Raw genomic sequence first — 57,671 nt, 5'->3', positions numbered from 1 at the left:
CCTTCCGGAAGCCGACGAAGAGGATCACGGCGGCGGCCGCGAGGCCGATGAGCTCGCTGTGTCCGGTGTCCGGCCGGTCCACGGCGGCCGCCAGGTCGCCGCCCGGGGTGACCTGGATCCCGGCGGCTTCGGCCGGTCCGGCCGCGTCGGTGATCCGCTGCGACAGTTCGGGGGTGATGTCCCGGCCGGTGACGTCGAGGCCCACGGTGAGGTAGGCGGTGTGCCCGTCGCGGCTCATCGCGGCGGCGCCGGCGCGTTCGTAGGGCGAGGTGACGCTCACGACGTGCGGCACCTCGGCGATGGCCCGGGCGCTGCGCTCGACGGCCTCCCGGGTGCCTTCGCCGGTCAGGACCGGGCCGCCGGGTCCGGTGCGCAGGACGAGGGGCTGGTTGCCGGAGGCCGGGCCGGGGAAGGCCGCCGCCGCCGTGTCGAGCGCGGCCTGGCTGTCACTGCCCGGGATGGTCACCGCCTCGCTGGTCACACGGCCGTACGCCATGACGGCGCCTCCGAGCACGAGGAGCAGCAACAGCCAGGCCCCGATCACCCGTCTCGGCCGACGGGCGCACCAGCGCCCCAGCGTCAGGAACATCCCGGCCTCCATGATCCGATGACAACATATTGCACTCACCGTGCAGTTTTACGCTTGCACTTCGAGTGCAAGAATGTCAATCGGACGAGGAAGCGGCGCCGCAGGTCCGGTCCTCCTCCGGCAGCTTCCCGGTGGCCAGATAGGCGTTGACCCCGTCGTCGACACAGGCGTTGCCGTACTCGCCGTACAGCCCGTGCCGGTTGGCGTCCTCCAGGGTGATCAGCCTCGAACTCGGCAGCAGCCCGTGGAGCCCGACGCTGCTGCGGTACGTGGTGCGGGGGTCCCCGGTGGCCGCGACGATCAGCACGGCGGCGTCCCGGCGGACCCGGGTGCGCTCCTCGCGCGGCCGGTCCCAGAAGGCGCACGGGTTGACGTTGTTGGTGAGCGGCCCGAACAGCGGGTGCGCGGCCCGGCTGCGCTCGATGTCGCGCCAGTAGACCTCGGGATCGCGCGGAGCGCCGACGTCCCCGCAGATGATCGCCGCCTGGACGCCGCCGGTCGCCGCCTGCTCACCGGTCAGGACGTACCGCAGCAGCTGGACGAAGTCCGGCGACAGCGGCGCGGGCCGGCCCTGCGCCGCCTTCGCCAGCGCCGACACCTGCTCGGCGAGGGCGGTCCGCGCCCTGTCGGTGTCGTCCGCGATCCCCATGAAGAGGAGCAGCGGGACCTGGGTGTCGTCGAGCCGGAAGACGTCGGGGGCGGCGCCGACGGTCAGCGGGCCCCGTGCCGACGCCGCGACGATCCCCTCGACGGTGGCGAGGACCTCGGCGCGGGTGCGGCCCAGCCCGTGGGTGTCGTGGCGGTCGGCGGCCCAGTCGGCCCAGTCCGCGAGCGCCCGTTCGTTCTCGGGCTCGGCGCCCTGCATCAGCCGGGCCTTGTAGTCGCCGGGGGCGACGGCCCCGTCGAGGACGACCCGGTCGTAGCGGCCGGGGAACATCTGCGTGTAGACCGTGCCCAGATAGGTGCCGTAGGAGTAGCCCAGGTAGGAGATCCGGCGTTCGCCGAGCGCGGCGCGGATGACGTCCATGTCGCGGGCGGTGTTGCGGGTGCTGATGTGGGGCAGCACCGATGCGCCGGCGGCGCGGCACCTGCCGGCCAGGTCCTTCTGGAGGGCGACCTGGCGCTCGAAGCCGGCCCGGCCGGAGCCTGCCGAGAACCACGCCGTGCCGACCGGCCAGCCGCAGTCCAGCGGGGTGCTGCGGCCGACGAAGCGCGGGTCGAAGCCGACGATGTCGTAGCGCGCGCCGACCTCCTTCATCGCCTCGCGGACGTGCGGCGGGGACTCGACGGCGGTGCCGCCGGGGCCGCCGTAGTTGATGAGGACGGCGCCGATGCGCCGACGGGTGTCGGTGGCCTTGAGCCGGGAGACCGCGACGGTGATCGTGCGGCCGCGGGGGTCCGTGTAGTCCAGCGGGACGGTCACGTCGGCGCAGCTCGCGCCGGACCGGTCCAGGTCGCGGCCCGCCGCGTCGTCCGGGCCCTTGACGCAGCTGCCCCAGTCGAGGCGCTGGCGGTGGTAGCGGTCGAGCCCGTCACCGGCGCCCTGTGCGGGGGCGGGCGGCGCGGCCGGAGCGGGCGGAGCGGGCGGCGGCGCCGCGTACGCCACCGGGACGCAGGCGGCCACCACGATCGCGGCCAGGGCCGGTGCGACCGCGTACCACCGCCCCCGCCCCGGCCCCGGGCCTGGGCTGTGTCCGCAACGTCCCGCCTGCCCGGCGGGGTCACTCCCTAAGGGCTCGCACTTCGCGCCGTGTTGTCCGTGTGTCACGTGTGTCATACACGTGGACGCTAGGTGCGGGGGAGGTGTCCCCTCACTACGGCTGTCCCCCGAACCGGAGTACGGCTGTCCCCCGGCCCGCCCGTTCAGTGCGGGAGCCGCACCGACACGTAAGGCTCCAGCGCCCGCAGGAAGTCGGGCGCGTCGAACATCGCACCGGCCGACGCGACCCCCGTGGTCCGCGTGCGCCCGGACAGCACGCGTTCGAGGGCCTCCACCACCAGGGGCGCGGTGACCGCGTAGATGTCCCGGCCGCGGGCCGTTGCCCGGCGCTCGACGCCTCCCGAAGCCACCACCACGTCCACGACGAACGTCTGGTCCGACCGCCCCAGGTCGTCGGCCGGTTCAGGCGCCGGGGTGTCCTCGGCGGCCAGGTCCCTCGCGGCTTCGACGGTCATGTACGTACGGACCTCCGGCACCGCCAGGTGGCTGGGCACGGTGACGGCGTCGGCCATGGTGAACTCCGCGATCACCGACCGCCGGCCCAGCGGCTCCGGGAATGCCCAGTCCTGCTCCACCACCGCGTCGTCGTGGTACCGCAGCGCGCCGTCCGCGAAGCGCACGCGGCGCCCCGCGCGGCGCTCGTGGGACACCCGGCCCGCCGCCCGGGTGCCGGACGTCGGGTGCCAGCTGCTCAACCCGTAGGCGACGTGAGCGATTTCCGCGGAGGTCCACTCGCCCATCGCCGCCGTCACCAGCAGGTCGCCCAGCCCGCCGAAGAACGCCATCGCGGGCACCACGGGCGTGCCGGCCGCGGCGGCCGCCCGCTCGTGGCCGGCGAACGTCGCGACGTTCGCCTCCAGTTCCGCCGCGACGTCCAGGTACGGGATCCCCGCCCGCAGGGCCGCCTCGACGACCGGACCCGCCGTCACCGCGAACGGCCCGGCGCAGTTGATCACGGCCGCCGCGCCGGCCAGGGCCCGGTCCAGCGAACCGGCGTCGTCGACGGTCGCGGGGCGCACCTCCACGTCCCCCCACTCCGCGGCCAGTGCCTCCAGCCGGGACGCGTCCCGGCCCGAGACGACGGCGGCGAATCCGCGCCGTCGCAGTTCGGCGACGACGAACCGGCCGGTGTGTCCGGTCGCCCCGTAGACCACCACTGCCGCTGTACCCATGGTTCCCCCTGCTCTCGACGTGCCGACGGGCCCAGTCTCGCCGTGGCAGGAGCCCGGCCGTGATGGTCCGGAACGACGCCGCCCGTACACTTTCGGACATGCCGACCGTCGTGCTCCCCACCGCCGGTGACCTCCTGCACTTCGAACTGGGCGTCGCCTACGAGATCTTCGGCAACCCGCCGCGCGAGGCGACGGACGGCTGGTACGACGTACAGCTCTGCGGGCCCGGCCCGGTGCGGGTCGGCCCGTTCACGGTCGAACCCGACCACGGGCTCGACCGGGTGGCCGCCGCCGACACCGTGATCGTGCCCGCCTGCGCCGACGTGGACGTGCCCCCGCCGCCCGAACTCGTCGACGCCGTCCGCGCCGCCCACGAGGCCGGAGCCCGCGTCGCCTCCCTGTGCACCGGGGCGTTCGTGCTCGGCGCCGCCGGCCTGCTCGACGGCCGGCGGGCCACCACCCACTGGGCGCACGCCGCGGAACTCGCGGCACGCCACCCGCTGGCCCTCGTCGACCCGGACGTGCTCTACACGGACAACGGCAGCGTCCTCACCGCCGCGGGCAAGGCCGCAGCCGTGGACCTCTGCCTGCACCTGGTCCACCTCGACCACGGCGCCGCCGTCGCCAACGCCGTCGCCCGCCGCCTGGTCATGTCGCCGCACCGCCCCGGCGGCCAGGCCCAGTTCGTGGGCACCCCCGTCCAGGCCGGCGGCGACCACCGGCTCGCCGACCTGCTCGCCTGGGCCCAGCAGCGGCTCGACCGGCCACTGACCGTCACCGACATGGCGCGCGAGGCGCACACGAGCCCCCGCAACCTCGGACGGCAGTTCCGGTCGGTGGTCGGCCAGACCCCGATGCAGTGGCTCCTCACCCAGCGCGTGCGCCGCGCCCAGGAGCTGCTGGAGGCCACCGACGAGAGCGTCGAGGCCGTCGCCCTCGCCACCGGCATGGGCACCTCGACCACGCTGCGCCGCCAGTTCAAACGGATGGTCGGAGTCCCGCCCGCCGCCTACCGGCACTCGTTCCGCGGCTCCGGCCCCGCCTGAAGCGGGCCCGCAGCCCGTCCGACCGCCGCCCGAGACCCCCGCGGGCGGTGAAATCGGGCCTCGGCCGACGACCGACCGTCCGGGACGTGCCTTACTGACGTGCACCTGCTGGGGCAAAATGCCTGGTGTCACTGGCAATTGCGGGCTTCGCGGCTCATCCGTCCCCTACGGCACACCCTCTGGGACCCCGCGCCGCCCACGGCTTGGGGAGGAGTGGTCCTGGCGTTGCAGTCCTTACAGATACGCCGCATACGAGCACTGCGCGGAACGACCTCCGTGAGGTCGGGGACAGACCGGGCCCAGTCCTTCCTGATCGTGGCCACCCTGCTCTACCGGGGCAGCCACCTCACGGTCGCCGTCATGGCCGTCGCCCACCGCCCGTGGCACCCGCCCCTGCAACACCTGGGCCTCGCCGCGGCCCTGGGGCTCAGCGCGCTGACCTACGGCACGGCCCTGCGCCGGGGCCGGTTCGACCGTCGGCACATCTGGGCCGACATCCTCGTCACCGGATGCGTCCTGCCCCTTGCCCTGTGCGCCTGGGGAGGCGTGCGCGAACCGCCCACCATCGCCTGGGCGATGCTGCTCGGCGGATCGGCCACCGCCACCGCCGCCATCGCCCTCGACCGCCTCCACGCCCTCGTCGTGGTGGCGCTCCTCGTACTGACCCACTTCATCGGCTACCAGGCCGTGGACGCGACCCCCGCCGTCGTCGTCGGTCACCTCAACTCGCTGGTGTCGTCCGCCGTGATGACCTACGCATTCCGCTGGTACCTGCTCCGCCAGGGCCGGCTCCTCGACGAGGCCAACGCCCGCGCGCTGGCCGCGGAGGCGCACAAGGCGCGCTACGCCGAACGCCTCGAACACCACCGTGCCCTGCACGACACCGTCCTCGCCACCCTGACCACCCTGGCGGCCGGCACCGTCGACGCCAACGCCCCCGAGGTGCGGCAGCGGTGCGCCCGCGAGGCCGCCTACCTGCGCCGCCTGATCCAGCAGACGGCCGAGGAGACGCCCCACCGGGAGATCGGCGCCGCCCTGGAGGAGGCCGTCGGATCCGTGGAGAGCCTCGGACTGCGGGTCACCGCCCAGTACCACGCCCTGCCGCAGGTACCCCCCGAAGCCGCCGCCGCGCTGGGGCACGCCGTACGGGAAGCCCTCAACAACGTCCGGCGCCACGCCGGCACCGGCCACGCCTACCTCACCGCCACCGCGGACCCGGACGGCGGCGGCGGAGCCGTCGTCACCGTGGTCGACCGCGGCCCGGGATTCGACCCCGCCCGGTGCGAGCCCGGCCTCGGCCTGCGCGGCTCGGTCCACGGCAGGATGACCGAGGCGGGGGGCCGGGCGACCGTGGACACCGCCCCCGGCGAGGGCGTACGGGTGGAGCTGAGATGGCCCGGGTGATCACGGTCGCGGTGGTCGACGACGACCGGATGCTCCGCGACGGACTGCGGGCCTGGCTCGACGGCGTACCCGACCTGCGGCTCGTCGCGACCGCCGCCACCGTCGCGGAACTCCTCGCGGACCCCGGCCGGTACGGCGACCCGCAGCGCGCCCCGGCCGACGTCGTCCTCCTCGACCTCGTCCTGAGGGACGGCTCGGACCCCGCCGACAACATCCGCAGGCTGCTGCGCACCGGGAGCCGCGTCCTCATGATCAGCACGGTGCCGGACCGCTCCCGGATCATCGAGGCGATCCGGGCCGGCGCCGACGGGTACCTGACCAAGGACCACGACCTGCCGACCCTGGTCTGCGCCGTCAAGGACCTGGCGGAGGGCCGGGGCGCCCATTCCATGGAACTCGCCTTCGCCTGCGCCTACGACGACAGCCCCGCCCGCCCCCGGCTCTCGCCCCGGGAACGGCAGATCCTGCTCGACTACGCGTCCGGCATGACCCTCAAGTCCGCGGCCCGGCGCGCCGGCATCACCGTCCACACGGCCAAGGACTACCTGGACCGCGTCAAGGCCAAGTACCAGCAGGCGGGACGCCCCACCTACACCAAGCTCGACCTCGCCCTGCGGGTACGGGAGGACAGCCTCGACGGGGGCTGACCCCCGGCGCAAGCCCCCCAAACGGACGGCTTCAGGGGGCACCCCCGCCCCTCGTACAGTCGTCCCGGCGGTGCCTCGGACGGCCCGCCGGGAAGGGGACGAGCCGGTGACCGCACTCTGGTCGGGAGGGCCGGCAGGGCCGGCCGAGGACCGCACCGCCACGGGCCACGTCTGCGGCCCGCACCGGGGGCGGGGCCGTCTCGTCGGGCGTACGGCCGAGATGGGACGGATCGCGGCGGCACTGGCCGCCGCCCGGTCCGGGCGGGGCGGAGCCCTGTTCGTCACCGGCGAGCCCGGCGTCGGCAAGACCCGGCTCGCCACCGAGGCCCTCGCCGAGGCCGCCGCGGCGGACATGGTCACCGTACGCGGGCGGGCCAGCACCGTCGGCCCGCCCGTCCCCTACCGGCCGCTCGTCGAGGCACTGCTCCTGCTCGCCCGCGCCGGACTGCTGCCCGATCCGGAGGAACTGGGCGGCTACGGCCCCGTCATGGCCCGTCTGCTGAGCGACACCCCGGGCACGACGCAGGCTCCGGGCACGGCGGACGCTCCGGGCACCGTGCACCGCGGCCCGTCGCCCCTCACCGTCGCCGAAACGATGCTCCGCCTGCTCGCCGCCGTCGGACGCCGGCGGGGCTGCCTGCTCGTCCTCGACGACCTGCACGACGCCGACCCCGGCACCCTGGCCGCCGTCGAGTACCTCCTCGACAACATCGGGCACCAGCCGGCCGTCCTCCTGCTCGTCGCGGGGCACACCCCCCGCGCGGCGGCCGAACTGGCCCTGCGCGCCCGCCAGCGGGAAGCGGCCGAATCCCTCGACCTGACCCCGCTGACCCACCCCGACGTACGCCTCCTCGTCGCGGCCGAGCTGGGCGCCGCACCGGAGGAGGTCTGCCCCGAACTCCTGCACCGCGCGCTGACCGGCAGCGCCGGCATCCCGTTCGTCGTCAAGGAACTCGTCCACGACCATGCCGGCCGCCCCACCCACCACGGCGGCCGGACCCCGTCCGTACCACCCACCGTCGCCGACGACGTCAGACGCCGGACCGCATCGCTCGGGCCGCTCGGCCTGCGGTTCCTGGGCGCGGCCGCCCTGTTCGGCCGGCGCTTCCCGCTGCCGGTACTGGAACACGCGATGGGCGTCGACCACACGGCCCTGTCCGAGGTCCTGCGCGCCGCCCTCGACTCGTCCCTGATCACACCGGACGGGCCGGGCACCCACTGGTACGCCTTCCGCTACCCGCTGGCGGCCGAGGCGCTCCTCGACGACCTCGGCCCGGGCGAACGCGCCCGGCACGCGCGGAGCGCGGCGCGCGCACTGGCCCACCTCCACCCGGGACTGCCCGGAGCCTGGCGCGCACACGCCGCCCGGCTGCACGAACACGCCGGCGAAGCCCGGGAAGCCGTACGCCTGTACTGCGAAGCGGCGCGGTGGGCGACGGAGGAGACCACCCCGGAACAGGCTCCGGACGAGGCCCTGGACCTGCTCACCCGGGCCCACCGCCTCCTCGAACCCGGCACCGCGGCTCCCGAACTGCACGCCACGGTGCTGGAAATGCTCCTGGACGCCGTCGCCCGCACGGCCCGCCTCGACCGGTTACCGGCGCCGCCCGCCGTCGACCAGGGCATTCCCGCCGCGCGTCGGGCCGGGATCCACGCCCGGCTCAGCGCCATCGCCACCCTGACCGGCCGCCCCGCCGAAGCCCTGCGCCACCTCGACACCGCCCGCTCGCTGCTCCCCGGCCGTCCCGCCGACGGCCACAGCGCCCTCGTGGACCTCGCGGCCGCCCACGCCGAGCTGGGCAGGCCCGCCCCCGACCGGCTCCACACCGCCGCCCGGCTCGCCCGCCGGGCCGTGGGCGCCGCCCGCGCCGGCGACCAGCCGGACGCCGCGTGCGGAGCCCTGCTGCTGCTCGGACAACTGGCCCGGCAGCACGACGAGTCCGCGGCCGCGGCCCACTTCGAGCGGGCCCGCGCGATCGCCCTCGCCCACCGGCTCCCCGTACCGCGCACGGCGGCCGACGTACAGCTGGCCATCACCGCGGCCGGAGAGGACGAGCGGCCGACCCGCCTGGAGCAGGCCCGGCAGGAGGCCCGGCGCAGGGGACTGCTGCCACCGGCGCACGAGGCCGGTTTCGCCCTCGCACTGGAGCGCGTCCGGCGGTGCGCCTTCGACGAGGCCCGCGACGAAATCACCGAGGGCACGGCCGAAGCGTCCGGCCTGGGACTGGACCGGCACCTCGCCCTGTTCCGGCTCGCCGACGCCGTGCGCTACGCCCACCAGGGACGCCGCGCCGAGATGAGCGGGGCGCTGGAGCGACTGGAGCCGCTCCTGGACGCCGCGCCCGGCTTGCGCGCCATGTCCTACGGGCTGGCCCGGGCCTTCTGCTCGCTGCTGGAGGAACGGCACGACGCCGCGGAACAGGAGCTCGCGCGAGCGCTCGCCTACGACAACGAGAACCCGGCCACCGGCGACTTCGGCCGGCACGGCATCGTCGTACTCCTCGGCGTACTGGCCGGACGCATGGGCCGCCGGCACTGCGCCGGCCCCGCGGACGCCGGCGCCGGCGGCACCCGCTGGAACCGCCAGTTCGCCGGCCTCGCCCACGCCGTGCTGCTCGGCCGTGAAGGCCACCGCGAGCAGGCGACGGCCGCCGCGGACGAGGCGCTGGCGGCGGCCGCCCCGTACCCCATGGCCCGCCGCCTGTGCCTGAGGCTGGTGGCCCGGCCGGCGTACGAGGACGGCTGGGGCGCGCCGGTCGAGTGGCTGCGCGAGGCCGAGGAGCACTTCCACGCCGCCGGCCACCACCAGGTCGCCGCCGCCGGCCGGGCCCTGCTGCGCGGGATGGGCGCGTCCGTCCGGCAGCGGCGCACGGGCACCGAGCAGGTGCCGCCGCACCTGCGCAGGTCCGGCATCACCGTCCGCGAGTTCGAGGTGGCCCGGCTGGTCGCGGAACGGATCAGCAACAGGGACATCGCCGGCCGTCTGCACATCTCGCCGCGCACCGTCGAGAAGCACGTGGCGAGCGTCCTGCAGAAGACCGGCCACCCGAACCGCGGGGCCTTCGCCACCGCCGCCCGCGACCTCGTCCCCCGCGTGCCGGCCTAGGGGGTGTCTTGCCGGTCAGGCCGGGCTCGCGGCGGGTGGTGCCGCGCCTCGCCGCGTTGTCGTCGGTCGCCGATGCTCCGCATCGGCTCCCTTCTCCGCCTTGCACACGCACCGGACCCCGCCGCGGCGCTTGCCTGCCGAGAATCCGGGCAAATCGTCCTGAGTCGAGTCGGTCCGAGCCTGCCGCTCAGGGCTCGGTCACCTTGTGAAACAACCTTTAGGGCGGCCCCACCTCGTCGAGGAGGAAGTCGGCCGTGCCACCGGAGTTGACGCGGTGCAGCACCCGCAACACGCCCGCCGAACCGGTCAGGTAGTCGGTGGAGCAGCGCAGCAGGTCCTCACCGGGCACCCCCAGCAGGGGCCGCCCGTCGGGGTCGCGCACACCGAAGCGTTCGGCGGGCTCGAAGAGGAAGACCTGCCTGACGAAGTCGAGCTGCCGCAGCGCCGTCGCGCGGTACGAGGGGTCGCCGGTGAACTCCGCCGCGTCCAGCAGCGCGTCGGCGACCCCCGAAAGCCCGCGGGCGTACCCCGGGCGCGCCGAATACCGCAGGTCCAGGCCGCGCAGGACGGTGCGGGCCGAGGCCAGGTCACCGTAGCGCAGCAGTACCTTCGCCAAGCCCGCCGAACCCGCCTCGACGGACGGGTCCGGGCTCCCCGCGGCGCCGGCCGTCGAGGCGCGGGCGGTCTCCCCGGCCAGTGCCTCCCGCCCGAGCCCCAGGTACTGCTCCTCGCCCGAGATCTGGTGCATCCGCAGCAGGAACATCGCCACTCCGGCCGGCCCGGAGCCCAGCCCGGTCAGCGGGCTCCGCGCGCGGGACCCGGCCGGCCAGTACGCGTGGCCGCCGTCGCGCCGGGCCGCGTCGTACAGCGCACGGGCGCAGTGCTGGGCGGCGGCCAGGTCGCACGGGTCGCGGCCGCGCAGGAAGAAGTGCAGGTTCGTCATGCCCACCCCGGCCAGGCCGTGATGGAAGGTGGGGTCGCCCTGCGCCACCACGCGCCGGTTGGCCCGGTCGAGCAGTTCCCTGGCCTCGGTCCCCAGCCCGAGCGCGTCGGCCGCCCAGGCGATGCCGGCCAGGCCGTTCATGAGGCCGTCCGGGTAGTGCGCCGGGTCGATCCCCGCCAGCGCGGTGCGCAGCCGGTCGAGCCACTGGGGCCGGACGGGCACGCCGCAGGAGTGCAGTGCCCACAGCACGCCGCTCGCCCCGGTTCCGAGGCTCAGCGGGTTGGTGACGTGCGCGAACGGGTCCACGGGGAAGAGCGTGTCCCGGCGGGTGTCGGCGGCGGCCTCGACGAACGCCGCCACCGCGGCCTGCGCGGCGCCCGGATCCGGTGGCGCTTCGACGACGGGTCGCGGCGGCGCCGCCCCGACCGCACCGAGCAGCTCCCTCTCGTCCTCCAGGGCGTCGATCAGGGCGCTGAGGCCGAGCCGGCCCCGGGCCAGGTCCGTGAGCAGCCGGTGCAGCCGCTCCGGCCAGCGCAGGCCCTCCGTGACGGGCTTCCGGTACAGCTCCAGGACGTCCTCGCGCAGGGACGACATCGCCGTGATCGGGAGGACGAGGTCCGCCATGGCGTACGCCAGGGCCGAGCGGTCCCCGGCCTCGCCGCCCCCGGAGCCGGTCCCGGTCCCGCTCCCCGTCCCTCCTCCCGGCCCGGTCAGCCGGCCGGACCGCAGGCCGACGAGGCGTACCCCGAGGGTGTCCGGGTCGACGAGGACGTCCGAGGCGGTGAAGCCGCCGAGGACCACGCCGCGGTCGTGCGCCGCCCGCACCGCGCGGGCCACCCCCCGGAAGACGGTGAGGAAGGTCCGCAGGTACTCCCGCGACCGCTCGACGTCGAAGCCCGGGCGCGCGAGCGGGTCGAGCCGGCGCAGCAGCGGTTCGAGTCCGACACCTTCGACGAACTCCGCGACGACGTAGTGGTGTTCGCCGTGCTGGAACTTCGCGACGGGAGCCGGGAAGGAGCCGGAGGCGGCCAGCAGGTTCAGGAACATCCACTCGCGTCCCAGGAGCTCCACGGCGTCGGCGTGGCCGGCCTCCTTGAGCAGCACCTTCCGGTCGCCGTGCGCGGTGTCCTCGGCCGTGTGGACGCCTCCGCCGCAGGAGGACCGGATCGTTCCGGTCAGCCGGAAGCGGCCCCCGGGCAGGCCGTCCCCCGCGTCCTCGTCGGCCGGCTTCCAGTCGTCGAACGGCCAGGGCGCCGGGGCGCCCGGCAGCGGGCGCCCGAGGACGTCGACGGCGCGGGCACCGGGGAACGGCCCGTGGCGGAAGTACAGCGCCTTGCTGTCCCGGTAGCGCACGGCCGACGGGACGCAGGGGCCCTCCACCCCCTCCAGCAGACGGGCCAGACCGGCCAGGCAGGTCCTGAACTCCCCGTCGTCGTGCGGGTAGACGGTGGCGAGCGCGCCGCCCCCCGGGAAGGCGGACCCGGACCGGAGCACGGCGAGGACGGTGGGATCGAGAGCGATCTCGAAGTCGGTGGCGCGGGCCGTCAGGTGCCGGATCACGCGGGCGGCGACCTCGTGCGCCTCGCGCAGGCCCGCGGAGACGTGGATCTGCCAGCCCCGCTCCGGCGGGGCCGGGTCGTGGCGGTGGCTCCAATGGATGCCGCTGCGGACGAACCGGGCCCGTGTCTCCGCGTCGAACCCGGTGAGGAAGTGGTCCGGGTCCGGCTCGTGGAAGACGTCGAGCGGGTCAAAGAACAGTGTGTCGTTCCAGGTGAAGAGGGAGCGGTGGACCCGTCTTTCGTTGCGCATCTGAGCTGTCAGCCTCTGTGATCGTCCGCGGGGCCGCCGCCGGGAGCAACCGGTGGGAACGACGGGATCCGGGCCGGGGCACGGGGGAGCGCCCCCGCCCGGATCCGTCGGGTCAGTTCGGGTATCCCGGGCCGCGCTGCGTCCTGCGGGCCTCCGTGTGATGGGGCTTGAGTACGCTCACCCGGTTCACCTCCTAGAAAGGTCGAATGCGCGGGACGCGCGGCTGAAGTCGGACTGGCGCCGGCCGATCGGCACCCCCGAGTCAACGCCGTCCGCGCTCCCGGCACATGCGCGTCGGCCCCGCACTTTCCCCGGCCGGGCCACCCGTCGGGGCACCGGCCGGTAGGCCTCCGAATGGTGGTGGTCCACCCCCTTCCGCCCCCACCCGAGTTGCGGTACGGCCGGTTCCCCCGGGGGCGGCCCGGCGACGGGGCCGCCGGGCCGGCTTCCCCGTCGGGCGGGGGCAGGGGGCACTCGATAGAATTCCAGCTGAGGAAGGGGGCGCCTGATGGGCGCGGACCTGAGCCAGTACACGGGCCGGCCCTCCGGGCTGGTCGGGCAACAGATCGCCGGATACAAGATCGAGCGCATGATCGGCCGAGGTGGCATGGCCGTCGTCTACTGCGCCAAGGACCTGCGCCTGGACCGCACGGTCGCGATCAAGCTGATCGCCCCCGAGCGGGCCCGCGACGACACCTTCCGGCGCCGTTTCACCCACGAGTCGAGGGTGGCCGCCTCGATCGAGCACCCGCACATCGTGCCGATCTTCGAGGCCGGCGAGACCGACGGCGTCCTCTACATCGCCATGCGCTACGTACCCGGGCTGGACCTGCGGGGCCTGCTGGACCGGGAGGGCCCGCTCCCCGTCCCGACCGCCCTGCGGATCGCCGCGCAGGTGGCGTCCGCCCTCGACGCCGCACACGACCACGACCTGGTGCACCGGGACGTCAAACCCGGAAACATCCTGGTCGCGGCGGGGACCGACCGGGACCACCCGGAGCACATCTACCTCACGGACTTCGGCCTGACGAAGAAGTCGCTGTCACTGAGCGGGTTCACCACCGCGGGGGAGTTCGTCGGCACGCTCGACTACATGGCGCCCGAGCAGATCTCCGGACGGCCGGTGGACGGCCGGTGCGACCTCTACAGCCTGGCCTGCGTCGTCTACGAGACCCTCGCGGGCGGGCCGCCCTTCGTGCGCGAGGAGGACGCGGCCCTGCTGTGGGCGCACCAGTACGACGCGCCGCCTCCCCTGACCGAGCGCAGGCCGGACGTCGCCCCCGCCGCCGACGAGGTCCTCGCCAAGGCCCTGGCCAAGGTCCCCGAGGACCGGTACGGATCCTGCCTGGAGTTCGTGGCGGCCCTGCGGGCCGCCGCCGAGAACGGCCCCCGGCCGGACGAGAAGCCCCGGCGCAGCACGGAGGTGGTGGCCGCACCGCCCCCTGAGCCCCCGGAGTGGGCCCTGCCCGTCTTCCGCGGCCCGGCCGGCACCCCCTAGGGAGGGTCCCGCACCCCCGCTAGAACTCGAGCAGCGACTGCTCGGCCCAGATCGTCTTGCCGACGGGGGCGTGCCGGGTGCCCCAGCGCTGGGCCAGCTGCGCCACCAGCAGCAGACCGCGCCCGCCCTCGTCGAAGGTCCGGGCCCGCCGCATGTGCGGGGCCGTGCTGCTCGCGTCGGACACCTCGCAGATCAGGGTGTCCTTCTCGTGGATCAGCCGTAGCTGGATGGGCGGCTCGCCGTACCGGATGGCGTTGGTGACCAGCTCGCTGACCAGGAGTTCGGTGACGAAGGAGGCATCCTCCAGCCCCCACGCCGTCAGCTGGTCCGTGGTCTGCCGGCGGGCCTGGGAGACGTCGGAGGGGTCGGAGGTCAGGTCCCACACCACGACCTTGTCGGCGTGCAGGGCCCGCGTCCGAGCCACGAGCAGGGCCACGTCGTCATCGGGCCGGTGGGTCAGCAGGGCCGTCAGCACGCGGTCGCAGACCGTGTCCAGTGTGGACGCGGGCTGCGCGAGCGCGCCGAACATCGTGTCCAGTGCCTCGTCGATGTCCCGCTCGCGGGGCTGGAGCAGCCCGTCCGTGTACAGGGTCAGCAAGCTCCCCTCGGGAAGGTCGACGTCCAGCGTCTCGAAGGGCAGGCCACCCAGGCCCAGCGGCGGGCCGGCCGGCACGTCCAGGAGGTACACCGAACCCTCCGGGGAGACCACCGCCGGCGGCGGGTGACCGGCCCGGGCGAGCGTGCAGTGCCGGGTGACCGGGTCGTAGACCACGTACAGGCACGTCGTGCCGATGCCGCCGGCGCTCTCGTCGACGGCCTCCCGGCCGCCCTCGTCGGCGGACAGGTGGATGATCAGGTCGTCGAGGTGGGTGAGCAGCTCGTCGGGCGGCAGGTCGACGTCGGCCAGCGTGCGGACGGCGGTGCGCAGCCGGCCCATCGTCGCGGAGGCGCGGATGCCGTGGCCGACGACGTCGCCCACGACCAGGGCCACCCGCGCACCGGAGAGCGGGATCACGTCGAACCAGTCGCCGCCCACACCCGCCTCGGTGCCGGCCGGAAGGTAGCGCGAGGCCGTCTCCAGCGCGGGGTGGTCGGGCAGTGTCTGCGGGAGCAGACTGCGCTGGAGCGTCATGGTGCTGGTGTGCTCCCGCGTGGACCGGTGCGCCGTGTGGATGCTCGTGGCCGCCTTGCCCGCGAGTTCCTCGGCGAGCGTCAGGTCCTCCGGCAGGAAGGGCTCCCGGCTGCCGCGGCGGCCGAAGACGGCCACGCCGAGACCGACGCCGTCGGCGTGCATCGGCACCACCAGCATCGAATGGGCCCCGTGCGCACCGAGCCAGGCGGCCGCCGGGTCGCGCGCCATCCACTCGGCGACCGCGGGGGCGGTCGCCGCGTACACGGCACCATGACCCGAGGCCAGACATTCGGCGGGCGGCGACAGCGGCGCGTAGACAGCCGTCTCACCGACCGCGACCCGCCCCTCGGAACTGCCTTCGACGGCCGACCGCACCGCCGTTCGGCACACGGTGACCGGACCCGACGCCGGGCCGGAGGAGTGGCCGTTGCCGCGCGGCAGTGGGTCGAGCAGGTCGACGACCGCGAAGTCGGCGAGCCGGGGGACCGCCACGTCGGCGAGTTCCTGCGCGGTACGGGTGCTGTCCCCGGTCGTCCCGATGCGCGCGCCGGCGGGGTCCGGAACGACCATCTGCTGCGTCTCGACCTCGGCCCCGGTCCGGTCGTGCGCGGCGAGGCACACGGCGCGCACGACACCGTCCCGGTCGCGCAGCGGGGCCACCGACGTCGCCCAGCCGTGCTCCGCGCCGACCCCCGTGGCGCGGACGAAGGCCTCCATGTGCTGCGGCTCGCCGGACTCCAGCGCCAGGCGCATCCTGTGCTCGGTCTCCTCGCTCACCGGGTCCGGGGCGATCTCCGGCAGACGCAGCCCGAGCATCTCGGATTCCGTGAGGGACAGCGTGCGCTCCATGCCCGCGTTCGCCCGTACCAGCCGCAGATCGGCGTCGAACACCGCCAGAAAGCAGGGGGACTGGGAGAACGACCACTCGTGCAGCGGATCGCCCCACGAGGAGCCGTCACCGCCCCGCCCGCCCGCCACCGCGGACACCACGTACCACTTGGTGCTCCCGCCGGTGGACGTCCAGCGGTGCGCGAGCAGCCCCTGCTCCAGGCGGCTGCCGTCCCGGTGGCGCAGCGCCACGGTGCCGCTCCACCGCTCCTGCTCGGGAGGGATCCGGCGCGCCTCGTCCCCGACGGGATCGGCCAGCAGGAACTCGGCGGACCGCCCCACCACCTCGGCGGGCGCGTAACCGAGCAGGCGAGTGGCGCCTTCGCCCCACTCGGTCACGATGCCCTGCTCGTCGACGGCGGCCGTCGCCGTGTACGCGCGCTGCTGGGGGGCATCGGTCTGCTCCGGCCGCTCACCGGGAGGGGTGGGAAGTTGCTCCATCGCCGCTCATCTCGCCCTCGGTAGATCCGTCACCGCTGTCCCACGGGACCTGCACGGCCAGGGGCCCCACTGACAAGCATCATCCGCCGGGGCAAGGAGCACCAACGCAACTCTGCCGGGAGGGGTGCCCGGCCGGCCGGTGCGCCAGCACGAGGGCGAGGACGGTGTCGTCCGCCCGCCACACCATCGCGCGGCGCCGTCCGCCGAGCAGGGGCGGCCGGAGGCCGAGGAGTACGACGCCGCGCGCAGCCGCGCCGAAGACGGAGCGCCGGTCCGCCTTGACCGCGGCCTCCTTCAGCGCCCAGGCGGCGACCTCGGCCCCGGCACCGGCCGCGGCGACCAGGGACAGCTCCCCGGGGGACAGGACGTGGTCCGCGACGCGGCGTACCGCGGCCGCCGAGGCGGTCTCGCACAGGTCCACCCCGACCGGATCCGGCGCGAGGGCCGCCGCGACGTGCCGGGCGGTGTGGCTGATCGACACGTGCACCGCCGGCATCGGGACGCCGCCGACCACGACGCGCGGGCTGCCGTCGTCGCACGGGAGGACCTCCACCTCGCCCGGCGGCACGGACAGCGCCTCCCCCACCAGACGCTTGGCGAGCAGCCTGCCCCGCGTCCACTCGGCCCGCCGCCACGCCGGCAGCACCTCCAGCACCCGCCGCTCCGCCCCCGAGAGCGGCGGCGGCCGGTACGGGCCGGAGCGCCGGGCCACCAGGAGGGCCGCTCCGCCCCACCGGTGGACCCGGCCCGGCGCGAGCGCCGGGAAACCGGGCCGCACGGCGCTCTCCCCGGTCATGCGGCACGCACCGCGTCGAGCCCGCTCAGCTCCTGGGCGAGTGCAGCCACGGTGTGCCGGATCTGCCCGGAGGTGTGGTCACGGGTGACGAAGAAGCGCAGCCGGGCCATTTCCTCCGGCACGGCCGGGTGGAGGATCGGGTTGACGCTGATGCCCCGCCGGAACAGCGACTCCGCCAGGCGCAGCGCCTTCGGCGAGTCCCCGACGATGCACGGTACGACCGGTGTGCCGTGGCTGTCCCCGGTGGCGACGCCCGCCTCGCGCGCCAGGCGGACGAAGAGCGCGGCGTTCTCCGCCAGCCGGGCCACCCGCTCCGGCTCGTCGCGCAGCAGCCGCAGGGAGGCCAGGCACGCCGCCGTGTCGGCCGGGGTCATGCCCGCGCTGTAGACGAATCCCGGAGCGGTGTAGCGCAGGTACTCGACGACCGGACGGTTCGCCGCGACGTAGCCGCCGCAGCCGGCGAGGGCCTTGGACAGCGTGCCCGACCACAGGTCGACGGCCCGGCGGTCGATGCCGAAGTGCTCGCCGACGCCGGCTCCGCTCGCACCGGTCGTTCCGAGGCTGTGCGCCTCGTCGACCATCAGCAGGGCGCCGTGCCGCCGCTTGACCTCGACGAGGGCGGGCAGGTCGGCGATGTCGCCGTCCATGCTGTAGACGCCCTCGATGACGACGAGGACCCGCCGGTACTGGTGGCGGACCTGGTGCAGGAGGGCGTCGAGGGCGGCGGCGTCGTTGTGGGGGAACGGCCGCCGGGTCGCGCCCGACAGCCTGCAGCCCTGGAGGATGCTGTCGTGGGCGAGCGAGTCGTGGACGACGAGGTCGCCCGGCCCGAGGAGGTGGCCGATCACGGTGACGTTGGTGGCGTGCCCGTTGGCCAGGGTGACCGAGGCCTCGCACCCGAGCAGGCCGGCGAGCTCGGCTTCGAGTTCCAGGTGGAGCGGGCGGCTGCCGGACAGCAGCCGGCTGGCGGACACCGAGGTGCCGTAGGTCTCGATCGCCTCCCTGGCGGCCTCGATGACCCGGGGGTGAGTGGCCATTCCCAGGTAGTTGTAGCCGGAGAAGGACAGGAGCTTGCGGCCGTCGACGACGGTCGTGTCCGTCAGACCGCCCTCGTGCACGACGAAGTACGGGTTGGACAGGCCGGTGCCGGAGAGCGCGCCGACGCGTTCGCCGTGGGCGGTGACCTCCGGGAAGCGGTCGATGCGCGTGTGCTCCTCGGACGGCGCGGCGGGCTCGGGGACGGGCTCGGGTGCCGGCTCGGGGACGGGCTCCGGGGCGGCCGGCCCCGGCGGTACGCCGCCTGCGGCGCGCTGCTCGGGGACGGCCCCCGGCGCGGGGTCCCCGGTGACCCCCGCGACGGCCGCCGCGACACCCCCGACGGTCGGCCGGTCCGCGGCCCCTTCGTCGAAGGTCCACAGCGGCCACTGCCGCTTCAGGGCGGTGAACAGGTCGGTCAGCATCAGGGAGTCGAAGCCGAGGTCGTCGACCAGCAGCTGTTCGTGGTGCAAGTGGCCCACCGGGAAGGCGCTGATCCGGGCTATGTGCGCGAAAACGGCCTCCGTGACCGCGCCCACGTCCCCGGCCGGTGCGGGCCCGGCGACGGGCACCGCCGGCTCGGCGCGGGACACCGCCGGCTCCGTGTCGGGCTCCGCGGGCCCTGCGGCCTCCGGCCCGGGGTGCGGCGGGACGGACCCGGCTGCGCCGACGCGGGACATGAGGTCCACCTGCCGCCGGACCATCTGCCGCAGATCGTCCATGGGGTGGAGCACCGGGTCCGCCGGTGCCTCCTTCGACGGGGCCCCCCGCCCGGCCCAGTAGGACTGCGCGGCGAGCCTCGCCACCGGCAGGTCCACCAGCCTGCGGTCTTCCGCCGGGACCAGGACGCGCGGGTCGACGGGCACGCCCAGGACGGAGAGCCGGGCGAGGGCCCGGACGAAGCCGCGTCCGCCGTCCGGTTCCGTGCCGCTCGCGGCGACGACGTGCACGTCGGCCCGGTCGACGAGGTTGCGGCGGACCGGGTCGAGGAGCGAGCCGCCACCGCTGACCTGGAGGAACAGGCGCGCCCCCGCGTCGTACGAGGCGCGGACGGCATCGTCGAACCGCACCGGGACGGAGGCGTGCCGCGCCCACAGCTCGCGCAGCTCCTCGGGGTCGGCGCACAGCTCCGCGTTCACGGACGACACGAACGGCAGGACCGGGGCGCTCAGGCGGCGACCGGCCAGGTCCGCGCGCACGGCCTCCTCGGCGCAGGCGAGGCGCGGGGAGTGGAAGGCGTTGGAGACGTCCAGCTCCACGGTGACGACGCCCGCTTCGGCACAGGCCCGCCGGAGGGCGGCCAGGCCCTGCCGCGTACCGCTGACCACGACCTGCCGCGGCTGGTTGAAGCAGGCCGGCCACACGTCGTCGATGCCGACGATCAGCTGCCGGCAGGTCTCCTTGTCGGTCTGTACGGCGACCATCCCGCCCCGCAGACCGCTCTCCGCCCGCCGGAGGGCCTCGCCCCGGCGCACCAGCAGCCGGACGGTCTCCTCCCCGCCGAGCGCTCCGGCCGCCGCGGCCGCGGCGAACTCCCCCGCGCTGTGGCCGAGCGCCAGGTCCGGGGCGACACCGCAGTCGGCGAGCAGCCGGGTGGCGGCGATCTGGACGGTGCCGAGCAGCGGCTGGCACACCTCGGTGCCGGCGAGCCGCCGCCTGAGCTCCTCGTCGTCGCCGCCGTACAGCAGCCCGGCGAGGTCGAGGTCAGCGTCGCCGCGGGCCACGGAACCGAGGGCGTCGAACGCGGCCCGGAAGCCGGCGAACCCCTCGTACAGGTCCCGCATCATTCCCGGACGCTGGCTGCCCTGACCGGGGAAGACGAAGGCGATACGGCGCCGCGCGGCCGGCAGGGGGGCGTCCGCCGCGAAGGCACCCTCGCCGAGGTCACCGCGGGCGCCGTCGGCGAGCCGAGCGCGGCCGCGCGTCAGCCGCCGGGCGAACTCGTCCGTGTCGGAGGCCACGATCGCGAGCCGGGCCTTCAGCGGCGCGCGCCCGCCCAGGGTGTGCGCCAGCGCTCCGACCGGCGTGCGGGGAGCGCGTTCCAGCGCGTCCAGTACGTCGCCGATGTGCAGGTCGAGCAGTTCGGCGTCGCCGGCCGAGAGCAGGAGGACCTGCGGTGCGCCGCCCGCGCCGCCCGCGGTCACGGTGGTGCTCGCACCGGCCGCGGGGGAGGGAGCCGGGGCGGTCGCCGGGGAGGGCGCCGCCTCCAGCACCACGTGGACGTTCGTACCGCCGAAACCGAAGGAGCTGACCGCGGCCCGCCGCGGACCGCCCGTACGGGGCCAGGGCCGCGCGGTGTCGGCGAACCGCAGGCCCGCGGCGGAGATGCCCAGGTCGGGATGGGGGGTGGTGCCCGGCTGCGGCACGATCGTGCGGTGGTGGACGACCAGAGCCGTCTTGATCAGCCCCGCCATGCCCGCGGCGGCCAGGGAGTGCCCGATGAGGGCCTTGCCCGCGCCGAGGTAGCACAGCGAGGGGTCGTCGTCGGGCCACTCGGTGCGCAGCCGGCGCAGCGCCTCGACCTCGGCGCGGTCGCCGGACCGGGTGGCGGTGCCGTGGGCCTCCAGGAAGTTCACGGAGGACGGGGGGACGCCGGCGTCGTCGTAGGCCCGGCGCAGCGCGCGCAGCTGGCCCTCCGGGGCGGGAGCCAGCGGGCCCGGTGAGGCGCCGTCGTTGGCCGAGCCGACGCCCTTGATCACGGCGTAGACGCGGTCGCCGGAGGCGAGCGCGTCCACGAGGGGCCGGATGACGACGGCGCCGGCGCCCTCGCCGAGCACGAAGCCGTCGGCCTCCTCGTCGAACGGGCGGCACGTCCCGGAGGCGGACAGCGCGCGCAGCGTGGAGAAGCCGATCAGGCTGTCGGGGGTCAGGTTGACGTATACGCCGCCGACGACGGCGATCCGGCAGCCGCCCTGGCGCAGCTGGGCGACTGCCTGGTCGAGGGCCACCAGGGAACCGGAGCAGGCGGCGTCGACGGCGAAGCTGGGACCGCCGAGGTCGAACTGCCGGCTGACGGTGCCGGCCGCCATGTTGAGCAGGCTCCCGGGCAGGCTGAAGGGCTGCACGGTGCCGAGGCGTCCGGCGTGCTCCCTGACCGCTTCGAGGACGCCGTCGTCGTCGGCCGCGGACCGCCGCGCCTGGTCGGCCAGGGCGATGGCCCGGATGGGGGCCGTCATGACGTCCTTGTAGTCGGACACCGACATCGCGCAGAAGACCCCGGTGTTCTCCCGGTCGAAGTCGCCCCGGCCCAGCCCCGCGTCGTCGAGGGCCTCACGGGTGACGTCGAGCATCAGCCGGTGTTGTGGGTCCATGGCCCGGGCGCGGGCGGGAGGCACCCCGTAGTGCAGGGCGTCGAAGCGGTCCACGTCGTCGAGGAAGGAGACCTGGTCGGTGTAGGCGGCATGGGGGGCCGACGGGTTGCCGGGCTCGTGGAAGGGGTCGTGGTTCCAGCGTTCCGCCGGAACCGCGGAGAACTGCCGTTCTCCGCTCATCAGCAGCTTCCAGTAGGCGCGGACGTCGCGGGCTCCGGGAAAGCGGCAGCCGAGTCCGACGATGGCGATGTCGTTCATGACGGGTCTTCCTTGTCGTGGTGCCCGGGTCGGACGACAGCCGGGTTGGTGGGGACGGTGGGACAGGTGGGGCAACTGAGGACGGGGACCGTGACCGGGACCGGGGTCGGAACCGCGGCCGGGGAAGGCGGCGGTGCGGGCCGGGGCCGGCACACGGCGCACTCCGGGAGGCGCGCGGTGGGTTTCGGGCGCTGCGGCGGCGGACGGGTCGCCGGGCACGGCACCCCGCGCCGCAGCGGCCACGGCGCCCACCAGTTCAGGGCGCCCGCCAGGCGCATCAGCGCCGGAACGAGGACGCCCCGTACGAGCGTGGCGTCGAGGAGGACGCCCAGGCCCGCGCCGATCCCGAAGAACTGCAGGAGCGAGACCCGGGAGGTGCCGAAGCCGAACAGGGTGAAGGCGAGCAGCGCGCCGGCCGTCGTGACGATGCCGCCGGTGCGGCCGATGCCCGAGACGATGGCGGTGGCGTCGTCCTGCCCGGCGTCGTGCGCCTCCTTGACGCGTGCGAGGACGAACACCTCGTAGTCGACCGACAGCCCGAAGACGATGCAGAACAGCAGCACCGGCATGGTGGTGCTGAGCGGTCCGGGGGTGAAACCGAGCAGGTGGTGCAGATGCCCCGCCTGGAAGATCCACGTCATGGCTCCGAGGACCGCCGCGAGGCTCAGGGCGTTCAGCGCGATGGCCTTCAGCGGCAGCAGCAGACTGCGGGTGAAGGCGAGCAGCAGCACGAAGGTGGTCGCGGTGATCAGGGAGAGGGCGAGCGGGATCCGGTCTCCCACCGTGGCCTTGGCGTCGACCAGCACCGCGCTCGGCCCGCCGACCAGGACGTCGGTGCCGGCCGGGCCGGGGGTGGCCCGGACGTCGCGCACGAGCTGCTGGGCGGCGCGCGACTGCGGGTCGACCAGCGGTACCACCGACAGCCGGGCGGGGCCGGCGACGACGTCGGCGGGCCGGACCCCGGCGGACCGGGCGGAGCCGGGGAGCGGGGCGGGCGATCCGCCCCGGAAGGTGCCCTCGGGCGTCACGACCTGCGCGACCTGCGGCAGCGCGGACAGCCGACGGGCGTGGTCCTCCCGCGCCCACTGGGTCGCCGCACCGGTGGTGACGACGGTGAGCGCGCCCGCCCCCTTCATGTCGAACGCGTCGCGCACCAGGTCACCGGTCTGACGGCCGGCCGAAGCCGTCGGCAGCGCCCGGTCGTCGGGAGTGGCGAACCCGGCGTGGGCGAACGGCCCGGCGAGCAGTGCCAGCAGCCCGATCACCGGCAGCGCCGCCAGCAGCGGGCGGCGTACGACGATCCGCGCCAGCCCCTCCCAGAACCGCGAGCGCGACCCGGAGTGGACCCTGCGGCGCCAGGGCACCGCCCAGGCGTTCACCCGCTTGCCGAGCAGCGCGAGCAGGGCGGGCAGCACGGTCACGGCGCTCACCGCGGCGATCACCACGACGGCGATGCCCGCGTAGGCGAAGGAGCGCAGGAAGTACGGCGGGAACACCAGCAGGGTGGCGAGCGCTGCGGAGACGGTCGCGGCGCTGAAGGCGATGGTGTGGCCGGCGGTGCGCACGGTCCGTACGGCGGCGGTGCGCGGCTCGTACCCGGCGGCGAGTTCCTCCCGGAACCGGGAGACGACCAGCAGCCCGTAGTCGATGCCCAGGCCCAGGCCGAGCGCCGTGGTGAGGTTCAGCGCGAAGACGGACACGTCGGTGACGCTGCCGAGGACCCTGAGGGCCAGCAGGGTCCCGACGATGGCGAGAACGCCGATGAGCAGGGGCAGGGCGGCGGCCACGACACTGCCGAACACCAGGACCAGCAGGATCAGCGTGCCGGGCAGGACGACGGCTTCGGCCCGCTTCAGGTCGGACTCGGAGAGGTGCTGGAGCTCGGTGTCGACGAGCGCGGGCCCTCCGACCCGCACCGTCAGCGGCGCCGTCGTCGTCCCGCCGGCGTCGGCCGGGGTGGTCAGTTCCCCCCTCAGCCGCTCGACGTGGGCGCCGAGCCGGTCCCCCTCGCCGTCCACGTGCGCGACCAGCATGGCCGCGCGCCCGTCCCGGCTGCGCAGCTCCGCCGCACCGGCGGTCCAGTACGAGGTCACCGCGTTCACGTGCGGTTCGGCGGCGAGACGCCTGGTCAGGGCTTCGCCCGCGCTGCGGGCCGCCGGGTCGTCGACGGTGCCGCCGCGGGTCTGCGCGACGACGACCAGGTTGGGGGAGGCTCCGGAATGCCGGGCGGCGACCACCGCGGCGCGGCTGGACTCGGACCGCGGATCGTCGTACCCCTGCGTCTTGAGCAGGCCGGTCGCCCCCGCGCCGAACACGGCGGACAGCAGGAGGAACACGAGCGCGGCGAGGAGGACCAGTCGGGGACGACGGGTCACGAAGCCCCCTGCACGACGGAACATCGCGGGCCTCCGTTCCGGATGGTGTTTCGCTCCTGCATTTCCGCAGGACGGTCGATTGCCACCCTGCCCGGGGCGGGGGAAAGGCCGTAGTCCCGGCCATTCGTTACTTGACAGAAGGTGAAAACACCGGGAAAGGAGGTTCGCCGGAGTGCTGCCGGGCTCGCCCGCGGGCGTCAAGTCACGCGTTCCAGTGGCATGACGCCCCACGCGAACCGGGGTGTATTCGAGAGGTGCCTTCACCGGAAATCCCGGGAGCCGGTCTCCGAATCGAATGGGAGAATGGTCGTGTTCGAGTTTTCCTGGATCCGCGGTGTCGTTCTGACAGGCGCCGCCGTCACTTTGGTGGGCAGCGGCATCGGCCTGCTGGCGACCTCGATGGCCGCCCCCACCGCGACCCCGCGCCCCGCCGTCCTGCTCCTTCCCCTGGACGGCTCGGGCGCCGTTCACACCGGGTATTCCACGGTGACCGTGAAGAAGCCGGATTTCGAGGAACGCCTCAAAGGGGACCTGAAGCCGGGACCGCGGCCCGGTGGGTGAAATGCTCAGAAGTACGCGGCGCAGTAATCCTCGTTGATCAGCGGCACGGCCTTGTCGAGGTCGGCGATGCACCTCCAGAGGTGGGCCGCCCGCCGGCCGTCCGTGTCCGCTCAGCGCAGTACGGCCGCCAGCAGGTCGGCGCCCAGCGCCGTCAGGTCGGGCAGGTTGAGGGTGTAGCGGACGTACCGGCCGCGCCGCCGGGCCGTGAGCAGACCGGCGCGGCGCAGGACGGCGAGGTGACGGGACACCTCCGGCGGTGACAGTTCCCAGGCGTGGGCCAGCTCCCGGGTGGTGTGCGGGCCGCGGGCCAGCGTGCGCAGCAGCCGTAGCCGTACGGGGTGCGAGAGCGCCTCCAGCCGGAGGGTGACCGTTTCCAGCGACACCGGTTCCGACGGGCTCGGTTCGGCCACCGGGTACTGCACCACCGGCTGCCATCCGGGCGCGTGCACCACCGCCAGGTGGGGGCTGCCGAAGACGCTGGGTATGAAGGTGACTCCGGTGCCGTGCGCGGCGGTCGCCTTGTCCAGGAGCTTGTCCACGACGATGCAGTCGCCCTCCGGTGCCAGGGAGACCGCGCCGGAGACCGATGCGAGCGCCGTCCCCACGCCCTCGCGCCTCAGCAGGTCGTTCTTCACGCGCAGGTCGGTGGCGAGCCGTACGGCGACGTCCGCCCAGGCGGCGTCGAAGAAGGCCTCCGCGCACTGTTCGAGGGTGCCGCGCACCCGCGCCCGTACGACGGCCGGGTCCGCCAACAGCCGTTCCGCGAAGGCCTCCTGCCGCACACCGCGGGCCTGCGCCAGGTCCAGGGCGCGCTCCCGCGCGACCCGGTCGGTCAGCGGCGACGGCGCCCCGAACCGGACCCGGTTGCTGCCGCAGGTGGTCACGAGCGCCGCGGTCACGTACGGCTCGTCGTCGATCCGGTCCACCTCGTCCAACTCCTCCGCGAGGGTGGGCCGGGGCCGGGCGGGGAGCAGGAAGTCGGCCTGGGAGGAACGCCAGAGGAAGTCCGCCTCCCGCAGGCGCTCGGCCAGCTCCGGCCGCATCCCGGCCCAGACCTCCCCGGCCCAGTCGGCGAACTGCGGATGGTGCCCCGGCTCCGCCAGCACGTGCAGCATCGCGGTCAGTTCGGCCAGCGGGGACGCGGCGAACCGCAGCCGCCCGGACGGCAGCCCGCCGATGTCGATCCTCAACGTCACCCGCTCAGCATTGCCGACCGCGCGGCCCGTGGCGACAGCGGGTTGACGATGTCCGTCAACCCACGTGCCCGGCCCGGCGGTCGCACGCACGTTGACGCCATGGAAACCATCACCACGATCCGGCCGCGCGCCCTCGTCCGCGCCTCCGGAGGTCCCCGCTATGCCGTCGCCCTGGCCGTGGACGCGCTCGGCACCGGCCTGCTGCGGCCGTTCCTGCTGCTCTACGGGGTCATGGTGCTGCGGCTGCCCGCGCCCGCCACCGGCATCGCCATGACGGCCGGCATCGTCGTGGGCCTGGTGTGCATGCCCGCGGTGGGCCGCTGGCTGGACCGGGGCGCACGCAGCACGGTCGTGGCCGCGTCGATGCTGGTACGGGCCCTGGGCGTGGCGGTGCTGCTGGCCACCCCGGCCGGACACGTCTGGCCGTTCGCGACGGCGGCGCTCGTCCTGGGCGTGGGCAACCAGGCGTGGCCCGCCGCCCACGCGGCCCTCGTGGCCACCGTCGCCCACGGCCGGGAACGCGACACCGCCCTCGCGGCCGGCCGCGCCCTGCGCAACGCGGGCCTGGGCGTCGGCGCGCTCCTCGCCACCGCCTGCCTGGCGGGCGGCGCCACCGCGCTCCGGGCGATGGCGGTCGCGACCGGGATCGCCTACCTCACGGCGGCGGCACTGGCCTGGTCGGTCCACCTGCGGGCGCGTCCGGCCGCCCAAGAGGCCGAGGGCGGGACCGAGCCGGGGCCCGCGCCCCGGATGCGCGCGCTCCTGGCCGCCAACGTGGTCTACGTCTTCTGCCTCAACGTGCCCGAAATCGCGCTCCCGCTGGTGCTGGTGACGCAGTTGCACGCCTCCCCGGCGTGGTCGGCGGCCGTCTTCGTGGCCAACACGGTGCTCGTGGTCACCCTCCAGGTCCCGGTCACCGTCCTGATGTCCCGCTTCCCCCGCCGGACCGTGCTGGCCGTCGCAGGCGTGGTGCTCACCGCGTCCTACCTCGGTTTCCTCGCGGCCACCTCACTGGGAGCCGGCCGGGCCGCCCCGGCCGTCGCCGCGGTGTCCGTCGTCTGCACCCTCGGCGAGATCGTCTACGCCGGCAGCGCCACGGCGCTGGTCACCGCCCTCGCCCCGGCGCACGCCCTCGGGCGGGCCCTCGCCCGCTTCGAGCTCTCCACGGGCTTCGGCCTCGCCGTCTCGCCGGCGGTCATCACCGCGCTCGCACCCCACGGCCCGGGCGCCCTCTGGGGCGGGCTCGCCGGTGCGACGCTGCTCTCCGCCTCCGCCGTCGCCGCGGAGAAGGACGGCACCGGGAAGGGCGGGACCGGGCAGGGCACGGCCCAGCAGGGCCGGGGGGCGCGCCTCAGCCGGAGGTGACGGCCCGTTCCAGCAGGCCGTGCAGGACGTGCTGTTCCTCCGGGGTGAGGCCGGACAGCGGGGAGTCGGCGTGGAGGAGTTCCAGGAGGCGTCCGCGCAGCGCCGTGCCCTCGGGCGTGAGGACGAGGTGCTTGGCGCGCCGGTCCGTGGGGTGCGGGTGGCGCTCGATCAGGCGCTGCTTCTCCAGCTTGTCGACGACGAAGGTGGTGTTGGAGGGCTCGCAGCTCATGCGTTCGGCGAGCTCCCGCATGGTCATCGGCCCGCTCATCTCCCGCAGGGCCGTCGCCTGTGACGCCGTGAGGCCGAGCGTGGCGGCCCGCTCCCTCACGTGCTCGGCGATCCGCTGGGCCAGGCCGTTCACCAGGCCGCACAGCTGTCGCTCGGCGATGGCCTGCGGATCGGTGGGCGTCGTCATGCGGCCACCCTAGCAAGTCCATCAAGGCCAAATATTTCCAGCTTGAATGATTCAAGCTTGATGCTTATGGTTGCCGTCGTCGCCGCGGCAGGTCGTGGCGACGACCTGACCACGACTCACAGGAGAGAACCCATGACTGACTTGACGGTGGATCAGGGCGTACGACTGCGCCGGCCGGCGGGCATCCGCTCCATCCGGCTGGGGGAGACGAAGGTGTCGTACGTACCGGACGGCGACGTACGGCTCCGGCCGCTGGAGCTGCTGCCGGACACCACCGCAGAGGTGTGGGCCGCGCACCCCGAATACCTGGACCCCGCGGGCCGCCTGGTGGGAAGCGTCGGCGCCCTGCTGGTGGAGCACGGCGACCGCGCCCTCCTCATCGACGCGGGCTTCGGCCCGCAGTCCCTCCAGCTGCCCGAGGGGCCCCTCGACACGATCCACGGAGGCGCCCTGCCGGCGGCCCTGGCCGACCTCGGCCGCCGCCCCGAAGACGTCGAAGCGGTGGCCTTCACCCACCTGCACGCCGACCACCTCGGCTGGGCCTGCCACCCCGCCCCCGGCAGCGACCGCCTCGCGTTCGCCCACGCCGACCACCTGATCTCCGGGCCCGAGTGGGAGCGGCGCGACCTCCTGGAAGCCCAGGGCATGGCCGAGCAGGTCAGGACCCTCGCGCCCCGCGTGCGCACGGTCGCCGACGGGCAGGAGGTCTTCCCCGGCGTGCGGGTCCGGATCACCCCGGGCCACACCGTCGGGCATGCCGAGTACGTCATCACCGGGGGCGGGCGGCGCCTGATCGCCTTCGGCGACGCCCTGCACTCGCCGATCCAGGTCGACCGTCCGGAGTGGTCCTCCGGCTTCGACCACGACCGCGCCCTGACCGCCGATCACCGCCGCCGCCTCGTCGCCGAGCTGGCGGAGCCCGGAACGCTCGGCTTCGGCGTCCACTTCGCCGACGTGGTGTTCGGCCACGTCCGCCACGACGGGACGGGCCCGGCCTGGCGCCCCCTGGACGCCTGACACCCTCTAAACCGTGCTTGGCGATCAGCCCGGGCTGATCCGGCCTGATCGACGCGACGCGGCCCAGGTCAGGAGGGCGCGGGCCAGGAACGGGTCGTCGTGCGCGCACCACAGGGCCCCTGCGCGACGAACACCGCGATCGGCGCGCAGGGGCCTCCTGCCGGTGGTCCCCGGGCGGCGAGAGCCGCTCGACCGCCGGGGAGCCGGTGCGCGTGTCAGTCAACCAGCGTCGCCCCGCCGGGGCGATGGGATCGAGACACGGAAGCGGACCCGAGCGGCCCGCTCGGCACAGTGAATCATCCGAGAGGTGAAAGATGCCTTGCTTGTGCACCGAGCGGTCAGTTCTGGACCGGCAGGGGCTGGGGCGGCTGGGGGGTGAGCCGCTTGAGGCCCTTGCGGTCGTAGTAGGCGGTCATCGCGAAGCCGAACAGGAGCGCCAGCACCGTACCCAGCGCGATCATGATCCAGGAGCGGGTGAGGCCGGCGTCGCCGCGCGCGTCGAAGTAGAGGATCGCCCGCACGCCGTCGCTGAGCTGACGCATCGGTTCGAAGTACGAGAGGAAGCGGTAGAAGCCGGGGACGGCCTGCAGCGGGACCGTCGCGCCCGACGAGGGCAGCCCCAGCACGATGAACACGAACATCGACACGAGCTGCCCGATGCCGCCGAACGCGGCGTTGATGGCCTGCACGCCCAGACCCACGGCGAGCGCCGCGCAGTACGAGTACACCCACAGCAGCGGCAGGTGGGTGGCGTCCATCCCCAGGACGCCGACGCACGCCACCATCACCAGCGTGGTGCTGACGAGCGTGATGCCGGCCGTCATCAGCATCTTCAGGAGCAGCGTCTGCGTCCGGTCGATCGGCACCGTCGGGCGGCGCGTGTGCCAGGGACCGATCTCGTTGTCGGCGTAGCCGAGCGCGGTGTCCACGCCGTTGCTGATGACGTTGCCGCCCATGAATCCGGCCAGCACCAGCAGCAGGGTGTAGTAGAAGGCCGTCAGGCCCAGCCCGCTGCGGGCGCCGATCGGGTGCCCGACCTGTGTGACCACGTCCACCGGATCGGCGAGCAGCAGCTTGGTGGCGGGAGGGGCGGAGGCGCCGGCGGCAGCCGTGAGCTGTTCCCCGATGGCGTGGGACGCGCGCGCCGCGGCCTGCGTCGTGATCCGACCGGCCAGCGAGGATCCGAGGCTGCCCTTGCCGGGGTTGGTGAGCACGGTCAGCGTCGGCAGGCGGGTGGCCGCGGCCGTGGGCAGCGCCGTGACGGTGTCGGTGAAATCGGCGGGGACCACCAGCGCGCCGTAGACCTTGCCGGAGTCCAGCTGGTCCCGCGCCTGCGCGAGGCTCAGCCGGCGCCAGTCCGCCTTGCCGCCCGCCGGGTCGGCGGTGATGGAGGCGGTGATCTGCGCGCCCAGGTTCTGCCGCTGCCCCGGCGGCGGCTTGCCCGTGTCCTCGTTGACCAGGGCGATGGGGAGGTCCCGCAGCTGCGCTTCGGGATTGACGATGCCGCCCATGTAGAGGAGGGACAGCAGCAGGGCCAGCAGCCCCGTGAGGATCGTGGGCACCAGCCACAGCTGGGGGCGGCGCACGAGGGCCGCGGCGGTGGCCTCGGGGGCGACGGTCGGGGACATCGGTCTCCGTAGCTGCCCGGCGGGCCGGGCTCGAACGACGGTGGAGGCGGCCGGGCCGCACGGGATCCCAGGATCTCCCCGCACCGGCGAAGGCCGCCGCGCACCTCGCGCGGCGCCCCCGAACCCGCCCGACGGACCACCGGAACAGCCCACGCCCGATCGCGCGGTGCCCGACGCCCCGGGGTGCTACCAGGTCCAGCGGAAGCCCGCCGCCGCGTGCTCCAGCGCCGCGACGAAGCGGTGCACCGAGCCCTCCGAGGACACGGCGACCGGCGTTTCACCGAGGACGGTGCCGTCCCGGTGGTGGTCCCACACCGTCCACCACAACGGCCAGCTGCGCGGCATCGTCGCGGCGACTACTGTGCGGTCTTCGCCTGGGCCGAACTGGCCCCGGACTTCGCCAAGTCGCAGATTCTGCTGGCCGTCGCGGAGGACGGCAAGCCCTTCGACGACGAGCTCAACCAGCTGTGGGTCGGCACCGTGGACGCCGCCGACGGAGCCTCCGGGCCGGAAACTGCCCCCGAACCGGCCGTCGCGCAGGACGGGCCCGAGCACCGCCGGTTCTACCGGCGGGCGCTGCTCGCCGCCGGCGCCGCGGCCGTCGGCGGGGTCGGGGAGGCCGCCTCCGCCCCGGCCGTCCCCTCCCACGGCCCCCGGCAGGCCGGGATCCTGACACCTCGACAGAGCCACGTCCGGCTGGCCGCCTTCGACCTGGGCCGTGCCCGTACCGACCGCCCCCGCGCCGCACGAGCCTGACGGGTGATGTGTCTGCGTGACGGCCAGGCCGTCATTCGGTCCATGTGGCGTTCGAGCTCGTCGGTCACAGCCGGGCTCACCGGTGAGTCCCCCGGGCCGTGAGCGGATCGGTGCGGTGCGGCAACCCTTTCGGTGGCGGCCCGAAACGCCGCGCGGCGACTGTCGTCCCATGCCTTCCGTGACCGCCGCCGCCCCGCCCGCACCCGTAGCCGCACCGGCCCTCGCGCCCGCCGGGCCGCCGCGGCCCGGGGAACTGTCCTGGGCGCAGGCCCGGATGCGGGCCCACGCGGCGCCGCGGCCGTGGCCCGCCCGTACGGTGCCGCTCGCGGACGCCGTCGGGCTCACGCTGGCCGACGCCCTGCGCGCCCCTCATCCGCTGCCGGCGTTCGACACGGCCGCCATGGACGGGTACGCGGTCGCGGGCCCCGGCCCCTGGCGGGTCCGGGGAGCCGTCCGGGCGGGCACGGTGTGGCCGGGAGCGCTCCACGCGGGGGAGTGCGTGGGTATCTCCACCGGCGCGCAGGTCCCGGCCGGAGCGTGCGCCGTACTGCCGGTGGAAGCGGCCCTGGCGGGCGGCGACGGCCTGGTGTCCGGACCCGTGCCGCCGCCGGGCCGGCACATCCGCAGGACCGGTGAGGACACCCCGGCCGGCGGCCTCCTCGCCCCGGCGGGCACCCCGGTCGGCCCCGCGCTGCTCGGACTCGCCGCGTCCTGCGGCCACGACACCCTGCCGGTGCGGCCCGCGCCCCGGGTCCGGGTCCTGGTCACCGGCGACGAACTGGACCACGCCGGCCCGCCCGGGCCGGGGCGGGTGCGCGACGCCCTCGGGCCGGCCCTGCCGGCCCTGGTCGCCGCACTGGGCGGCGAGTGCCGCGAGGTGCGGCACGTCCACGACCGGCCGGCGGGCTCACTGGCCGCGGCCGTGCACGGCACGCGGGACGCCGAGGTCGTGGTGGTCACGGGCTCCACCTCCGTCGGCGTCACCGACCAGCTGCGCCGGCTGCTGACCGAGGCCGGGGCCCGGCCGGTCGTCGACACGGTCGCCTGCCGCCCCGGCCACCCGATGCTGCTCGCCGAACTGCCCGCCGGCGGCTGGGTGGTGGGGCTGCCCGGGAACCCGTACGCGGCCCTCGTCGCCGCCCACACCCTGCTGGGCCCGCTGCTCTCCGGCCTCTGCGGCCGGTCCCTCGCACCGCTGCCCCTCGTACCCGTGACGGGGTCGCTGCGGCCCGCCGCCCCCGGACTGACCCGGCTGGTCCCCGTCACCTGGGACGGCGCCGGCGCCCGGATCACCGCGGGCCACGGCGCGGCCTTCCTCCGGGCCGCCGCCGTCGCGGACGCGCTCGCCGCGATCCCCGCGGACTGGACGGACGGCACCCCCGTACCGCTGCTGCTCACCGGTTAGGGGGCGCGTCAGGGGGTCGCGCGTACGAGGACGAGGGATCCCTCGTACGCCGGCAGGGTGCGCAGGTGGCCGAACTCCGCGTCCCAGGCGCCCGATTCCAGACGCGGCGCAGGGACCGGTCGAAGCGCTCGCGCACGCCGTCGTCGACGAAGCTCCACGCCGAACAGGCCTGCCGGGCCGCCGGGTCGAGCAGCAGCTCGGGGCGGACGTAGTACGCCTCGTTGAACCCGTCCGTGCAGTCCGGCGGAACGGGTACGGTCCGGACGGTCCCGCTGCCGCCGAGCGCGGAGGCCAGCTCCTCGACCGTCGGATGGCGGAGCGCCTCCGTGTCGAGGACCTCGGGCGCGTACCGGTACAGCCAGAACTCCCGCACCAGGTCGGGATCGCAGGACAGGACGGCCACCGGACCGCGCGTCACGCGCCGCATCTCGCGCAGACCGGCCCGCACGTCGGACCACTGGTGGACACTGAAGAGCGTCATCGAAGCGTCGAACTCGCCATCGGCGAAGGGCAGTTCCTCGGCGACCGCGTCGATCGCCCGGGCGAGCCGGACCGGGCGCCGGGCCCGCATCGACTCCGAGGCGTCCACCGCGGTCACCGCACGCGCCGCGCTCTCGTACGACCCGGCGCCCGCGCCGACGTAGAGCACGGTGCGCGCGTCACCCAGGGCCTCGGTGATGAACCGGGCCATCGCTCGTCCGGCCGCGGGACGGGGGAGCGGTCGGAGCCGGCGGCTGCCGCGCCGGCGCCACCGGTGCGGAGGGGCAGGGTGGTCATGGGGGGGGGTACCTCGCCTCGCGAGCAGGGACAGGAGGGGAAGGGGCCCGTACGCCGAAGCGTGGTGACGTCGGCCGTGCGGGCCCCGGGGGAGTCAGGACCAGAGCCGGTACCGCTCCCAGCGGCCGTCGGTCCCGGTGCGCTCGTAGCGCAGCCGGGTGTGGACGCGGCTCTTCGCCGCCTGCCAGAACTCCACCTCCACCGGGGCGAGGGTGTAGGGCGTCCAGGCGGAGTCCACGAGGGAGGGTTCCCGCCCGACCAGGGCCAGCGCCTTCTCCAGGGCGTGGTCGCGCTCCGCCGTGTCCGCCAGGTACTGGCTCTGGCGGGCCGGCAGGGACTCGGCGCGGGCGGTCGCCGACCGGACCCGGGGCGTGCTCCGGCTCGAACGCGCAGAGCGGCCCCGCGAACACCTCGATGCCCCTCAGCCACGCGCGGACGTCACTGCCGTGATCTGGTCGTTGAGCTGCCGCCTCCTCCACGGGACACCTTTCACGTCCCGTCCTGCATCTGCGGCTTATATTCGACAATCACCTTGCAGATGCTCGGCGGATAACCCAACTGGCATTGTGGGTGAGCAGTCGATGTGGGAGATTGCGACAACGCTCCGCCGGCCGGCGGGGGAGGGCCGGCGCCGCGCGGGTCAGCCGACGCGACGGGCCCCCGCCGACGGTACGGCCTCCAGCACGGCCGGCGTCACGAAGCCGGCCGCCGCGAAGGCGTCCGTCACGGCCCGGGCCACGGACGCGGCCGCCGCGGCCGGGACCAGCGCGATCACGGAGCCGCCGAAGCCGCCACCGGTCATCCGGGCGCCCAGGGCGCCGGCGGCGACGGCGGCCTCCACCGCGAGGTCGGTCTCCGGGCACGAGACGCGGTAGTCGTCCCGGAGGGAGGCGTGACCGGCCGTCAACAGCGGCCCCAGCGACTCCGGTTCACCCGCCGCGAGCCGTTCGACGGCCCGGCCGACCCGGGCGTTCTCCGTGACCACGTGCCGGACCAGCGGCGCGAGGTCCTCGGGCAGCTGCGTGAGGACGCCGGGCAGCTCCGCCTCGGAGAGGTCCCGCAGGGCGGTCAGCCCCAGCAGTCCCGCCGCCCGCTCGCACCCCGCGCGCAGCTCCGCGTACGCCCCGTCGGCGAGGTCGTGCGCGACCCGGGTGTCGATCACCAGCAGGCGCAGCCCGTGCCCGGTGAGGTCGAAGGGGACCTGCCGGACGTCCAGGCTGCGGCTGTCGAGGTGCAGGGCGCTGCCCTCGGCGCAGCAGACCGAGGCCATCTGGTCCATCACCCCGCAGGGCACACCTGCGAAGGCGTTCTCGGCGTACTGCGCCACGCGTGCCAGCTCCGGCCGCGACAGCCGCAGCGCGTACAGCTCGTCGTACGCGACGGCGACCGCGCACTCCAGGGCCGCCGAGGAGGACAGGCCGGCGCCCCTCGGCACGGTGCTGTCCAGGTGTACGTCGGCGCCGCCGACGGGCAGGCCCCGCTCCCGCAGCGCCCACACCACCCCGGCCGGGTAACGCGCCCAGCCGGAGACCGGGCCGGGGGCGAGGTCCGCCACCGCCAGCTCGGTGATCCGGCCGTCGCCCTGGGCACTGTGCAGGCGCAGCAGCCCGTCCTCGCGGCGGCCGGCCGCCAGTACGGTGGTCTGCGGCAACGCCATCGGGAGGGCGAAGCCGTCGTTGTAGTCGGTGTGCTCGCCGATCAGGTTGACCCGGCCCGGGGCGGCCCAGATCCCGTCGGGGGCGCGGCCGTGGATGCGTTCGAACTCCCGGCGCACGGCGGCGGCTTGCGCCGCGGGCCCGGTCACAGGGCCTCCCGCAGCCGCCGCGCCGCCGCCTCGGGCGCCACGTCGTTCATGAAGGCGTCCATGCCGGCTTCGGTCCCGGCCGTGTACTTGAGCTTGTCGGCGCTCCGCCGGATCGTGAACAGCTCCAGGTGCAGCGCGAGTTCCTCGCCCCCCACGAGCGGGGCCTGGTGCCAGGCCGCGATGTAGGGGGTGGGCGCGGCCGCCCCGAAGAGCCGGTCGAAACGGCGCAGCAGGTCCAGGTACAGGCCGGGGAACTCGGCGCGCTCCGCCTCGGTGAGCCCGGTCAGATCGGGGACCCTGCGGTGCGGGTGGAGGTGCACCTCGTACGGCCAGCGCGCGGCGTAGGGGACGAAGGCGGTCCAGTGCTCCCCGGCGAGGACCACGCGTTCGGTGGCGGCGCGGGCTTGCGCGAGGACGTCCTCGAAGAGGTTGCGGCCGGTGCGGGCGCGGTGCGCGGCCGCGGCGGCGAGGTGCTTGGCGGTGCGCGGGGTGGTGGTGGAGAAGGCGTAGATCTGGCCGTGCGGATGGGCCAGCGTCACGCCGATCTCCGCGCCCCGGTTCTCGAAGCAGTACACCTGCCGCACGCCGGGCCGGGCGGACAGGGCGGCGGTGCGGTCGGTCCAGGCGTCCAGGACCAGCCGGGCCCGCTGCGGGGTGAGGTCGGCGAAGCCGGCGTCGTGCTCGGGGGTGAAGCACACCACCTCGCAGCGGCCGGCCTCCCCGGCGAGTGACGGGAAGCGGTTCTCGAAGACGGCCACCTCGTAGTCGGCGGCCGGGATCTCGCTCTGGCGGCCGTCCCGGGAGGGGCAGAGCGGGCAGGCGTCCGCCGGCGGGTGGTAGGTACGGGACTGCCGGTGGGCGGCGATGGTGACCCAGTCGCCGGTGGCCGGGTCGCGGCGCAGTTCGGGGGCGCTCTCGACCCGGTCCAGCGGGCGCCGGTCCTGGGCCCCTCGGTCCCGGCCGGGTTCGCTGTCGTAGTAGATGAGCTCGCGGCCGTCCGCGAGTTCGGTCACGGTCCTGTGCACGTGCACGTCCTCGCCTGTCTCGTCAGGGGGTGACGGCCGGGGCCGACGCGTCCTCGATCATACGGCCGTCCGGGGCGGACCGGCCGTTTGCCCTCCTCGCGAAGGGGCAGGCGCAGTGCGCGGGCGGGCCGGGAGGGCGGCCGGGCGCAATCACCGTGGAAGGACGTGACGACGATGAGGGTGGCGTTTCTCGTGGCGCCGGAAGGCGTGGAACAGATCGAGCTGGAGCGGCCGTGGCAGGCCGTGGTGGACCAGGGATGGCAGCCACGCCTCGTGTCGACCGACAGCGGCGAGGTCCAGGCGTTCCACCACCTCGACAAGGCCGACACCTTCCCGGTCGACGACGTGGTCGGCGCCGCCGGACCGGACGACTACGACGCGCTGGTGCTCCCGGGCGGTGTCGCCAACCCCGACGCCCTCCGCATGGACGAGGGCGCGGTCGACTTCGTACGGGGTTTCCTGCGCACCGGCCGGCCGGTGGCGGCGATCTGTCACGCCGCCTGGACGCTCGTCGAGGCGGACGTGGTGCGGGACAGGACCGTGACGTCCTGGCCGAGCCTCGCCACCGACCTGCGCAACGCCGGTGCCACCTGGGTCGACGAAGAGGTACGGGTCTGCCGGGCGGCGCCCGGCACGCTGGTCACCAGCCGCAGGCCCGACGACCTCGACGCCTTCTGCACCGCCTTCGTCAAGGAATTCGGCGCCGGACCGGCCGCAGCGGGTCCGTCCGCGGATGGGGCCTCCGGAGAAGAGTCGTCCGCGGAAGAGTCGTCCGGCCCCTGACGGGCCGTCGGTGCGGACCCGGGCGGCGGGCTGTGACAGGAGGTGGGCCGTGAGCGGCGGCGGTGAGGGCCCGGCAGGCGCCGACGCGGGTGCGCGTACGGGTACGGCCGCGGGCGCGCCGGCCGGCGCCGGGGCGGACCGGGCGGCCGGCTCGTGGCTGCTGGACGAGGCGCTGACCGCGACGATCCGGCGGACCGGGGCGTCCGCCGGCGGGTTCCACCTCTGGGACGGTCCGGACCGCGGCGTCCTGGTGCTCGTCGTGCTGTGCGGCGTGCCGACCGAGGTGGCGCGGCCGTGGCACCGGATCCCGGTGACCGCCTCCACCCCGGTGAGCGACGCCGTGCGCGAGGACCGGCTGGTCTGGACCGGTTCGCAGGAGGACCTGGCCCACGACTACCCCCAGGCGGCGGTCAGCCTGCCGTACGAGTTCTGCCTGGCTGCGGCACCGCTGAAGGGCCGCCGGGGCGCCCACGGCGCCCTGTTCCTGCTGTGGCCCGCCGGCCACGCCCGCACCGCGAGCCTGCGCGAACAGCACCACGTCACCTCCGCCGCCCGCCGTATCGCCCGGATGCTGGACGCGGCCGACGGCACGCCCGAGGTGCCCGCACGGCCCCGCGTCATCCCGGCCGCACCGCCGCGCACGTACGGCGGCCGGCCGGCGCAGGCCGCCGCCGACTGGGTCGAACGCCTGCCCGACGGCGCCCTGGCCCTGGACCTGGAGGGCCGGATCACCTTCGTGGACGGCACCGCCGCGGACCTGCTCGGCCGTACGTCCGGCCAGTTGCTCGGCACCTGGCCCTGGCAGTCCCTGCCCTGGCTGGACGCCCCCCTGGTCGAGGACCGCTACCGGTCCGCCGTCCTCAGCCGCGAACCGGTCGAGTTCACGGCCCTGCGCCCGCCCGGCATCCCGCTGCGCTTCCAGCTCTATCCGGACTCCAGCGGCATCAGCGTCCGCGTCACCCGCCCCGCCCGTCACCTGGAGGCGGTCCGGTCGGGCCCGCCCGCGGGCGGTTCGGTCGCGTACACGGGCCGGGTCCACCAGCTCCTGCACCTCGCGGCCGCCATGACCGAGACCGTCACCGTCCGCGACGTCGTCGAACTGGTCGCCCACCAGGTCCTGCCCGCCTTCGGAGCCGACGCGCTCGTCCTGTCCGCCGCCGACGCGGGGCGCCTCAAGATCACCGGGTACCACGGGTACGACCCGGAGACCATCGAGCGGCTCGACGGCCTGCCCCTGGGCACCGGGCTGACCCCGGCGGGGCAGGTACTGGCCGACGGCGTCCCCGCCTTCTTCGGCGACCCCGCAGCAATGGCCCGCGCACACCCCGAGGCGCCACAGATCAGCGGCAAACAGGCCTGGGCGTTCCTGCCGTTGACCATCTCCGGCCGCCCGGTGGGCTGCTGCATCCTCTCCTACGAGCGGCCGCACGACTTCACGGCGGACGAGCGCGCCGTCCTCACCTCCCTGGCCGGGCTGATCGCCCAGGCCCTGGACCGGGCCCGCCTGCACGACGCGGCGCACGACCTCGCCCACGGCCTCCAGCAGGCGCTCCTCCCGCACACCCTGCCCACGGTGCCGGGCCTGCGGGCCGCAGCCCGCTACCTGCCCGCAGGCCACGGCATGGACATCGGAGGCGACTTCTACGACGTCATCCCGCTGGACTCCACCACCGTGGCGGCCGTCATCGGCGACGTGCAGGGGCACAACGTCGCCGCCGCCGCCCTCATGGGCCAGGTCCGCACCGCCATCCGGGCCGCCGCGGGCGCACCGCCCGGCGCGGTCCTGGCCCGCACCGGCCGCCTCCTGGCGGGCCTGGACACCGAACTGCTCGTGTCCTGCCTCTACCTCCACATCGACCTCGCGAGCCGGTGCGCGACCCTGGCGAGCGCCGGGCATCCGCCGCCGCTGGTACACGCCCCGGGAACCAGGCCGCGCCGCGTGGACCTCGACCCCTGCCCGCTCCTCGGCATCGGTGGCGACAGCCCGTGCCCGGTCACCCGCCTGGAACTGGCGCCCGGGACGCTCCTGACCCTCTACACCGACGGGCTGGTTGAGAAGCCCACCGCGTCCGGCATCGACGCCGAGCGCGGCACCGACGACCTCGCCGCGGTCCTCGCCGAGAACGACGGGGCGGATCTGGACGACCTCATCGAGGCCCTCCTGCACGGTACCGGCGCGGCGTCCGTGCACACGGACGACATCGCGCTGCTCCTCCTGCGACTGTGACCGCGGGAGGAGCGGCGACGGGGACCGGGCCGTGCGCCGGCTACAGGTACGGGTCGAAGGGGATGCCCGCCGGCTTGGCCTCCGCCAGGTGGGAGGCGAAGGAGCCGTCCTTCAGACCGAAGTGCGCGCTGCCGAAGTCGGCCTGGCTGAGCTTGTCCCGGAGCGTCGCCGGGTACCCCGACCAGCCGACGAGCGTGGGGTACTGCCAGGTGCCGCGGTGGTTCTCCGGGGGCTCGTCGTTGGTGTTCGCCGCGCGGAAGCAGTGCGTGCCGACGCCGTCCTTGTGGTAGACGATCTTGGGATGGGTGCCGTCCCAGCGGATCCGGTCGTGCGCGTGGATCTCGAAGTCGCCGTGCGCGGAAGTGGCGACGTACTTCGCCTCGTTGCCCTGGATCCAGACCACGACGTGCTCCCAGTCGTGGCGGTGGCCGCCGAGGCTGATGCCGGGGATCGCCTGGTCCTTCTCGAAGTAGAGCGCGTAGACCACGGCGCACCAGCCGTTGTTGCAGGTCCAGCGCGAGTACCCGTTGGTGTTGGCGAGGTCCGAGGCGTCCCGGCAGTTGCCGTCGAGGGCTCCGGTGGGCTTGAGCCCGCCGTTCAGCACCCCGCTCGGACCGATGGCGGGTGTCGGATAGCAGCCGTCGGTGTCGTAGTCGTAGGCGGGCTGGAAGGTCCGCTCGATCGCCTCGGCCTGGCCGGGCAGCGCCGGGGGCGGCGCCGCGAAGGCCACCTGCGGGACGCCGACGACGAGCGCGAGGGCGGCGCCGACGACGACGAGGGATCTCCGGATGCGACGGTGGGTCCGCACAACAGGCCTCCTGGCCGGTCGGGTTCGGGGGTGGCGGGCCGGAGACGGCCACCGCCGACCGACACGCCCGGAGCATCATTCGCGAACCGGGTCGCCGCGGCAAGGGTCCGCGCAGCGTCTGCTTCATGCGCGGAGGAGTCGAACTCGCCTTAACAGGCGGAGAGTTGAGGAAATGTCAGAAATGACGGCGCGGGCGCCCGGCCGCCGGGGCGGGGGAGGCGGGCCCCGTACGCGCGAGAGGTCCGCCCCCGGGAGCCGGGGGCGGACCGGAACCGCGGCCGGGCGCCGTCACAGGGTCACAGGCCGACCGTGTTCATGAGGATGATGGCCGCGAGGTTCAGCAGGATGACGGCGATGACGACGCCGATCGAGATCCAGGCCCTGCGTGATTCGTCCATGGACGCGGGTCACCTCCCGACGGGGGACGCGCCGCCGCGCGGCGGTCCGGAGGCCGGACGGCGGCCCGGCCGGCCTCCTCCCATGATGACCCCGCCCGGCGAGTGCCCGCAAAGGAGCGCCGGCCGCCCGCCGGACAGGCGGGGCTGCGCGGCGGGGTCCGGACACGTCCCAGGGCGCGGCACATGCCCTGCGCCCCGTGCGTCAGGCTGCGACCCAGGTCCCCGTCATGCCGAGGACGGCCGCGCCGTCCAGGTCGGTCAGCTTGGTCCCGGTGAAGTCGCGGGCCCACTGCGAGGTCTGGATGCGGAAGGCCGGACGGTCGGCGGTCAGCGCCTCCATGACGGCCTCGGCCGCGCCGGCCGGGGTCTGGGCCGAGCCCTCCGTGAACTGGCTGACCGTGCGGTCGATGTAGGTGCGCAGCGCGTCGGCGTACGGTCCGGCCGCGGCGATGCGGGCGTCGAGGTCGAGCCCGATGTTGTTGACGAACTCGGTCGCCACCGCGCCCGGCTCGACGACGGACACGCTCACGCCGAGCGTGCTCGCCACCGGCGCCAGGCTCTCCATGTAGCCCTCCACCGCGAACTTCGCCGCGCAGTAGGCCTCGTTGAACGGCTGGCCGATGACCCCGCCGACGCTCGTGACGGTGATCAGGCGGCCTCCGGTGGCCCGGAGGTGGGGGAGCGCGGCCTTGGAGACGTTGAGCACGCCGAAGAAGTTGACCTCCATGACCTCGCGGACATCGGCCACGCTCTCCAGCTCGAGGGTGCCGAGGTGTCCGGCGCCGGCGTTGTTCACGACGGCGTCCAGGCGGCCGTAGTCGGCGATCACGCCCTCCACGGCGGCGGTGACGGACGCCTCGTCGACGACGTCGAGGCGGCGGATGTCGATCTCGACGCCCGCCTCGGCGGCGGCCTCGCGCAGGGCGTCGGCCCGGCCGGTGTCGCGCAGGGTGGCCACCGTGCGCCATCCGGCGCGGGCCGCGGCGACTGCGGCGGCCAGGCCGATCCCGGAGGACGTTCCGGTGATCAGGACGGTACGGACGGGGGCGTCGGCGGTGGTCGCGGCGGGGGCGGTGGGGGGCGTGGACATGGGGGACCTCGGGAAGCTCGGGTTTATGTGCGTGCACACACACTTTAAGGTTATGTGCGTGTGCACGCAACCTCTAGACTGTGCGACATGCCGAAGAAGCTCACAGAAGCCGAGATGCCGGCGGCCGACTACGCCTTCTACGGGCTGGTCTGGGCCGGCACGACGATGACGGACCGCGTGGACAAGGTCCTCGTCAAGGCACACGACCTGCCCGTGTCCTGGTTCGAGGTCATGCTGTGGCTGGCCTCCAGCCCCGAGCCGGTGCCCGCCTCCGTCCTCGGGAACAGCACCCTGCTCAGCCGCAGCCAGGTCTCCCGGGTCGTCGACGCCCTGCAGAGCCGGGGCCTGGTGACCCGTACCCCGTCGGCGCGCGACGCCCGCTCGGTGGAGGTCTCGCTCACCCCGGCCGGTCGCACCCTCTTCGCCGAGGCCGACGCCACCCGTCGCGAGGCCCTGGCCCCGGTCTTCACCGACCTCCTCGACGCGGACGACCTGGAGGCCCTCGGCAGGGTCTGGCGCAAACTCAAGGCCGCCAAGAACGCTGGCTAGCGGCCGCGGGCCCAGGCCGGGCGGCGGCGGGACGACGTGCGAGGTCTGCGGAGCCTGCGGCCGGACGGGGCCGACGCCGCCAGTGAAAACGTCACCGTGATGTGCGCGCCCCCCAGCGGGCCGCGGGTGATGCGCATGGAGCCGCCCGTGGCCGTCGCCGCCCGCTGCGCGATGTCGAGGCCCAGTCCGGTGGACCCGGTGCTGCTCCCGCGGGACAGGGCCCGGTCCGGTTCGGGGATGCCGGGGCCGCCGTCCTCCACGACCAGTTCCACTGCCTGCGCCGTGCGCACCACCTGGACGCCGAACGGGGTCCCCGGCGCGGTGTGCCGGAAGATGTTGCCGATCAGCGCGTCCACGACGGCGGCGATGTCGTCGTCGGAGAGGCTGACGGCCGTCGGTTCCTGGGTCAGGTCGAGGGTGCAGCACCGGTTCTGCTGTTCCGCCAGCACCGACCAGAAGGCCGTGCGGCGGCGCACCACGTCGGCCGCCTCGCAGCGCGGGCCGGAGGCCCCCGTACCGGCCGACGCCCGGCCCGCGGCCGGTTCCGTACCGAGCAGGCCCTGTCCCATGGGGCCCACGGCCAGCGGGGTGCGCGCCGCGGCGATGATCGCCTGGAGCTCCGTCTCCAGCTCGCCGACCGCGGCCTCCACCCTGGCCGACTCCGGCGTGCCGGCCATCCGCTCCGACGCCAGGTGCAGGGCGGTCAGCGGGGTCCGCAGCCGGTGGGACAGATCGGCGACGAGTTCGCGTTCGACGGCGAGCAGCTCGGTCATCCGGTGGGCCATCGCGTTGAAGGCGATGCCCGCGTCGCGCAGCTCCCGGGGGCCCATGGGGTCCACCCGCGTGTCCAGATCGCCCTGGCCCAGCGCCTGCGACGCCTGGGCCAGCCGCTTCGAGGACCGGACGACCTTCGCGCCGAGGCGGTCGGCGACCAGGACGGAACCGCCGACCAGCCCCACGGCGAGGAAGAGCATCACCGCCCACGATTCCTTCACGCCGCGGGTGAGTTCCGCCTCGGGGACGAAGTTCTCGATGACGGCGACCTGGTCACCGGGGAGCACCACCGGCTGCAGGCAGATCCAGCCGTTCGGGATCTCCTGGGAGATGGACTCGCGACCCTGCTGGGCCCGTTCGAGCAGCGCCGCCGGGGCCTTGGACGTGCCGAGTGCCCCCGAGCCGGGCAGGTGGACGACCAGGTGCTCGGCCGCGTCCAGGCTCGCGGCCGACTCCCGCAGCGCGTACGGGTCCGTGGTCAGGGTGAGGACGGGGGCCAGGGCGGCGGCCCGCTGCTCGGCCGCGTTGACGCCCTGCTCCTTGACCAAAGACATCACCAGCAGGGCCAGCGGTATCAGGAAGGAGAGGGCGACCATGGAGGTCACCGCGAGGGCCACTCCGGCCAGGGAGCGCCTCAACGCGGAGCCACCAGTTTGATGCCGACGCCCCGCACGGTCAGCAGATAGCGCGGGGCCGCCGCGCGTTCACCGAGCTTGCGCCGCAGCGACGACAGGTGCACGTCGACGGTCTGGTCGTCCACGTACGGCTCCCGCCAGACCTCGGTCAGCAGCCGGCGTTTGGAGACGACCTGCCCCGAATGGTGGGCGAGGAACGCCAGGAGGTCGAACTCCCGGCGGGTCAGGCGCAGCTCCCGCCCGGCCAGGTACGCGGTGCGCGCACCGGGGTCCACCGCCAGCTCGCCCACGACGGTGGCCCGCAGCGGTTCGGCCGCCGCGGCGACCGGTGCGCCCGCGGCGGCGGCTCCGGCGGGCGGGACGTGGCTGGTGCGCCGCAGGACCGCGGAGAGGCGTGCGACGAGCTGCCCGCCGGAGAAGGGCTTGACCAGGTAGTCGTCCGCGCCCGCGTTCAGGATCTTGATGATCTCGGACTCGTCGTCGCGGGCGGTGGCCACCAGGACGGGCACGGAGGATATGCCCCGGATCATGCGCAGCGCGTCCCCTCCGTCCAGATCGGGCAGCCCCAGGTCGAGGACCACGGCGTCGACCGGCGTCTGGGTGACCTCGCGCAGGGCGCCGAACCCGTCGGCGGCGCTGCGCACGGCATACCCGTGTTCCGTCAGGACCTCGATCAGGGACTGGCGGATGCTGGGGTCGTCTTCCACGACCAGGACGCTCGGCATGCGGACACCTTAGGGGTCGGCGCGCCGGGGCTCACCACCAGTACTGCGGATAGCGGGTTCCGGTGCGGCGGGCGCGCGAGAGGGCGCAGCCCGCGAGGACGATCAGCAGGGCCGCTCCCGCCAGGAGCGGTACGAAGGTACGCGGATCCGGCGTCCGCAGGACGATGACCACGGCGGTGGCGCAGGCGGGGGAGTGCGGGGTCCTGGCCAGGGTCATCACCGCGAGCGCCAGCCCGGCCGCGACGGCCGCCACCCAGGGCGAGCTGCCGAAGGCGGCGAGCCCCGCGTAACCGACGGCGGCGCACAGCAGGTGGCCGGCGATCACGCTGCGGGGCTGGGCCAGCGGCAGACCGGGCACGCTGTGCACGATCGCCGCGGACGCGGCCAGCGGGGGTATCAGGACGGGTTCGTGGAGAACGGCCCCGATGGCCACCAGGCCCAGCATGACGGCGGTGGCACCGCTGACGCTGTGCAGGACGGTACCCGGCGCCGGAGCGGGGGCGCGTCCCACGAGGCGCGACGGGATCCTGGTGCGCGCGGCCGTGCGCGTGCGGGGCCGCGCCGGCTGCGCCTGCTCGCGCTCGGGGGCGATCTGGTCGGTGCTCAAGGGGGATGGCGTCTTCGGGGCAGGGCCGGCGGGCATGCGTCCGTCCGGCGGTGAACGGCGGGGAGGGCGGGATCGCCCGGCAGGCCCGCGCGATCGGCGGGTGGGCGGCCGGCGGGTCCGGTGCGCGGCGGCCCGGAGTGGGGGCGGCCGTGAACCCCCTGGATCATACGAAGCCGCCCGAACCGGGCAGCCGCCGGGTCCGCTCCACGCCGCACCGTGCCGGTCCGGACGCCCGTCACGGAGCCTCGAACGCCGGGCCGTCACCGGTGACGCGCAGCCGCACGGGGTGGTCGGACACCGGAATGGTGCAGCCGTCCCGCGTGCTGCAGCTCGCATAGCCGACCAGTACCGTCGCCTCCCCGTTCCCGTCGGCGCGGACGGGCAGCGTCGTGGTGACCGGGCCGTCCGGGTAGACGGGGACCGGCGCGTCGACACCGGGCACGCTGATCGACCGCACCTCCGCGGCCGCCTTCAGCCTGCCCTCCGCCTTGAGGGCACCGGTGACCCCCACCGCGGTCGGCCGGCCGACCCCCTCGATGCCGGTGGCCGGCAGGTCGGTGCTGTAGAGGTGGAAGCCCTTGGCCTCGGGCGTGAAGACCGCAGTGAGGGTGCCCTCAGAGGCCTTCCAGTCGGACACCGACAGCGTGACGGTGACCCCGTTCTCGGAGAAGCGCGTCGTGGGTGCGGGGCTCGGGCCGGAGCCGGCGGCGTCCGCGGCGGGCTGCCCGCCGCATGCCGAGAGCGCGGCCAGGGAGAGGAGGGCCGCCGCGACGCGTGCCTTCCGGGAATGCCGTACATACAAGGAAATCGTCATCTGTGCCTCTGTGCCTCTGCGTTGCGGGATCGGTTCGAAGCGGGTCGACGGGACCCGGAGGGCGGTCTGGAGGGCCGTCTACAGGGCCGTGCTGAAGCTCGCGCTCCACAGCTGCAGCGTGTAGACCATGTCGTTCCACACCCCGGTGGCGAGCAGGACGCCGACCAGGACGAGCATGCCGCCCCCGGTCCGCAGCACCCACGGGTAGTGGCGCTTGACCAGGCCGAAGGCGCCCAGCGCCCGGCGGAAGGCCAGCGCGGCCAGGACGAACGGCAGCCCCAGTCCCAGGCAGTACGCGGCCATCAGCAGCGCCCCGCGGACCGCGCTCGCCTCGGTCCAGGCGAGGGCCTGCACGGCGGCCAGCGTCGGCCCGATGCACGGGGTCCAGCCGACCGCGAACACCGCGCCGAGGGCCGGGGCCCCCGCGAGCCCCAGCGCGGGACGCCGGTGGCTGCGGAACTCCCGCTGCGTGAAGCCCGGCAGGAAGCCCATGAAGGACAGCCCCATGAGCACCGTGAGGACACCGAGCACCGTGGTGACCGTCTCCTGGTGCGCCAGCAGGCTCCTGCCGAAGTACCCGAACAGGGCGCCGCCGGAGACGAGGACCGCGGTGAAGCCCAGCACGAACAGCAGCGCGCCGGTCGCCATCCGGCTGCGTCGCCCGCCGCGCGCGTCCGCCAGGTCGGCGACCGACAGGCTGGTCACGTAGCTGAGGTAGCCCGGTACGAGCGGCAGCACGCACGGCGAGAGGAAGGAGACGAGTCCGGCGACGAACGCCACGGGAGCCGCGATCGCGAGCGTTCTGTTGATGAGGGAGGACGCGTCCGCGACGGCGAGCGTCCATTGCGCGGCGGCCGCCGTCACGACTCCTCCTGCAGGACGCGTGCGAGCAGGGGCCGCAGCTGTTCGTCGGTGACGGCGCCCCCGATGGCGGCCGCGACGCGCCCGCGACGGTCGATCACGAGCGTGGAGGGGATCGCCTGCGGGTTGACCAGGGAGGGCGGGAACCGGAGCAGGAGTTCGCCGTCGGGGTCGTGAAGGCTCGGGAACGTCATGTCGTGGGCGCGCACGAAGGACCGGGCGGCCGCCCGGTCCCGGTCCCGGGTGTTGATCCCGAGGAACCGGACCCCGTCGGCCCGCGTCTGCCGGCTGAGCCGCTCCAGGTCGTCCGCCTCCGTACGGCACGGACCGCACCAGGAGCCCCAGGCGTTCAGTACGACGACCTGGCCGCGGAAGTCGCCGAGCGCGACCCGCTCCCCCTCCAGGTCGGCTCCGGCCAGGGCGGGTGCGTCCTGCCGGGAGCCGGGGTCCATCACCGTCGCCCCGGCCGCGGCGCGGACCGCACCGGGCCCTCCGGCCGCGGACCCGGCGGCGGAGCCGTCGTCCGTGCAGATCCCGGCGACGGCCAGCACGGCCGCCACCGCGAGGCCGGTACCGGCCGGGACGACGACGGACGCCCGTACCGGTCGTCTCACGACGCCCACTTGCGCAGGAAGGAGTTGATGCCCTCCGAGGTCAGCGACGGGTTGCCCGTGACGTGGGTGTCGGTGCGCACCGTGCCGGACGGCGAGACGACGACCAGGACGGGCATCGTGTAGGTGCCGCCCGAGGGGCTGTACTTGCGCAGGAGCGCGGAGTTGGCGGAACTGTTGCCGCCGATGTCCACCTTGACCAGGTGGTACGAGGCCCCGAGGATCCCGGCGGTCTGCGACTGGGCGAACACCTTGTCGGCGGCCTTGCAGTTGCCGCACCAGTTCGCGCCGAAGTCGAGCAGCACCATCCGCCCGTCGGCCTTGGCCGAGCGCAGCGCCGCGTCGATCAGCTTCTGCGCGTCGGCCGAGCTGTCGTAGCCGGGGCCGGGGACCTTGGCCGGCGCGGGCGCGGCGGACGTACGGGCCGGCTTGGCGGAGCCCCCGGCGGACGAGGTGGAGCCGGACGGTGCCCGCGAGGGGGTCGGCGAGTAGGAGGCCGAGGAGGAGGCCGACGCGGACGGCGAGGCCGACGCGGTCGGGGACGCCTCGGCGGAGGCCGTTGCCGACTCCGAGGGGAAGGCCTGCGAGGACTGGCCGGCCGTGGCCGCGGCGGCGGAGCCGGCGGGCTCGGAGGACGGTCCGCAGGCTGCGGTCAGGCCCGCCGCGACGACGGCCGCGGCGACCAGCGGCAGCCGGCGTCCCAGGAGCGCTGCCGAGCGGGGCGACGCGGTACGGCGGTCGGCGCTGTCGGCGCGGTCGGCGCGGACGGGTCGGAGCATGCGAGAACTCATGGCGAAGACACCCCAGGGCACGGTTCGGACTGCGGGAGGGGCGAAGCGCCCTCCGGCTCGGTGAAACGGCGGCCCGTCGATGCGCGGGGGCGTCGTGCCCCGGAGCCGAAGGCCGCTCGGCTGAGGCGAGCATAGGACCGCTCGGGGCCTGCGGAAGCCTGTCGGCGTGATCTTGAGCTTGCCCTAAGGAAGAGCTCACCTTCCGCTTCGCCGGAGCTGTGCCGGAACGCGACAGATCGCTCGTACCGGTCGTAACGGCAGGGTCGGCGGGAGGGGTTGGCGCGCGAAGACCTCAGAAGGACGATTCGCGGACGCTGGCCTTCGCTCCCGGATCGATCGTCGCCGTGATGACCGACCGGTGATCGGCGCTCGAGAACGTGACCGTGAGGGTGCTGTCCGAGGTCTGCGACGTGGAGGTCTTGAAGCCGCGGCTGGGGATCGCGGAGATCAGGCACACGCCGCGGCTCCCGTACCGCACCGTCACCTTGCCGCCCTGCGAGGGGACGGTGTACAGGCCCGCTCCGCCCTCCTCGCAGTCGACGTTGCGCGGCGCGGCGGTCCTCGGTGCGCCCGACGTGGCCTTGACGGGCGTGGGTGCCGCCGTCGTGGGGGAGGGCCGCTGCGAGGCCGTCGGAGAGGGGCTGGCGGAGACGGTCGGGGACGGCGTGTCCGCCGGCGGGCTCCCCGCCTGCCAGGCGGGAGGCGTGTCGATGACCGTCGGGGCGGACCGTGCGACCGGGGGCGTATGCCGGGTCGAGCCGACCACGAACTGGACCGTGGCGAGCACGGCGGTCACGCTGGCGGCCGTGCACGACAGCCATATGAGCAGGTAGCGCGGAGTTCGGGGCACGGCCCCATAGTGTCCGACGCTCCGGCCGGTCTGTCACCGGCTCCCCCGAAACGGCCCCGGCCCGGCGGGCGAACGCCGACGTCCTCCCACCCGCGGACGGGTGGGAGGACGTGGCTGTGGGGGGTGGTTCAGGGGGACAGGGGAGGACAGGGGGCATTCGCCCCGGATGTCCCCTGTGTGGGAGGTCGGTTACCTCGAGGCGCCGAAGTTCTGGGTCCACCACGGGCCGCCGTCGCCCTTGTGGACACCTATGCCGATCTCCTTGAAGGCGCAGTTGAGGATGTTGGCCCGGTGGCCGGGGCTGTTCATCCACGCCTTCATGACGGCGTCCGCGTCGGCCTGCCCACGGGCTATGTTCTCGCCCAGGTTGGACCACTTGTAGCCGGCGGCCTCCACGCGGCTCGTCATGGTGGACCCGTCCGGCCCGGTGTGCGACATGACACCGGCTCGGGCCATGGTGTCGCTGTAGCCCCGCGCGGCGGCGCTCAGCTTGGCGTTGGTGGTCAGCGCGCCGCACCCGGCGGCCGCCCGCTCCTTGTTGACCAGGGCGAGCACGGCGGACTCGGCGTCGCCGTTGACGGTGCCGCCGCCCCCGCCCGTGCTGCCGCCCCCGCCCGAACCGCCCGAGCCGCCGGAACCGCCGCCGGAGGTTGTGGCGGGCTTCTTCGGGGGCTTGGCGGCGGGGGAGGAGTCCGACGTGGCCGGGCTGCTGCTCTGTTCCGTCGCGGGGTCCGTGGGCGTCGCCGACGCCGAGGCCCCGGCATCGGGCGACGCGGACGCGCTGGCGTTGGTCGAGACCGTGGCGTCGGTGGTGGGCGTGGCGGCGTCGGGGGTCGGGGTCGCCGTCCCCGCGCCCGTCCCGGAGGACGCGCCGGCGGCGCCGTCGGCCCGCCGGTCGGTCCGCGCGTCATCGCCGGAGTCGGCCACCGCGACCCCCACCGCCACCACCGCGGCGGCCGCGGTGACGGACAGCACGATGCGCGTGCGCACCGTCTTCTTCCGCCGGGCCTCGACGCGGGTCTGCGTTTCGGGAGTTCGGCTGCGGCTCATGCCGGTAACACCTCGCAAGAGAAGGGGAGGAGGGGACTCCGGCCGAGCCTAGGCCCGTGACCAGCCCGAATCGCCTCCTGGAGGTCTTCTTCAAGTTCCCTTAAGGAAACCCGCAGGGTCAACACAGGGATGAGTCGGGCAATCGCCCCAACTCCCCCCTGGCGCAAGCCCGGAGGAACACGACCGGCTTCCCCGAGCAGCACGAGCAGGCCCATCTCCGCGTTCTGTGCGGCAACTGGCGGGGCGTCTGCAAGCGGCCGCGCAGGTCAGGGCGGCCGGCGGGCCACACGGCGCGATCATCGGCCATGCTCTGCGTACCCACGGGCGGTTCGGCTTCCGCCCGAGCACCGACTTCGGCATCGTGGGTGGAGAACCGGCCCGGGGGCACCTGTTCCAGATCCGCACCCTGGCCTCCTGCGATCCGTCCGTACAAGGCGAATTCATCTACCGCGCACCCTTCGGGGCCGGCGAAGGCGGTGCCGGTCGCCCCAGCCGCGTTGAACCGGTCCTCGTTCAGGCACCACGGCTCCGACCGGCCCGCGGCACGACGACGGTGCAGAGCGGCGTCCAGGTCTCGTCACGGCGCGCCGAAGTCGGGCAGGACCAGGGAGCCGTCCTCGGTCAGGGTGAAGCCGGGGTTGTTGGCGATCTCCCAGGCGTGGCCGTCGGGGTCGGTGAAGACGCCCGAGTAGAAGCCGATCGCATTGACGGCGGCCGGGCGGGTGACGGTGCCGCCCGCCGCGGCGGCCGCGGCGAGCACGGCGTCCACCTCGGCGTCGGCGCGCACGTTGTGGGCCAGGGCGATCCCGCCGAAGCCGGCCGGCGGGGCGTCCGGTAGGCCGCAGTCGGCGGCCAGCTTCCCGCGGTCCCAGAGGACCAGGGCCAGACCGCCCGCCTGGTGGAACACCGTCTCCTCGACCTCGGTGCCGCGCCAGCCGAGCGCCGCGTAGAAGCGCTTCGCGCGGGCGAGGTCCGCGACCCCCAGGGTGACCAGGCTGATCCGCTGTTCCATCCCGCCACCGTAACGCGTGACGGCCGGGCGGGCCCGCAACCGGCGGCGGGACGCGACACCTTCGGCCCGGTCAAGCCGCGGGCTTGCCCGGCTGGTCGTGCGTCGAGCAGTGGATGCCGCCGCCGCCCGAGGCGATGGTGTCGATGGCGACGGGCACGATGTCCCGCTTGGGGAAGTGCTCCTGGAGGATGCCGCGGGCCCGGTCGTCGGCCTTGCGGTCACCGAACTGGGGCATGAACACGGCGTCGTTCGCGATGTAGAAGTTGGCGTAGGTCGACACGAAGTCGTCGCCCTCGCCCGTGATCCCGTTCAGGTCGGGCTGCGGCAGGTCGATCACCTCGAAGCGCCGGCCGCGGGCGTCCGTCGCCTTCGACAGGACGGCCTTCGCCTGGTCGGCGGAGCGCGACCACGAGTCCGCCGGGGTGCTGGGGTGCGCGCGGTCGAGCAGGACGACACCGGGGGCGGCGAACCGTACGAGGCTGTCCACGTGGGCGTCGGTGATGTCCTCACCGCGGACGCCGGCCAGCCAGACGACCTTCTGGACGCCCAGGGTCTGCTTGAGCTCCGCCTCGATCACGTCCCGGGTCTTGCCCCGGTTGCGGTTGTCGTTGACGATCGAGCTCTCGGTGACCAGCAGGGTGCCCTCACCGTCCGTCTCGAAGGAACCGCCCTCGGCGACCAGCGGCGCCTGGACGCGGGGGATCCCGTACTTCTGGAGGACGGCCCGGGCGACCGCCCCGTCGTTCGCGTGCTCCTGCTTGCCGCCCCAGCCGTTGAAGTTGAAGTCGACCCCGACGACCTTGCCGCCCTCCTCGACGAAGACGGGGACGGTGTCGCGGGCCCACAGGTCGTCCACCGCGAGCGGGATGACCTCGACGTCGTTGCCGCAGGCCCGCTGGGCCGCGGCCACCTGGTCGGGGCGGGCCATCATGACGACGGCCTCGTACTTGCCGACCGCCCGCGCGATCCGCGCGATGTCCTCGCGCACGTAGCGCAGGTCCTGCTCCCACACTCCGGCGGCCAGCGCCGGCCAGGCCATGAAGGTGCGGGTGTGGCTCTCCCACTCTGCACCGAGGCGGCGCCCGTCGGCCGCGGGGGCGGATCCCTTCGTGGCCTCGGGCTGTACTCCGACTGCGGACGGGCCGCAGGCCGAGGCGCCCGCGACGACCGCGCCGATTCCGGCGATGGTGCGAAGGACGGTCCGGCGGGTGGGGGGAAGGAAGGACACGGGGAACTCCGATCGTGGGCTGGCGGAAGGGGTGCATCCGGCCAGGGCGGGCGCGAGTGTCACATAGGCCGACAAACCGGGCCCTACGGACAAGGGTGCGCGCTCCGCACCGCGAACGGCCGCTCTGCACGGAGAAGTGATGCGGCCTCGTGTCGCCACTCTGACACTGACTGGAATTTCAGTCAATTCACGTCGAGGGGAGAACCCAGTCGGCTCGCTTCCACGCCGATCGCCTCGCGCACCAGGTTGCGGGCGTGCGTGAGGGGGAGCAGGCCGCTGAGCCAGCGGACGCTGAGCCCCTCCAGGAGCGCCGTCAGCCGCTCCGCCGCGGCGGTGACGGCGCCGGGCGGTGCGGCCGGGCACAGCTCGGCGAGACGGCCCGCGACCTCGGCCGCCCAGGCCGTGCCCGCGGCGGCGAGTTCCTCCCGCAGCTCCGGGTCGAAGACGGAGTGGGCCCGCAGCTCGCCCCAGGCCGTACTGTTCTCGCGCACCTCGGGCAGGTCCTGGAACTCCAGCAGCAGGGTCCGCTCCAGCAGCTGCCGCGGGCCGGACGGACCGCCCGCCGCCTCCGCGCCCCGCTCCGCCTCCGCCTCCGCGGCGGTGTAGCGGTCCGCCCGGTCGCCGATGAACGCCAGGGCGTGCCGCAGGATGCCTGCCCGGTCCTTGAAGTGGTAGTAGATCAAGGAGGTGGACACGCCGGCCTCGGCCGCCAGGTCCGCCACCCGCAGCCCCCGGACGCCCTGACGTGCGATGACGCGCGCGGCGCCGGTGAGGATTTCTGTTCTGCGGTCGGTCACTGTGTGATCCCTCCTGGCCGAGTGCGTCTCGCATTGTCACACATTGACTGAAACTTTAGTTAGCGGCACGATGCGCGCAGGTCACTGCCGCATCGTTGAAAGAGCAACCGCATGTCCGAGCACCATCCCGGAGCCCAGCCCGCCCCCACGGCGCTGGCCGCCGACGACCCGTACGAGATCGGCGGCTACCGCCTCCACGCCCGCCTCGGAGCCGGCGGCATGGGGGTGGTCTACCTGGCGTACACGCCCGGTGGCCGTCCCATCGCGCTGAAGGCCGTCCGCAGGGAGTTCGCCGCGGATCCGGAGTTCCGCGAACGGTTCGCGCAGGAGGTGGCGAGCGCCCGCCGGATCCACGGCCTGTTCACGGCCCAGGTGGTCGACTCCGGGGTGGACGACCGCACGCCGTGGCTCGCCACCGCCTACGTGCCCGGCCCGTCGCTGCACGAGGTGGTGCGACGGCACGGGCCGCTGCCGACGCGCACGGTGCTGCTCCTCGTCGCCGGCATCGCCGAGGCGCTCCAGGCCATCCACCGGGCGGGCGTGGTCCACCGCGACCTCAAGCCCGCCAACGTGCTGGTGGCCGGGGACGGCCCGCGGGTGATCGACTTCGGCATCGCGCGCGCGGCCGACGCGGCCGCGCTCACCGGCACGGGACTGCGGATCGGCACCGCCGCGTTCATGGCCCCCGAGCAGGCGCTGGGCCTCCAGGTGACACCCGCCACCGACGTCTTCGCGCTCGGTGCGCTCGCCGCGTACGTGGCGGGCGGGGCGCCGCCCTTCGGCAACGGGCCCGAGTCCGGCGCCCTGTACCGGGTGGTCCACGAGCACCCCGATCTCACCCGCGTCCCCCCTGACCTGCACGACCTGATCTCGTGGTGCCTGGCCAAGCGCCCGGGGGACCGCCCCGCGACCGTCGAGCTGATCGCGTCCGTGCACGCGCATCCCGAAGTGGGCCCCCGGCCGGAGTTCACCGAGGGCTGGCTGCCCGGCCCGGTCCGGGAAGAGGTCGGGGGCCCGGTGTGCGCCGGGCCGTCCGCCCCGGTCCATGACCGGGCGACGGGGGCGGCCCGGCCCGCCGACGGGCTCCATGCCCCGACCGTCGCGGAGGTGGCCGCCCTCGCCAAGCCGGGCCCCGCCGCGCCGGGCCCCGCCGCGCCGGGCCCCGCCGCGCCGGGCCCCGCCGCGCCGGGCCCCGCCAAGCCGGGCCCCGCCGGGCCGGCGGTTCCGCTTGCTCCGGGCGGCGGGTCCCGGTCGGGCCGCCGGACGCGGGGGCGCGGGCGGCGGCTCCTGCCCACGACCGCCGTCGCGGTGGCCGCGACCCTGCTGGCCTGCGCGGGAGCCGTGTACTACCTGGACGGCCCCGCCGGGGACGAGGCCGGCCCCGGCGGGCGTTCCGCCACCCCGTCCGACCCGCCGGCGGCCTCCGGCTCCACCTCCGCCTCCCGTTCCCCCTCCGCCGCGGAATCCACCTCCGGCTATGTGCCCGGGTACGTCCGGGCCGAGCTCACCGCCCCCGACTCCGGCTACGAGTTCGACCTGAAGGCGGGGAAGGTGGTGGCCGCGGAGACGGCCGCCTGGTACCTGGCGCGCGACGGCCGGGCGTTCCTGCCGTCCGAGGACTCGGACGCCTTCGTGGCCGAGGCCGGGGACCTGACGGTGGCCGCGTGCGTGCGCGGCATCGAGACGCGGCCGGCCGCCGCGCTGCCGTTCGGCGCGCTCGGCAAGGAGCGGCCGTTCTGCGTGCGCAGCCCGGACCGTGGCGAGATCGCGATCGTGCGACTCGTCGAAGCAGGCGCCGACGGCTCGGTCACGATCGTCGCGGACCAGTACCGCCGGAGCTGAACCGACCCCACTTTCACTCGATCCCCGGCTTGACTGAATTTTCAGTTAACGCAAGGATGCCGAGTCATTCCGCCTCTTCCCCTCAGGAGGACCCATGGACACGTCCCGCACCACCCGCCGCCGATTGCTCCGGTGGGGCGCGGCCGCCCTGCCGCTCGCCGCCCTCGGACCGGCCCTCCCCTCCACCGCCTGCGCGGCACCCGCCCCGGGCGCCGCGACCCTGCGGATGCCGGAGGAGAGCGAGCGCCACCTCCGTACCTACATGGCCTGGCCCGCCCTCACGGCGGTGTGGGGGGACAGGCTCGACGCGGTGCGCGGCGACATCGCCGACGTCGCGTACGAGATATCGCGCTTCGAGCCGGTCGTGATGCTGGCCCGGCCCGGCCAGGCTGCCGACGCCCGGTACCGCTGCGGCCGCGGCGCCCGCCACGCCATCGACGTCATCGAGATCGCCAACGACGACCTGTGGATCCGCGACTTCGGCCCCACCTTCGTCGTCGGCCCCGGGGCCGTCGCCGGCGTGGACACCAACTTCAACGGCTGGGGCAAGACCGGTACGGCCTACGCCCAGCCCTTCGCCAATGACGCGGCGGCCGCCGGCATCCTCCTCGACGAGTACGGGGTGGGGCGGATCCGGGCCGGATTCGTCGGCGAGGGCGGCTCGCTGGAGACCGACGGTGAGGGAACCCTGCTGGCCACCGTCAGCTCGCTGGTCAACCCCAACCGCAACCCGGGCATGAGCCGGGAGCAGGTCGAGCAGGCGGTGAAGAGCGCCCTCGGCATCGACAAGGTGATCTGGGTGCCGGGCCTGGCGGGCCAGGACATCACCGACTGCCACATCGACTGCCTGGCCCGGTTCTCCTCCCCGGGGCGCGTCATCCTGGACCGGCCCGGGGCGGGCGCGGACCGCAAATGGGTCGCCGTCCACGAGGAGACCAAACGGGTCCTGGAGAGCGCCACGGACGCCCGCGGCCGCCGCCTCGCCGTCACGGAACTCCCCGGACCCGACCGGGATCGCATCCGCGGCAGGGGCGCCGACTTCCTCTCCAGCTACACGAACTACTACACCGCGAACGGTGCGGTCATCGCGCCGCAGTTCGGCGACGGCCGGGCCGACGGCCTGGCGTACGCCATCCTCCAGGCCGCCTACCCCGACCGGCAGGTGGTCCAGCTCGCCATCGACAACATCGCGGCCGGGGGCGGCGGCATCCACTGCGCCACCCAGTCCCACCCGGCCGTCCCGCCCGCGGCCTGATGGCCGCCGCGCCCGGCCCGCTCGCCGCGCCCACCCCGCCCGCGCGGCCCGCCCCGGCCCGTGGGCCCGACGACGGGCCGCGTACGCCGGCGCCGGAACGCCCCGGTAAGGTGCGGTCCATGGCGTCTCGCAGCACTCAGATCCTGGAAGCGGCCGCCCGGGTGATCGCCCGGCGCGGGGTCCGCGGGCTGCGCGTGGAGGAACTCGCGGCCGAGGCGGGCGTGTCCACCGCCCTGATCTACTACCACTTCAAGGACCGCACCGGGGTCCTGCGCCAGACCCTCGAGTTCATCAACGACCGCGCCGAGCGCTACACCACGGACCGCGACCCGGACGGCCCGCCGCTCACCCCCCGGGAGGAGCTGGAGGAGACGCTGCTGCTGGAGCTCCAGGACACCGTGGAGGTACGGGAGAACAGCTCGGCCTGGGGCGAACTTCGGGCGAGCGCCGTCTTCGACGAGGTCCTGCGCGAGGACCTGGCCCGGGCCACCCTGGTGTGGGTCCAGGAGGTCGCCGCGCTGTTGGGCCAGGTCCAGCCGATGGCGCCGGCGTCGTCGCTCGCCGCCGCCGCGGAGCGGCTCACCGCCCTGCTGGAGGGGCTCAGCATGCGGTGGCTCAGTGGCGGCATCAAGATCGGTCATGCGCGGGAACTCATGAGCGGCGCCATCGACGCCGAACTGGCCGGGCTCCGCCAGGGCTGATTCCTGCCCTGCCCCCCGTTCCGGCGTCCCGCACCCGCTTTCTCGGGCGACTGAATCCCATCCCTCGGTGGCCGGGACTTTTCGCTGCCCCCTCTATTGACTGAATTTTCAGTCAATGCCACAGTGAGTCGCAGGTCGAGCCGCCGGCAGTTCCGCAGGGTCCCGTTCCGGCCCCGCTCCCGGTCCTCATCTGCTCGCCAGGATTCCCGGTGCCTCCCGCACCCGCACCCGCACGCCCGGACGGCGGACTCGTGGCCCCATCGGCCGCCCACCGCCCTCCGGGGGAAGGAATGATCATGAAGGGTTCGACAGGCCGGAGCCCTCGGGCGGAAGCCCGGTGGCCGTCATGCCGCTGACGCCCACCGAACGTGACCGGCTCCTCCTGTTCACCGCGGCGGAACTGGCGCGGGCCCGCCGGGCACGAGGACTGAAGCTGAACGTCCCGGAGGCCACCGCGCTGATCGCGGACACGGTCTGCGAGGCCGCGCGCGACGGTCTCCGCCTCGCCGACGCCCTCGACCGGGGCCGCGGCGTACTGGGCCCGGACGACGTCCTGCCGGGCGTCGCCGACATCGTCACCGAGGTGATGGTCGAGGCGGTCTTCGAGGACGGATCCCGCCTCGCGGCGGTCGGCGACCCCTTCGGGGCGCACGCCCGCGACGACGGGGCGCCGGGCGCCGTACTCCCCGGAGCGGACACCGTGGAGGCCCTCGCGCCGGTGTCGGTCCTCTCCGTGCGCAACACCGCGGACGTGCCGGTGAGCGTGACCTCGCACTTCCACTTCTTCGAGGCGAACCCGCGCCTGGACTTCGACCGCAGCGCGGCCTACGGCATGCGCCTGGCCGTCGCCGCCGGATCGTCCACCCGCTTCGACCCCGGCTCCACCGCCCAAGTGGGCCTCGTCCCCATCGGGGGCGACCGGATCGCGATCGGTTTCGCGGGTCTGGTCGACGGTCCGCTCGACGCCCCCGGCGCGAAGGAGGAGGCCCTGCGTCGTGCGGTGGCCTGTGGCTACCTGGGTGTCCGCACGGACGGCCGCCCGGAGGGGAGGACGGTATGAGCAGGCAGACTCCGCACACCGATCACAGTGCGCACTGTGCGCCGGGCAGCCGGCACATCGATCCGCACGAGTACGCGGCGGTGT

Annotated in this window: 47 protein-coding genes (1 of these 47 running past the window's edge); 17 read left to right on the top strand and 30 right to left on the bottom strand. The window is 74.6% G+C overall.

Going from position 1 to position 57,671, the window contains the following annotated elements; all coding sequences use genetic code 11:
• From IG86_RS0134805 to IG86_RS0134795, 3 genes are all read right to left on the bottom strand, one after another.
• Nucleotides 1-589, bottom strand: partial view of an MMPL family transporter gene (locus IG86_RS0134805; RefSeq protein WP_051785571.1) — the start only. It extends 1,670 nt beyond the left edge of the window; only the first 589 of its 2,259 coding nucleotides appear in the window; its start codon is at nt 587-589; its stop codon lies beyond the left edge, outside the window.
• 76 nt (nt 590-665) lie between these two features.
• A complete protein-coding gene (locus tag IG86_RS0134800) occupies nt 666-2,216 on the bottom strand; it encodes an alpha/beta fold hydrolase (protein ID WP_385872591.1) in 1,551 nt (516 codons plus the stop codon).
• A gap of 236 nt (nt 2,217-2,452) precedes the next feature.
• Nucleotides 2,453-3,481 carry a saccharopine dehydrogenase NADP-binding domain-containing protein gene (locus IG86_RS0134795; RefSeq protein ID WP_030832251.1) on the bottom strand — a complete coding sequence of 343 codons (1,029 nt, stop codon included), beginning with the start codon at nt 3,479-3,481 and terminating at the stop codon, nt 2,453-2,455.
• Nucleotides 3,482-3,579: 98 nt separating this feature from the next.
• Between IG86_RS0134795 and IG86_RS45210 the strand changes: the two genes are divergently transcribed.
• The 4 genes from IG86_RS45210 to IG86_RS0134775 all read left to right on the top strand — a co-directional run bounded on the left by IG86_RS45210 (nt 3,580) and on the right by IG86_RS0134775 (nt 9,684).
• Complete coding sequence (locus IG86_RS45210) at nt 3,580-4,527, top strand: helix-turn-helix domain-containing protein (protein ID WP_030832248.1); 948 nt, start codon at nt 3,580-3,582, stop codon at nt 4,525-4,527.
• 276 nt (nt 4,528-4,803) lie between these two features.
• Nucleotides 4,804-5,931: a sensor histidine kinase gene (locus tag IG86_RS0134785; RefSeq protein ID WP_030832245.1), complete on the top strand. Its 1,128-nt coding sequence runs from the start codon at nt 4,804-4,806 to the stop codon at nt 5,929-5,931.
• Nucleotides 5,919-6,578, top strand: a complete 660-nt coding sequence (locus IG86_RS0134780; RefSeq protein ID WP_030832242.1) for a response regulator — start codon at nt 5,919-5,921, stop codon at nt 6,576-6,578. Before IG86_RS0134785 ends, IG86_RS0134780 begins: the two co-directional genes overlap by 13 nt.
• Before the next feature lie 106 nt (nt 6,579-6,684).
• Nucleotides 6,685-9,684: a helix-turn-helix transcriptional regulator gene (locus IG86_RS0134775; protein WP_051785570.1), complete on the top strand. Its 3,000-nt coding sequence runs from the start codon at nt 6,685-6,687 to the stop codon at nt 9,682-9,684.
• A 217-nt stretch (nt 9,685-9,901) separates the two neighbouring features.
• Here IG86_RS0134775 and IG86_RS0134770 read toward each other — a convergent pair whose 3' ends face one another.
• Entirely contained in the window at nt 9,902-12,436 is a 2,535-nt protein-coding gene (locus tag IG86_RS0134770; RefSeq protein WP_030832234.1) for a protein kinase/lanthionine synthetase C family protein, read from the bottom strand.
• Between the two features lie 508 nt (nt 12,437-12,944).
• Here IG86_RS0134770 and IG86_RS0134765 point away from each other — a divergent pair.
• Complete coding sequence (locus IG86_RS0134765; RefSeq protein ID WP_030832232.1) at nt 12,945-13,934, top strand: serine/threonine-protein kinase; 990 nt, start codon at nt 12,945-12,947, stop codon at nt 13,932-13,934.
• Nucleotides 13,935-13,953: 19 nt separating this feature from the next.
• Here the strand turns inward: IG86_RS0134765 and IG86_RS0134760 are convergent, their stop codons facing one another.
• From IG86_RS0134760 to IG86_RS0134745, 4 genes are all read right to left on the bottom strand, one after another.
• Complete coding sequence (locus IG86_RS0134760) at nt 13,954-16,395, bottom strand: SpoIIE family protein phosphatase (protein WP_030832229.1); 2,442 nt, start codon at nt 16,393-16,395, stop codon at nt 13,954-13,956.
• A gap of 79 nt (nt 16,396-16,474) precedes the next feature.
• A complete protein-coding gene (locus IG86_RS40350) occupies nt 16,475-17,191 on the bottom strand; it encodes a 4'-phosphopantetheinyl transferase family protein (RefSeq protein ID WP_030832227.1) in 717 nt (238 codons plus the stop codon).
• Nucleotides 17,188-21,795: a type I polyketide synthase gene (locus tag IG86_RS0134750; RefSeq protein ID WP_030902243.1), complete on the bottom strand. Its 4,608-nt coding sequence runs from the start codon at nt 21,793-21,795 to the stop codon at nt 17,188-17,190. The genes IG86_RS40350 and IG86_RS0134750 overlap by 4 nt, the downstream gene beginning before the upstream one ends.
• The gene (locus tag IG86_RS0134745) at nt 21,792-24,170 is read right to left on the bottom strand and encodes an MMPL family transporter (RefSeq protein WP_244306232.1); all 2,379 of its coding nucleotides are present in this window, start codon (nt 24,168-24,170) and stop codon (nt 21,792-21,794) included. The genes IG86_RS0134750 and IG86_RS0134745 overlap by 4 nt, the downstream gene beginning before the upstream one ends.
• 303 nt (nt 24,171-24,473) lie before the next feature.
• Here IG86_RS0134745 and IG86_RS0134740 point away from each other — a divergent pair, with 303 nt between their 5' ends.
• Nucleotides 24,474-24,731, top strand: a complete 258-nt coding sequence (locus IG86_RS0134740) for a hypothetical protein (protein ID WP_030902240.1) — start codon at nt 24,474-24,476, stop codon at nt 24,729-24,731.
• 110 nt (nt 24,732-24,841) lie between these two features.
• On the opposite strand, the gene IG86_RS0134735 is transcribed toward IG86_RS0134740, so the two are convergent.
• Nucleotides 24,842-25,927 carry a helix-turn-helix domain-containing protein gene (locus IG86_RS0134735; protein ID WP_030902238.1) on the bottom strand — a complete coding sequence of 362 codons (1,086 nt, stop codon included), beginning with the start codon at nt 25,925-25,927 and terminating at the stop codon, nt 24,842-24,844.
• Between the two features lie 99 nt (nt 25,928-26,026).
• Here IG86_RS0134735 and IG86_RS0134730 point away from each other — a divergent pair, with 99 nt between their 5' ends.
• Nucleotides 26,027-27,292, top strand: a complete 1,266-nt coding sequence (locus IG86_RS0134730) for an MFS transporter (protein WP_051785569.1) — start codon at nt 26,027-26,029, stop codon at nt 27,290-27,292.
• Here IG86_RS0134730 and IG86_RS0134725 read toward each other — a convergent pair.
• The gene (locus tag IG86_RS0134725) at nt 27,279-27,707 is read right to left on the bottom strand and encodes a MarR family winged helix-turn-helix transcriptional regulator (protein ID WP_030832205.1); all 429 of its coding nucleotides are present in this window, start codon (nt 27,705-27,707) and stop codon (nt 27,279-27,281) included. The genes IG86_RS0134730 and IG86_RS0134725 overlap by 14 nt on opposite strands.
• A gap of 132 nt (nt 27,708-27,839) precedes the next feature.
• On the opposite strand from IG86_RS0134725, the gene IG86_RS0134720 reads away from it, so the two are divergent.
• Entirely contained in the window at nt 27,840-28,724 is an 885-nt protein-coding gene (locus IG86_RS0134720; RefSeq protein WP_030832203.1) for an MBL fold metallo-hydrolase, read from the top strand.
• A gap of 338 nt (nt 28,725-29,062) precedes the next feature.
• Here IG86_RS0134720 and IG86_RS0134715 read toward each other — a convergent pair whose 3' ends face one another.
• Both IG86_RS0134715 and IG86_RS45205 read right to left on the bottom strand, forming a co-directional pair.
• Entirely contained in the window at nt 29,063-30,352 is a 1,290-nt protein-coding gene (locus IG86_RS0134715; RefSeq protein ID WP_030832201.1) for a YhgE/Pip domain-containing protein, read from the bottom strand.
• Nucleotides 30,353-30,538: 186 nt separating this feature from the next.
• A complete protein-coding gene (locus IG86_RS45205; RefSeq protein WP_267886295.1) occupies nt 30,539-30,667 on the bottom strand; it encodes a hypothetical protein in 129 nt (42 codons plus the stop codon).
• Here IG86_RS45205 and IG86_RS0134705 point away from each other — a divergent pair.
• Both IG86_RS0134705 and IG86_RS0134700 read left to right on the top strand, forming a co-directional pair.
• On the top strand, nt 30,653-31,108 hold the full coding sequence (locus IG86_RS0134705) for a hypothetical protein (RefSeq protein ID WP_157854964.1): 456 nt from the start codon (nt 30,653-30,655) through the stop codon (nt 31,106-31,108). The two genes, IG86_RS45205 and IG86_RS0134705, sit on opposite strands and share 15 nt — an antisense overlap.
• A 169-nt stretch (nt 31,109-31,277) precedes the next feature.
• Entirely contained in the window at nt 31,278-32,513 is a 1,236-nt protein-coding gene (locus IG86_RS0134700) for a molybdopterin molybdotransferase MoeA (RefSeq protein WP_078848551.1), read from the top strand.
• Here IG86_RS0134700 and IG86_RS39390 read toward each other — a convergent pair.
• From IG86_RS39390 to galT, 4 genes are all read right to left on the bottom strand, one after another.
• A complete protein-coding gene (locus IG86_RS39390; RefSeq protein ID WP_244306230.1) occupies nt 32,503-33,204 on the bottom strand; it encodes a class I SAM-dependent methyltransferase in 702 nt (233 codons plus the stop codon). The genes IG86_RS0134700 and IG86_RS39390 overlap by 11 nt on opposite strands.
• Before the next feature lie 180 nt (nt 33,205-33,384).
• The gene (locus IG86_RS44830; RefSeq protein WP_244306229.1) at nt 33,385-33,528 is read right to left on the bottom strand and encodes a pyridoxine 5'-phosphate oxidase C-terminal domain-containing protein; all 144 of its coding nucleotides are present in this window, start codon (nt 33,526-33,528) and stop codon (nt 33,385-33,387) included.
• A 402-nt stretch (nt 33,529-33,930) separates the two neighbouring features.
• On the bottom strand, nt 33,931-35,094 hold the full coding sequence (galK, locus tag IG86_RS0134685) for a galactokinase (RefSeq protein WP_030902231.1): 1,164 nt from the start codon (nt 35,092-35,094) through the stop codon (nt 33,931-33,933).
• Entirely contained in the window at nt 35,091-36,119 is a 1,029-nt protein-coding gene (galT, locus tag IG86_RS0134680; protein WP_030832190.1) for a galactose-1-phosphate uridylyltransferase, read from the bottom strand. The genes galK and galT overlap by 4 nt, the downstream gene beginning before the upstream one ends.
• 174 nt (nt 36,120-36,293) lie before the next feature.
• Here galT and IG86_RS0134675 point away from each other — a divergent pair, with 174 nt between their 5' ends.
• Both IG86_RS0134675 and IG86_RS0134670 read left to right on the top strand, forming a co-directional pair.
• A complete protein-coding gene (locus IG86_RS0134675) occupies nt 36,294-36,902 on the top strand; it encodes a type 1 glutamine amidotransferase domain-containing protein (protein WP_078906134.1) in 609 nt (202 codons plus the stop codon).
• Between the two features lie 160 nt (nt 36,903-37,062).
• Nucleotides 37,063-39,129 carry a SpoIIE family protein phosphatase gene (locus IG86_RS0134670; RefSeq protein WP_051785576.1) on the top strand — a complete coding sequence of 689 codons (2,067 nt, stop codon included), beginning with the start codon at nt 37,063-37,065 and terminating at the stop codon, nt 39,127-39,129.
• Nucleotides 39,130-39,169: 40 nt separating this feature from the next.
• On the opposite strand, the gene IG86_RS0134665 is transcribed toward IG86_RS0134670, so the two are convergent.
• Both IG86_RS0134665 and IG86_RS0134655 read right to left on the bottom strand, forming a co-directional pair.
• Nucleotides 39,170-39,937, bottom strand: coding sequence for an NPP1 family protein (locus IG86_RS0134665; protein ID WP_030902224.1), 768 nt, complete (start codon nt 39,935-39,937; stop codon nt 39,170-39,172).
• A gap of 600 nt (nt 39,938-40,537) precedes the next feature.
• Nucleotides 40,538-41,425 (bottom strand): SDR family oxidoreductase, encoded by an 888-nt coding sequence (locus IG86_RS0134655; protein WP_051785568.1) that lies wholly within the window; start codon nt 41,423-41,425, stop codon nt 40,538-40,540.
• Nucleotides 41,426-41,512: 87 nt separating this feature from the next.
• On the opposite strand from IG86_RS0134655, the gene IG86_RS0134650 reads away from it, so the two are divergent.
• Nucleotides 41,513-41,974: a MarR family winged helix-turn-helix transcriptional regulator gene (locus tag IG86_RS0134650; RefSeq protein ID WP_030832177.1), complete on the top strand. Its 462-nt coding sequence runs from the start codon at nt 41,513-41,515 to the stop codon at nt 41,972-41,974.
• Here IG86_RS0134650 and IG86_RS0134645 read toward each other — a convergent pair.
• From IG86_RS0134645 to IG86_RS0134590, 12 genes are all read right to left on the bottom strand, one after another.
• A complete protein-coding gene (locus IG86_RS0134645; protein WP_030832174.1) occupies nt 41,971-43,386 on the bottom strand; it encodes a HAMP domain-containing sensor histidine kinase in 1,416 nt (471 codons plus the stop codon). The genes IG86_RS0134650 and IG86_RS0134645 overlap by 4 nt on opposite strands.
• The gene (locus tag IG86_RS0134640) at nt 43,383-44,108 is read right to left on the bottom strand and encodes a response regulator transcription factor (RefSeq protein WP_030832172.1); all 726 of its coding nucleotides are present in this window, start codon (nt 44,106-44,108) and stop codon (nt 43,383-43,385) included. Before IG86_RS0134640 ends, IG86_RS0134645 begins: the two co-directional genes overlap by 4 nt.
• A 31-nt stretch (nt 44,109-44,139) precedes the next feature.
• The gene (locus IG86_RS0134635) at nt 44,140-44,715 is read right to left on the bottom strand and encodes an HPP family protein (protein ID WP_030832170.1); all 576 of its coding nucleotides are present in this window, start codon (nt 44,713-44,715) and stop codon (nt 44,140-44,142) included.
• Nucleotides 44,716-44,950: 235 nt separating this feature from the next.
• Entirely contained in the window at nt 44,951-45,529 is a 579-nt protein-coding gene (locus IG86_RS0134630) for a hypothetical protein (RefSeq protein ID WP_030832169.1), read from the bottom strand.
• Between the two features lie 78 nt (nt 45,530-45,607).
• A complete protein-coding gene (locus tag IG86_RS0134625; protein WP_030902218.1) occupies nt 45,608-46,393 on the bottom strand; it encodes a cytochrome c biogenesis CcdA family protein in 786 nt (261 codons plus the stop codon).
• Entirely contained in the window at nt 46,390-47,004 is a 615-nt protein-coding gene (locus tag IG86_RS0134620) for a TlpA family protein disulfide reductase (protein WP_037943536.1), read from the bottom strand. The genes IG86_RS0134625 and IG86_RS0134620 overlap by 4 nt, the downstream gene beginning before the upstream one ends.
• A complete protein-coding gene (locus IG86_RS40345; RefSeq protein WP_051785567.1) occupies nt 47,001-47,780 on the bottom strand; it encodes a thioredoxin family protein in 780 nt (259 codons plus the stop codon). The genes IG86_RS0134620 and IG86_RS40345 overlap by 4 nt, the downstream gene beginning before the upstream one ends.
• 304 nt (nt 47,781-48,084) lie before the next feature.
• Nucleotides 48,085-48,642, bottom strand: coding sequence for a hypothetical protein (locus IG86_RS44825; protein ID WP_234316351.1), 558 nt, complete (start codon nt 48,640-48,642; stop codon nt 48,085-48,087).
• Between the two features lie 189 nt (nt 48,643-48,831).
• Nucleotides 48,832-49,692: a CAP domain-containing protein gene (locus tag IG86_RS0134605; RefSeq protein ID WP_030832163.1), complete on the bottom strand. Its 861-nt coding sequence runs from the start codon at nt 49,690-49,692 to the stop codon at nt 48,832-48,834.
• Between the two features lie 577 nt (nt 49,693-50,269).
• Nucleotides 50,270-50,704: a VOC family protein gene (locus tag IG86_RS0134600; protein WP_030832160.1), complete on the bottom strand. Its 435-nt coding sequence runs from the start codon at nt 50,702-50,704 to the stop codon at nt 50,270-50,272.
• 70 nt (nt 50,705-50,774) lie between these two features.
• A complete protein-coding gene (locus tag IG86_RS0134595; protein ID WP_030902213.1) occupies nt 50,775-51,932 on the bottom strand; it encodes an agmatine deiminase family protein in 1,158 nt (385 codons plus the stop codon).
• Nucleotides 51,933-52,114: 182 nt separating this feature from the next.
• Entirely contained in the window at nt 52,115-52,729 is a 615-nt protein-coding gene (locus IG86_RS0134590) for a TetR/AcrR family transcriptional regulator (protein WP_030832154.1), read from the bottom strand.
• A 111-nt stretch (nt 52,730-52,840) separates the two neighbouring features.
• On the opposite strand from IG86_RS0134590, the gene IG86_RS44060 reads away from it, so the two are divergent.
• From IG86_RS44060 to ureA, 4 genes are all read left to right on the top strand, one after another.
• Nucleotides 52,841-54,571 carry a serine/threonine-protein kinase gene (locus IG86_RS44060; protein WP_051785565.1) on the top strand — a complete coding sequence of 577 codons (1,731 nt, stop codon included), beginning with the start codon at nt 52,841-52,843 and terminating at the stop codon, nt 54,569-54,571.
• Between the two features lie 94 nt (nt 54,572-54,665).
• Entirely contained in the window at nt 54,666-55,826 is a 1,161-nt protein-coding gene (locus IG86_RS0134580) for an agmatine deiminase family protein (RefSeq protein ID WP_030832149.1), read from the top strand.
• A 119-nt stretch (nt 55,827-55,945) separates the two neighbouring features.
• Nucleotides 55,946-56,527 carry a TetR/AcrR family transcriptional regulator gene (locus IG86_RS0134575; protein WP_030832146.1) on the top strand — a complete coding sequence of 194 codons (582 nt, stop codon included), beginning with the start codon at nt 55,946-55,948 and terminating at the stop codon, nt 56,525-56,527.
• Between the two features lie 346 nt (nt 56,528-56,873).
• A complete protein-coding gene (gene ureA / locus IG86_RS0134570; RefSeq protein WP_037943534.1) occupies nt 56,874-57,587 on the top strand; it encodes an urease subunit gamma in 714 nt (237 codons plus the stop codon).
• Nucleotides 57,588-57,671 lie beyond the last annotated feature (84 nt).

It is taken from the genome of Streptomyces virginiae, from assembly GCF_000720455.1.
GTDB lineage: Bacteria > Actinomycetota > Actinomycetes > Streptomycetales > Streptomycetaceae > Streptomyces > Streptomyces virginiae.
Note: the sequence above shows the minus strand (reverse complement) of the source record. Positions and strands in the feature narration are given on the sequence as shown.

What these genes read in the sequence shown, in the direction of transcription:
- IG86_RS0134640 (WP_030832172.1), bottom strand. Translation starts at nt 44,108, where the DNA reads ATGCCGAGCGTCCTGGTCGTGGAAGACGACCCCAGCATCCGCCAGTCC.
- IG86_RS0134760 (WP_030832229.1), bottom strand. Translation starts at nt 16,395, where the DNA reads ATGGAGCAACTTCCCACCCCTCCCGGTGAGCGGCCGGAGCAGACCGAT.
- IG86_RS40345 (WP_051785567.1), bottom strand. Translation starts at nt 47,780, where the DNA reads ATGCTCCGACCCGTCCGCGCCGACCGCGCCGACAGCGCCGACCGCCGT.
- IG86_RS0134650 (WP_030832177.1), top strand. Translation starts at nt 41,513, where the DNA reads ATGCCGAAGAAGCTCACAGAAGCCGAGATGCCGGCGGCCGACTACGCC.
- IG86_RS0134675 (WP_078906134.1), top strand. Translation starts at nt 36,294, where the DNA reads ATGAGGGTGGCGTTTCTCGTGGCGCCGGAAGGCGTGGAACAGATCGAG.
- IG86_RS45210 (WP_030832248.1), top strand. Translation starts at nt 3,580, where the DNA reads ATGCCGACCGTCGTGCTCCCCACCGCCGGTGACCTCCTGCACTTCGAA.
- IG86_RS44060 (WP_051785565.1), top strand. Translation starts at nt 52,841, where the DNA reads ATGTCCGAGCACCATCCCGGAGCCCAGCCCGCCCCCACGGCGCTGGCC.
- IG86_RS0134600 (WP_030832160.1), bottom strand. Translation starts at nt 50,704, where the DNA reads ATGGAACAGCGGATCAGCCTGGTCACCCTGGGGGTCGCGGACCTCGCC.
- IG86_RS0134795 (WP_030832251.1), bottom strand. Translation starts at nt 3,481, where the DNA reads ATGGGTACAGCGGCAGTGGTGGTCTACGGGGCGACCGGACACACCGGC.
- IG86_RS40350 (WP_030832227.1), bottom strand. Translation starts at nt 17,191, where the DNA reads ATGACCGGGGAGAGCGCCGTGCGGCCCGGTTTCCCGGCGCTCGCGCCG.
- IG86_RS0134740 (WP_030902240.1), top strand. Translation starts at nt 24,474, where the DNA reads ATGGTCGTGTTCGAGTTTTCCTGGATCCGCGGTGTCGTTCTGACAGGC.
- IG86_RS0134655 (WP_051785568.1), bottom strand. Translation starts at nt 41,425, where the DNA reads ATGTCCACGCCCCCCACCGCCCCCGCCGCGACCACCGCCGACGCCCCC.
- IG86_RS0134715 (WP_030832201.1), bottom strand. Translation starts at nt 30,352, where the DNA reads ATGTCCCCGACCGTCGCCCCCGAGGCCACCGCCGCGGCCCTCGTGCGC.
- IG86_RS0134780 (WP_030832242.1), top strand. Translation starts at nt 5,919, where the DNA reads ATGGCCCGGGTGATCACGGTCGCGGTGGTCGACGACGACCGGATGCTC.
- IG86_RS0134725 (WP_030832205.1), bottom strand. Translation starts at nt 27,707, where the DNA reads ATGACGACGCCCACCGATCCGCAGGCCATCGCCGAGCGACAGCTGTGC.
- IG86_RS0134770 (WP_030832234.1), bottom strand. Translation starts at nt 12,436, where the DNA reads ATGCGCAACGAAAGACGGGTCCACCGCTCCCTCTTCACCTGGAACGAC.
- IG86_RS0134700 (WP_078848551.1), top strand. Translation starts at nt 31,278, where the DNA reads ATGCCTTCCGTGACCGCCGCCGCCCCGCCCGCACCCGTAGCCGCACCG.
- IG86_RS0134630 (WP_030832169.1), bottom strand. Translation starts at nt 45,529, where the DNA reads ATGACGATTTCCTTGTATGTACGGCATTCCCGGAAGGCACGCGTCGCG.
- ureA (WP_037943534.1), top strand. Translation starts at nt 56,874, where the DNA reads ATGCCGCTGACGCCCACCGAACGTGACCGGCTCCTCCTGTTCACCGCG.
- IG86_RS0134750 (WP_030902243.1), bottom strand. Translation starts at nt 21,795, where the DNA reads ATGAACGACATCGCCATCGTCGGACTCGGCTGCCGCTTTCCCGGAGCC.
- IG86_RS0134605 (WP_030832163.1), bottom strand. Translation starts at nt 49,692, where the DNA reads ATGAGCCGCAGCCGAACTCCCGAAACGCAGACCCGCGTCGAGGCCCGG.
- IG86_RS0134765 (WP_030832232.1), top strand. Translation starts at nt 12,945, where the DNA reads ATGGGCGCGGACCTGAGCCAGTACACGGGCCGGCCCTCCGGGCTGGTC.
- IG86_RS0134580 (WP_030832149.1), top strand. Translation starts at nt 54,666, where the DNA reads ATGGACACGTCCCGCACCACCCGCCGCCGATTGCTCCGGTGGGGCGCG.
- IG86_RS39390 (WP_244306230.1), bottom strand. Translation starts at nt 33,204, where the DNA reads ATGGCCCGGTTCATCACCGAGGCCCTGGGTGACGCGCGCACCGTGCTC.
- IG86_RS0134575 (WP_030832146.1), top strand. Translation starts at nt 55,946, where the DNA reads ATGGCGTCTCGCAGCACTCAGATCCTGGAAGCGGCCGCCCGGGTGATC.
- IG86_RS0134730 (WP_051785569.1), top strand. Translation starts at nt 26,027, where the DNA reads ATGGAAACCATCACCACGATCCGGCCGCGCGCCCTCGTCCGCGCCTCC.
- IG86_RS0134720 (WP_030832203.1), top strand. Translation starts at nt 27,840, where the DNA reads ATGACTGACTTGACGGTGGATCAGGGCGTACGACTGCGCCGGCCGGCG.